52 protein-coding genes, 2 tRNA genes and 3 pseudogenes (2 of these 57 running past the window's edge) are annotated in these 57,214 nt (G+C 58.1%); 37 read left to right on the forward strand and 20 right to left on the reverse strand.

Annotated elements, in window-relative coordinates:
* On the reverse strand, positions 1–414 hold the 5' portion of the coding sequence (locus EN807_RS26715; RefSeq protein ID WP_135937338.1) for a cytochrome P450. Its footprint begins 843 nt before the window's first position; the window shows 414 of its 1,257 coding nt (coding positions 1–414); the start codon lies at positions 412–414; its stop codon lies off the left edge, out of view.
* Between the two features lie 255 nt (positions 415–669).
* Between EN807_RS26715 and EN807_RS26720 the strand changes: the two genes are divergently transcribed.
* A complete protein-coding gene (locus tag EN807_RS26720) occupies positions 670–1,773 on the forward strand; it encodes an FAD-dependent oxidoreductase (protein ID WP_135937395.1) in 1,104 nt (367 codons plus the stop codon).
* 1 nt (position 1,774) lies between these two features.
* On the opposite strand, the gene EN807_RS26725 is transcribed toward EN807_RS26720, so the two are convergent.
* A complete protein-coding gene (locus tag EN807_RS26725; protein WP_135937339.1) occupies positions 1,775–2,365 on the reverse strand; it encodes a hypothetical protein in 591 nt (196 codons plus the stop codon).
* 333 nt (positions 2,366–2,698) lie between these two features.
* On the opposite strand from EN807_RS26725, the gene clpP reads away from it, so the two are divergent.
* The 4 genes from clpP to EN807_RS26745 all read left to right on the forward strand — a co-directional run bounded on the left by clpP (position 2,699) and on the right by EN807_RS26745 (position 8,059).
* Positions 2,699–3,328, forward strand: coding sequence for an ATP-dependent Clp endopeptidase proteolytic subunit ClpP (clpP, locus tag EN807_RS26730; protein ID WP_127318183.1), 630 nt, complete (start codon positions 2,699–2,701; stop codon positions 3,326–3,328).
* Positions 3,329–3,622: 294 nt separating this feature from the next.
* Positions 3,623–4,897 (forward strand): ATP-dependent Clp protease ATP-binding subunit ClpX, encoded by a 1,275-nt coding sequence (gene clpX / locus EN807_RS26735; protein ID WP_097575354.1) that lies wholly within the window; start codon positions 3,623–3,625, stop codon positions 4,895–4,897.
* 283 nt (positions 4,898–5,180) lie between these two features.
* Positions 5,181–7,592 carry an endopeptidase La gene (gene lon, locus EN807_RS26740; RefSeq protein ID WP_128204332.1) on the forward strand — a complete coding sequence of 804 codons (2,412 nt, stop codon included), beginning with the start codon at positions 5,181–5,183 and terminating at the stop codon, positions 7,590–7,592.
* 194 nt (positions 7,593–7,786) lie between these two features.
* Positions 7,787–8,059 (forward strand): HU family DNA-binding protein, encoded by a 273-nt coding sequence (locus EN807_RS26745; RefSeq protein WP_023798342.1) that lies wholly within the window; start codon positions 7,787–7,789, stop codon positions 8,057–8,059.
* Positions 8,060–8,140: 81 nt separating this feature from the next.
* Here EN807_RS26745 and EN807_RS26750 read toward each other — a convergent pair whose 3' ends face one another.
* Complete coding sequence (locus EN807_RS26750; RefSeq protein ID WP_135937340.1) at positions 8,141–9,163, reverse strand: aldo/keto reductase; 1,023 nt, start codon at positions 9,161–9,163, stop codon at positions 8,141–8,143.
* A gap of 133 nt (positions 9,164–9,296) precedes the next feature.
* Between EN807_RS26750 and EN807_RS35745 the strand changes: the two genes are divergently transcribed.
* Together EN807_RS35745 and EN807_RS26755 are read left to right on the forward strand one after the other, a co-directional pair.
* Positions 9,297–9,437: a hypothetical protein gene (locus tag EN807_RS35745; RefSeq protein ID WP_189522583.1), complete on the forward strand. Its 141-nt coding sequence runs from the start codon at positions 9,297–9,299 to the stop codon at positions 9,435–9,437.
* Between the two features lie 5 nt (positions 9,438–9,442).
* Complete coding sequence (locus EN807_RS26755; RefSeq protein WP_135937341.1) at positions 9,443–10,186, forward strand: creatininase family protein; 744 nt, start codon at positions 9,443–9,445, stop codon at positions 10,184–10,186.
* 46 nt (positions 10,187–10,232) lie between these two features.
* Here the strand turns inward: EN807_RS26755 and EN807_RS26760 are convergent, their stop codons facing one another.
* From EN807_RS26760 to EN807_RS26770, 3 genes are all read right to left on the reverse strand, one after another.
* Positions 10,233–11,150: a carbohydrate ABC transporter permease gene (locus EN807_RS26760; RefSeq protein ID WP_135937342.1), complete on the reverse strand. Its 918-nt coding sequence runs from the start codon at positions 11,148–11,150 to the stop codon at positions 10,233–10,235.
* Positions 11,151–11,163: 13 nt separating this feature from the next.
* Positions 11,164–12,285, reverse strand: a complete 1,122-nt coding sequence (locus EN807_RS26765) for a sugar ABC transporter permease (RefSeq protein ID WP_127316289.1) — start codon at positions 12,283–12,285, stop codon at positions 11,164–11,166.
* Positions 12,286–12,385: 100 nt separating this feature from the next.
* Positions 12,386–14,047, reverse strand: a complete 1,662-nt coding sequence (locus EN807_RS26770) for a sugar ABC transporter substrate-binding protein (RefSeq protein WP_135937343.1) — start codon at positions 14,045–14,047, stop codon at positions 12,386–12,388.
* Positions 14,048–14,341: 294 nt separating this feature from the next.
* Here EN807_RS26770 and ugpC point away from each other — a divergent pair, with 294 nt between their 5' ends.
* From ugpC to rbsK, 3 genes are all read left to right on the forward strand, one after another.
* Complete coding sequence (gene ugpC / locus EN807_RS26775; RefSeq protein ID WP_135937344.1) at positions 14,342–15,400, forward strand: sn-glycerol-3-phosphate ABC transporter ATP-binding protein UgpC; 1,059 nt, start codon at positions 14,342–14,344, stop codon at positions 15,398–15,400.
* Between the two features lie 97 nt (positions 15,401–15,497).
* Complete coding sequence (locus tag EN807_RS26780) at positions 15,498–15,950, forward strand: RbsD/FucU family protein (RefSeq protein WP_135937345.1); 453 nt, start codon at positions 15,498–15,500, stop codon at positions 15,948–15,950.
* Positions 15,951–15,954: 4 nt separating this feature from the next.
* Positions 15,955–16,881, forward strand: a complete 927-nt coding sequence (rbsK, locus tag EN807_RS26785; protein ID WP_135937346.1) for a ribokinase — start codon at positions 15,955–15,957, stop codon at positions 16,879–16,881.
* 334 nt (positions 16,882–17,215) lie between these two features.
* On the opposite strand, the gene EN807_RS26790 is transcribed toward rbsK, so the two are convergent.
* The 3 genes from EN807_RS26790 to EN807_RS35750 form a co-directional block, all read right to left on the reverse strand.
* A complete protein-coding gene (locus EN807_RS26790) occupies positions 17,216–18,001 on the reverse strand; it encodes an ion transporter (RefSeq protein ID WP_135937347.1) in 786 nt (261 codons plus the stop codon).
* A gap of 261 nt (positions 18,002–18,262) precedes the next feature.
* Positions 18,263–18,550, reverse strand: coding sequence for a GIY-YIG nuclease family protein (locus EN807_RS26795; protein WP_128242753.1), 288 nt, complete (start codon positions 18,548–18,550; stop codon positions 18,263–18,265).
* 590 nt (positions 18,551–19,140) lie between these two features.
* Entirely contained in the window at positions 19,141–19,746 is a 606-nt protein-coding gene (locus tag EN807_RS35750; protein ID WP_189522587.1) for a hypothetical protein, read from the reverse strand.
* Positions 19,747–19,797: 51 nt separating this feature from the next.
* Here EN807_RS35750 and EN807_RS26805 point away from each other — a divergent pair, with 51 nt between their 5' ends.
* Positions 19,798–20,187 (forward strand): DUF1003 domain-containing protein, encoded by a 390-nt coding sequence (locus tag EN807_RS26805; RefSeq protein ID WP_246684376.1) that lies wholly within the window; start codon positions 19,798–19,800, stop codon positions 20,185–20,187.
* A 92-nt stretch (positions 20,188–20,279) separates the two neighbouring features.
* Here EN807_RS26805 and EN807_RS26810 read toward each other — a convergent pair.
* A tRNA-Asp gene (locus EN807_RS26810) sits at positions 20,280–20,356 on the reverse strand.
* Between the two features lie 215 nt (positions 20,357–20,571).
* On the opposite strand from EN807_RS26810, the gene EN807_RS26815 reads away from it, so the two are divergent.
* The 4 genes from EN807_RS26815 (at position 20,572) to EN807_RS26835 (ending at position 24,931) form a co-directional block, all read left to right on the forward strand.
* Positions 20,572–20,647 (forward strand) — tRNA-Val (locus EN807_RS26815).
* 304 nt (positions 20,648–20,951) lie between these two features.
* Positions 20,952–21,359 carry a hypothetical protein gene (locus tag EN807_RS26820; RefSeq protein WP_135937350.1) on the forward strand — a complete coding sequence of 136 codons (408 nt, stop codon included), beginning with the start codon at positions 20,952–20,954 and terminating at the stop codon, positions 21,357–21,359.
* A gap of 79 nt (positions 21,360–21,438) precedes the next feature.
* The gene (locus EN807_RS26825; protein ID WP_135937351.1) at positions 21,439–21,891 is read left to right on the forward strand and encodes a hypothetical protein; all 453 of its coding nucleotides are present in this window, start codon (positions 21,439–21,441) and stop codon (positions 21,889–21,891) included.
* A gap of 286 nt (positions 21,892–22,177) precedes the next feature.
* The gene (locus tag EN807_RS26835; RefSeq protein ID WP_135937353.1) at positions 22,178–24,931 is read left to right on the forward strand and encodes a hypothetical protein; all 2,754 of its coding nucleotides are present in this window, start codon (positions 22,178–22,180) and stop codon (positions 24,929–24,931) included.
* A gap of 1,116 nt (positions 24,932–26,047) precedes the next feature.
* On the opposite strand, the gene EN807_RS26840 is transcribed toward EN807_RS26835, so the two are convergent.
* Positions 26,048–26,257 carry a helix-turn-helix transcriptional regulator gene (locus EN807_RS26840; RefSeq protein WP_135937354.1) on the reverse strand — a complete coding sequence of 70 codons (210 nt, stop codon included), beginning with the start codon at positions 26,255–26,257 and terminating at the stop codon, positions 26,048–26,050.
* An 84-nt stretch (positions 26,258–26,341) separates the two neighbouring features.
* On the opposite strand from EN807_RS26840, the gene EN807_RS26845 reads away from it, so the two are divergent.
* Together EN807_RS26845 and EN807_RS26850 are read left to right on the forward strand one after the other, a co-directional pair.
* Positions 26,342–26,887, forward strand: a complete 546-nt coding sequence (locus EN807_RS26845) for a hypothetical protein (RefSeq protein ID WP_135937355.1) — start codon at positions 26,342–26,344, stop codon at positions 26,885–26,887.
* A 292-nt stretch (positions 26,888–27,179) separates the two neighbouring features.
* Positions 27,180–27,572: a hypothetical protein gene (locus EN807_RS26850; protein ID WP_135937356.1), complete on the forward strand. Its 393-nt coding sequence runs from the start codon at positions 27,180–27,182 to the stop codon at positions 27,570–27,572.
* A 4-nt stretch (positions 27,573–27,576) separates the two neighbouring features.
* Here the strand turns inward: EN807_RS26850 and EN807_RS26855 are convergent, their stop codons facing one another.
* Positions 27,577–28,155: a recombinase family protein gene (locus tag EN807_RS26855; protein WP_135937357.1), complete on the reverse strand. Its 579-nt coding sequence runs from the start codon at positions 28,153–28,155 to the stop codon at positions 27,577–27,579.
* Positions 28,156–28,985: 830 nt separating this feature from the next.
* Between EN807_RS26855 and EN807_RS26860 the strand changes: the two genes are divergently transcribed.
* The 14 genes and pseudogenes from EN807_RS26860 (at position 28,986) to EN807_RS26925 (ending at position 44,664) form a co-directional block, all read left to right on the forward strand.
* Positions 28,986–29,741, forward strand: a complete 756-nt coding sequence (locus tag EN807_RS26860; protein WP_135937358.1) for a hypothetical protein — start codon at positions 28,986–28,988, stop codon at positions 29,739–29,741.
* Positions 29,742–29,750: 9 nt separating this feature from the next.
* Positions 29,751–30,275, forward strand: a complete 525-nt coding sequence (locus EN807_RS26865) for a hypothetical protein (protein WP_135937359.1) — start codon at positions 29,751–29,753, stop codon at positions 30,273–30,275.
* Between the two features lie 127 nt (positions 30,276–30,402).
* Positions 30,403–30,505, forward strand: a pseudogene (locus tag EN807_RS26870) (transposase); the annotation flags it as partial.
* Positions 30,506–30,565: 60 nt separating this feature from the next.
* Positions 30,566–33,364: a hypothetical protein gene (locus EN807_RS26875; protein ID WP_135937360.1), complete on the forward strand. Its 2,799-nt coding sequence runs from the start codon at positions 30,566–30,568 to the stop codon at positions 33,362–33,364.
* An 11-nt stretch (positions 33,365–33,375) separates the two neighbouring features.
* Positions 33,376–34,386 carry a hypothetical protein gene (locus tag EN807_RS37490; RefSeq protein WP_135937361.1) on the forward strand — a complete coding sequence of 337 codons (1,011 nt, stop codon included), beginning with the start codon at positions 33,376–33,378 and terminating at the stop codon, positions 34,384–34,386.
* Between the two features lie 488 nt (positions 34,387–34,874).
* On the forward strand, positions 34,875–35,120 hold the full coding sequence (locus EN807_RS26885) for a hypothetical protein (protein ID WP_135937362.1): 246 nt from the start codon (positions 34,875–34,877) through the stop codon (positions 35,118–35,120).
* A 698-nt stretch (positions 35,121–35,818) separates the two neighbouring features.
* Positions 35,819–36,922 carry a helix-turn-helix transcriptional regulator gene (locus tag EN807_RS26890; RefSeq protein WP_135937363.1) on the forward strand — a complete coding sequence of 368 codons (1,104 nt, stop codon included), beginning with the start codon at positions 35,819–35,821 and terminating at the stop codon, positions 36,920–36,922.
* Positions 36,923–37,068: 146 nt separating this feature from the next.
* A complete protein-coding gene (locus EN807_RS26895) occupies positions 37,069–37,374 on the forward strand; it encodes a hypothetical protein (protein ID WP_135937364.1) in 306 nt (101 codons plus the stop codon).
* Between the two features lie 36 nt (positions 37,375–37,410).
* Positions 37,411–38,712: a hypothetical protein gene (locus tag EN807_RS26900; RefSeq protein ID WP_135937365.1), complete on the forward strand. Its 1,302-nt coding sequence runs from the start codon at positions 37,411–37,413 to the stop codon at positions 38,710–38,712.
* Between the two features lie 460 nt (positions 38,713–39,172).
* Positions 39,173–39,799: pseudogene (locus EN807_RS26905) on the forward strand (transposase); the annotation flags it as partial.
* A 421-nt stretch (positions 39,800–40,220) separates the two neighbouring features.
* Positions 40,221–42,878, forward strand: coding sequence for an SMEK domain-containing protein (locus EN807_RS26910; RefSeq protein ID WP_145972454.1), 2,658 nt, complete (start codon positions 40,221–40,223; stop codon positions 42,876–42,878).
* Complete coding sequence (locus EN807_RS26915; RefSeq protein ID WP_135937367.1) at positions 42,875–43,240, forward strand: hypothetical protein; 366 nt, start codon at positions 42,875–42,877, stop codon at positions 43,238–43,240. The genes EN807_RS26910 and EN807_RS26915 overlap by 4 nt, the downstream gene beginning before the upstream one ends.
* Positions 43,230–43,625 carry a hypothetical protein gene (locus tag EN807_RS26920; protein WP_135937368.1) on the forward strand — a complete coding sequence of 132 codons (396 nt, stop codon included), beginning with the start codon at positions 43,230–43,232 and terminating at the stop codon, positions 43,623–43,625. The genes EN807_RS26915 and EN807_RS26920 overlap by 11 nt, the downstream gene beginning before the upstream one ends.
* A gap of 4 nt (positions 43,626–43,629) precedes the next feature.
* Entirely contained in the window at positions 43,630–44,664 is a 1,035-nt protein-coding gene (locus EN807_RS26925) for a radical SAM protein (protein ID WP_135937369.1), read from the forward strand.
* Positions 44,665–45,052: 388 nt separating this feature from the next.
* On the opposite strand, the gene ligD is transcribed toward EN807_RS26925, so the two are convergent.
* From ligD to EN807_RS26940, 3 genes are all read right to left on the reverse strand, one after another.
* Positions 45,053–46,210, reverse strand: a complete 1,158-nt coding sequence (gene ligD / locus EN807_RS26930) for a non-homologous end-joining DNA ligase (RefSeq protein ID WP_348640266.1) — start codon at positions 46,208–46,210, stop codon at positions 45,053–45,055.
* Positions 46,211–46,216: 6 nt separating this feature from the next.
* Positions 46,217–46,537, reverse strand: a complete 321-nt coding sequence (locus tag EN807_RS26935) for a hypothetical protein (protein ID WP_135937370.1) — start codon at positions 46,535–46,537, stop codon at positions 46,217–46,219.
* A 149-nt stretch (positions 46,538–46,686) separates the two neighbouring features.
* Positions 46,687–46,893, reverse strand: coding sequence for a hypothetical protein (locus EN807_RS26940; RefSeq protein ID WP_135937371.1), 207 nt, complete (start codon positions 46,891–46,893; stop codon positions 46,687–46,689).
* Between the two features lie 47 nt (positions 46,894–46,940).
* Between EN807_RS26940 and EN807_RS26945 the strand changes: the two genes are divergently transcribed.
* On the forward strand, positions 46,941–47,594 hold the full coding sequence (locus EN807_RS26945; RefSeq protein WP_135937372.1) for an AbiV family abortive infection protein: 654 nt from the start codon (positions 46,941–46,943) through the stop codon (positions 47,592–47,594).
* 13 nt (positions 47,595–47,607) lie between these two features.
* Here EN807_RS26945 and EN807_RS26950 read toward each other — a convergent pair whose 3' ends face one another.
* Both EN807_RS26950 and EN807_RS26955 read right to left on the reverse strand, forming a co-directional pair.
* A complete protein-coding gene (locus tag EN807_RS26950) occupies positions 47,608–48,108 on the reverse strand; it encodes a hypothetical protein (RefSeq protein WP_135937373.1) in 501 nt (166 codons plus the stop codon).
* A gap of 294 nt (positions 48,109–48,402) precedes the next feature.
* Positions 48,403–49,299, reverse strand: a complete 897-nt coding sequence (locus tag EN807_RS26955) for a LysR family transcriptional regulator (protein ID WP_135937374.1) — start codon at positions 49,297–49,299, stop codon at positions 48,403–48,405.
* 138 nt (positions 49,300–49,437) lie between these two features.
* On the opposite strand from EN807_RS26955, the gene EN807_RS26960 reads away from it, so the two are divergent.
* Together EN807_RS26960 and EN807_RS26965 are read left to right on the forward strand one after the other, a co-directional pair.
* Positions 49,438–49,767: a nuclear transport factor 2 family protein gene (locus EN807_RS26960; protein WP_135937375.1), complete on the forward strand. Its 330-nt coding sequence runs from the start codon at positions 49,438–49,440 to the stop codon at positions 49,765–49,767.
* Positions 49,764–50,543: an SDR family oxidoreductase gene (locus EN807_RS26965; protein ID WP_135937376.1), complete on the forward strand. Its 780-nt coding sequence runs from the start codon at positions 49,764–49,766 to the stop codon at positions 50,541–50,543. The genes EN807_RS26960 and EN807_RS26965 overlap by 4 nt, the downstream gene beginning before the upstream one ends.
* Positions 50,544–50,666: 123 nt before the next feature.
* On the opposite strand, the gene EN807_RS26970 is transcribed toward EN807_RS26965, so the two are convergent.
* Complete coding sequence (locus tag EN807_RS26970) at positions 50,667–51,137, reverse strand: MarR family transcriptional regulator (protein ID WP_135937377.1); 471 nt, start codon at positions 51,135–51,137, stop codon at positions 50,667–50,669.
* 139 nt (positions 51,138–51,276) lie between these two features.
* On the opposite strand from EN807_RS26970, the gene EN807_RS26975 reads away from it, so the two are divergent.
* Positions 51,277–52,062, forward strand: coding sequence for an alpha/beta hydrolase (locus EN807_RS26975; protein ID WP_135937378.1), 786 nt, complete (start codon positions 51,277–51,279; stop codon positions 52,060–52,062).
* A 543-nt stretch (positions 52,063–52,605) separates the two neighbouring features.
* Here EN807_RS26975 and EN807_RS26980 read toward each other — a convergent pair.
* A complete protein-coding gene (locus tag EN807_RS26980; protein ID WP_135937379.1) occupies positions 52,606–52,887 on the reverse strand; it encodes a hypothetical protein in 282 nt (93 codons plus the stop codon).
* A gap of 585 nt (positions 52,888–53,472) precedes the next feature.
* On the opposite strand from EN807_RS26980, the gene EN807_RS26990 reads away from it, so the two are divergent.
* Complete coding sequence (locus tag EN807_RS26990; RefSeq protein ID WP_135937381.1) at positions 53,473–54,009, forward strand: hypothetical protein; 537 nt, start codon at positions 53,473–53,475, stop codon at positions 54,007–54,009.
* 304 nt (positions 54,010–54,313) lie between these two features.
* On the opposite strand, the pseudogene EN807_RS26995 reads toward EN807_RS26990, so the two are convergent.
* Positions 54,314–54,502 (reverse strand): annotated as a pseudogene (locus EN807_RS26995) (helix-turn-helix domain-containing protein); the annotation flags it as partial.
* A 1,415-nt stretch (positions 54,503–55,917) separates the two neighbouring features.
* Here EN807_RS26995 and EN807_RS27000 point away from each other — a divergent pair.
* Positions 55,918–57,214, forward strand: partial view of a hypothetical protein gene (locus tag EN807_RS27000; protein WP_135937382.1) — the start only. 1,346 nt of this gene lie beyond the right edge of the window; the window shows 1,297 of its 2,643 coding nt (coding positions 1–1,297); it begins with the start codon at positions 55,918–55,920; its stop codon lies off the right edge, out of view.

Consider the following 57,214-nt stretch of genomic DNA (forward strand, 5'->3'; position numbering starts at 1 on the left):
GGCCAGCGCCTCGACGCGTGGCCGCAGCCGCTCGACCTGACGCGAGACGAAGGCGCGGTTGACCAGCGTTCTGAGCCTGGTGTGCACGGGTGGTTCCAGCTCCAACATCGAATTGGCCTCGATGCCGTCGAAGGCGCTGAGATGCGTGCGGTCCTGGCCGATGCCGCGGCTGTCGGGGATGCCGGCCGGGTTCTGGCGGCCGAAGCGACGATCGCGCAGCAGCCGGTTGACGTCGACGAAGCCGCCAAAGCACCAGAAGCCGAACTCTTCCCAGAAGAAGACATTCGATCGGCCGTGCATAAAGGCATAGGCCTCATAGGGATTCTGGAAGAAAGCCGGCTCGTGCGGATCGAGCCGCACATGGCGGGTGGTTGGATCGAAGGCCAGGTAAGTTGGTGATACCAAATCGGTCATTCTGGATCATTAGCGCATGACCCCGAAAACCGGAATCGGTTTTCGGAAAGGATCATGCGCAGATTCAAAGTGTTGGAGCGTCCTTTGCGCGTCCATCGACGCGCGGCGCTCCAAGGCTTGCCAGCTTGGCGCCAGACCGTATGTTGGCGCACGACAATCCGTGCATGTCGCCCAAAAGTGCGAAGCGGTTTCGGGACAATGACATGCACAAAAGCGCGTTGAGCCAGCCGAAACGGCTGCGGAAAGACTGACTTGATGAATGTGATCGTGGTTGGCGCAGGCATTGCAGGGCTGTCGACGGCGTGGTCGCTGGCCAAGGCTGGGCACCGGGTCTCGATCGTCGAGCAGGGACCGATTCCCAATCCGCTTGCCGCGTCGGGCGATCATCATCGCATCATCCGCCGCGCCTATGGCGCAGCGGCGGGCTATGGCAGGCTGATCACCGAAGCCTATGAAGCCTGGGACGACATGTGGACCGATCTCGGCGAAAACCATCTCGATCCGCGCGGCTTCATCTGCATTTCGCGGGAGCCGGGAGACGAAGCCGAGGAATACCGCGAAGGCATGGAAGCCGGGAACTACCCGTTCGAACTGTTCGAGCCGGACGCCGCGGCTAAACGATGGCGGTTCCTGGAGCCCGGCTCGTTCCGTTACGCGTATTTTTCACCGGATGGCGGTGCGCTGCATTGTCGCAGGATCGCCGCCGGTCTCGCCAAATGGCTGCGGACGAACGGCGCCAATGTCTACGAAAACAGCAAGGTGACGGAGGTCGACGCCGAGGCCGGCCGCATCGTGCTTGAAAGCGGCGCGACGATGCAGGCCGACCGCATCGTCGTCGCCGCCGGCGCCTGGGTGCTGAAACTGTTTCCTGAACTGGACGGCGAACTGAAGACCTGGCGCACCGCGCTTGCCTATGTCGAACCACCGGCGGATTTGAAAGCGGCATGGCAGACAGCCCCGGTCATCCTCGCCGTCGGCGGTGGTGTCGACGGTTACGTGATCCCGCCCTCCGGCGGCGCCGGCATGAAATTCGGCTCGGGCCTGCACAGGGTGCCGACCAGCGACGCCGACTGGAACCGCCAGCCGGTGGCGGGCGAGGGCGAGGCGATCCGCAACCTGTTTTCGCCGCCGATCGCTCGTGTCGAAGAATACAAGATCACCGAGGTCGTCACCTGCGCCTATACCTTCACCGCCGACGAAAAGTTCCTGGCGCATGAGAAAGGCAAATGCCTTGTTGTCTCGGCCTGCTCCGGCCACGGCTACAAGTTCGGCGCGGCGGTCGGCAGGCGCGTCGCGGCGACCGTCGGCAATGGCGACGTCGCCGGCTTGAAGGTGTGGCTGCGGGCCGAGGCGGTCTGATCTAATACCGACAGTGCCTCGGAATATGCAGACGCCGCCAGCCGGACGAGCCTTGACTGACCACCACCCGGCGCGCCACTGTCTGGTAGGAGGCGGGAACGATGACGATCCGCCGCTGCTCCGGCTGCACCAAAACCTCTTCGGCCACGCGTTCATACTCGGCGGGACTGACGACGCGCCGTTGGCGCTCCGGCTGCACCACCACGGTCTCGGCCACGCGTTCATAGCGCGCCTTGTGCCTGACCTTGCACAGCACCTTGCGGCCCCGGATGACGCGCCATTCCCAGGAGTAGCCGCCGTCATCGACCTTCACCGTGCGGTAGATGGTGTGGGTGACGGCAGGTACGATCTCATAGCTGACACGCTGGGGCGCGATCTGAACCACCCGCTCGCGGGTCCCGTAGATCGCCGGAACATACTCCACCTGCTGGCCAGCTGGGCTGACGAGCACGTTTTCGTAGACTGTTTCGTAGACGGACGGCCTGTTGACCTGCTCGTAGCATTCGACGGCGCGTTCGCCGGCAGCCGTTTCGGACACCAGGCCGAGAACGGCGAGGCTGGCGATGGCCGAGGAAGCAGTTTTCCTGATCATGGCACTCCCCCTGTTTGAACCGTCAGCGCAAGCTCAACGTTGAATTGTAGGGGAAGCCGCATCGCGGGAAAGCAGTTTCGAGATATTTCGTTAAGCGACGCGGTTAAGAAAGTGCTACTCGGCAGTGCAGCCACACCGCTTCAAGAGCGCCGACGCAGCCTCGGGCGAATCCTGTGCAGAAACCTTGATTCGACTTAACCGGATGGCTAGGAGGGGCGGCCTTGCGCTAGGGTGAGCCGACATCCTATTTACAGGACAACGATCCAGAACCGATTCTGCCCGATTTGCTAATCTCCCGGCGCCGGAATCCCATCTTTCAATAAGGGATAATCCATGAAGAACCCCGTCGAAACCTACATGAACCTCGTTCCGATGGTGGTCGAGCAGACCAATCGCGGCGAGCGGGCCTACGACATTTTCTCGCGACTCCTGAAAGAGCGCATCATTTTCATCACCGGTCCGGTCGAGGACGGCATGGCGACGCTGGTTTGCGCGCAGCTTCTGTTCCTCGAAGCGGAGAATCCGAAGAAGGAAATCAACCTCTACATCAATTCGCCCGGCGGCGTCGTCACCTCGGGCATGGCGATCTACGACACCATGCAGTTCATCAAGCCGGCGGTGGCGACGCTGTGCATCGGCCAGGCCGCCTCGATGGGCTCGCTGCTTCTCACCGCAGGCGAGAAGGGCATGCGCTTCGCCACGCCGAACGCCCGCATCATGGTCCACCAGCCTTCCGGTGGCTTCCAGGGGCAGGCTTCCGACATCGAGCGCCACGCCCAGGACATCATCAAGCTGAAGCGTCGTCTCAACGAGGTCTATGTCAAGCACACCGGCAAGAGCTACGACGAGATTGAAAGGACGCTCGACCGTGACCACTTCATGACCGCCGACGAGGCGAGGGATTTCGGCCTCATCGACAAGGTCATTTCGTCGCGTGAGCCGCTCGAAGGTATCGCCACATAAGCCCGGCGGCAGTTGGACAGTGGGAAAACACGCTTTTGATGGCGCTCGCGGCATTTCGGCCACAATTGGCTGTTCCCTCGACGGGAGCAATTGCCTACGTTAAGCCTATATTGATTTTCGACGGCTTAGCTTTGTGCGGGGTTGGTGCGAATCATTGCGACGTTTTCTGATATGTGTTTCGTACGGAATGCGTTGCGGGAGCCGGAATACTGGCGGCGGCGATTTCCCGCGATAGATTGAGATATGCGCCCTTTCAACCAGACCATCGGCGGGCGGCTATGAAAGGACATGAGAATGAGCAAGGTCGGCAACAACAGCGGTGATTCCAAGAACACGCTTTATTGCTCGTTTTGCGGCAAAAGCCAGCACGAAGTGCGCAAGCTGATCGCCGGCCCGACGGTGTTCATCTGCGACGAATGCGTCGAGCTCTGCATGGACATCATCCGCGAGGAAAACAAGACCTCGATGGTGAAGTCACGCGAGGGCGTGCCGACCCCGCAGGAGATCCTCAAGGTTCTCGACGACTACGTCATCGGCCAGCCCTACGCCAAGCGCGTGCTGTCGGTCGCCGTCCACAACCACTACAAGCGCCTCGCTCATGCCGGCAAGAACAATGACGTCGAGCTGGCGAAGTCCAACATTTTGCTGATCGGCCCGACCGGTTGCGGCAAGACGCTGCTTGCGCAGACGCTGGCCCGCATCATCGACGTGCCGTTCACGATGGCCGATGCGACGACGCTGACCGAGGCAGGCTATGTCGGCGAGGATGTCGAGAACATCATCCTGAAGCTCTTGCAGTCGGCCGACTACAACGTCGAGCGCGCCCAGCGCGGCATCGTCTACATCGATGAAATCGACAAGATCTCGCGCAAGTCGGACAATCCTTCGATCACCCGCGACGTGTCGGGCGAAGGCGTGCAGCAGGCGCTGTTGAAGATCATGGAAGGCACGGTGGCCTCCGTGCCGCCGCAGGGCGGCAGGAAACATCCGCAGCAGGAATTTCTGCAGGTCGATACCGCCAACATCCTGTTCATCTGCGGCGGCGCCTTCGCCGGGCTGGACAAGATAATCTCGGACCGCGGCCGCAAGACCTCGATCGGCTTCGGCGCCACCGTCGCTTCGCCTGAGGACCGCCGCACTGGCGATGTTTTCCGCCTGGTCGAGCCCGAGGATCTGTTGAAGTTCGGCCTCATTCCCGAGTTCGTTGGCCGTCTGCCGGTCCTGGCGACGCTGGAGGACCTCGACGAGCCGGCGCTGATCCAGATCCTGACCGAGCCGAAGAACGCGCTGGTCAAGCAGTATCAGCGGCTGTTCGAGATGGAGAATGTCGACCTGACCTTCCATGAAAATGCGCTGTCGGCGATCGCCAAGCGCGCCATCGAGCGCAAGACCGGTGCGCGCGGCCTGCGCTCGATCATGGAAGCGATCCTGCTCGACACGATGTTCGAGCTGCCGGCGCTGGAAGGCGTGCGCGAAGTGGTTATTTCGGAAGAGGTGGTGTCCGGTAACGCCAGGCCGCTCTACATCTATTCCGAGCAGAAGGAAAAAAAGGGCAACGTCAGCGCCTGACGTGAGCCCTTCAGTGGAATTCTTCAAACGGCGCCGTGAGGCGCCGTTTTGTTTTGCGGACGGGCCGACTTATGATGAACGGATTGTGACAGATGGGATGAACGGTTTCGTGTTGACCCTTGATCTTTGCCCCCCGTGCCTCCAACTAACTGGGGAAGGCCGGGGTGGCGAATTCTGTGCTGTAAAACTCCCGTTACAAACGGTGGTAGGCGGAACGATCCTCGGTCGTTAATATGAGATTCGCGGTTGGCCGATTGGCGGTCGCGACATGAAAGGTTCGACAATGGCCAAAATATCCAGGGCTCCCAGCGACGGCGTCTTCGCAGTCCTCCCACTGCGCGACATCGTGGTGTTCCCGCACATGATCGTTCCGCTCTTCGTCGGGCGTGAAAAGTCGATCAAGGCGCTGGAGGAGGTGATGGGTCAGGAAAAGCAGATCCTGCTTGCGACCCAGATGAATGCCGCCGATGACGATCCCGAGGCCGATGCCATCTTCGACATCGGCACGCTCGCCAATGTGCTGCAATTGCTGAAGCTGCCGGACGGCACCGTGAAGGTGCTGGTCGAAGGCGCTTCGCGCGCGAAAATCGTTTCGTTCACCGACCGTCCCGACTTCCACGAGGCCCGCGCCACGGCGCTGGTCGAACCGGATGAGGAAGAGGTCGAGGTCGAGGCGCTCGCCCGTTCCGTCGTCACCGACTTCGAGAACTACGTCAAGCTGAACAAGAAGATCTCGCCCGAAGTGGTGGGTGCCGCCAGCCAGATCGACGACTATTCCAAGCTCGCCGATACGGTTGCCTCGCATCTTGCCATCAAGATCCCCGAGAAGCAGGAGATGCTGGCCACGCTTTCGGTCAAGGAGCGGCTGGAAAAGGCGATGGGCTTCATGGAAGCCGAAATCTCCGTCCTGCAGGTGGAGAAGCGCATCCGTTCGCGCGTCAAGCGCCAGATGGAGAAGACCCAGCGCGAATACTACCTCAACGAGCAGATGAAGGCGATCCAGAAGGAGCTCGGCGAGGGCGAGGACGGCCGCGACGAGGCCGCCGAGATCGAGGCGCGCATCAAGAAGACCAAGCTCTCCAAGGAGGCCCGCGAAAAAGCGGAAGCCGAACTGAAGAAGTTGCGGACGATGTCGCCGATGTCGGCTGAATCGACTGTCGTGCGCAATTATCTCGACTGGATCCTGTCGATACCGTGGGGCAAGAACTCCAAGGTCAAGCAGGATCTGGCCTTCGCGCAGAACGTGCTCGACACCGACCATTTCGGCCTCGACAAGGTCAAAGACCGTATCGTCGAATATCTCGCCGTGCAGAGCCGCCAGAAGAAGCTGAAGGGGCCGATCCTGTGCCTCGTCGGACCTCCCGGCGTCGGCAAGACCTCGCTCGGCAAGTCGATCGCCAAGGCGACCGGCCGCGAGTTTATCCGTATGGCGCTGGGCGGCGTTCGCGACGAGGCCGAGATCCGTGGTCACCGGCGCACCTATATCGGCTCGATGCCCGGCAAGGTCATCCAGTCGATGAAGAAGGCGAAGAAGTCCAACCCGCTCTTCCTTCTCGACGAGATCGACAAGATGGGCCAGGATTTCCGCGGCGACCCGTCGTCGGCCTTGCTTGAGGTGCTCGATCCCGAGCAGAACTCGACGTTCATGGACCACTACCTCGAGGTCGAATACGACCTGTCGAGTGTGATGTTCGTGACGACGGCGAACACGCTTAACATCCCTGCGCCCTTGATGGACCGCATGGAGATCATCCGTATCGCCGGCTACACCGAGGACGAGAAGATCGAGATCGCCAAGCGTCACCTGATGCCCAAGGTGATCCGCGATCACGCGCTGCAGCCGAAGGAGTTCTCCGTCGGCGAGGACGCGATCCGCGGCATCATCCAGACCTACACCCGTGAAGCGGGCGTCAGGAGCCTGGAGCGCGAGCTGATGAAGCTCGGCCGCAAGGCGGTGACAGAGATCCTGAAGACCAAGAAGAAGACGGTCGACATCACGGCGGGCAATCTCGCCGATTACCTCGGTGTTCCGCGCTTCCGCTTCGGTCAGGTCGAGGCCGACGATCAGGTCGGCGTCGTCACTGGGCTTGCCTGGACGGAAGTCGGCGGCGAATTGCTGACGATCGAAGGCGTCATGATGCCTGGTAAAGGCCGCATGACGGTGACCGGCAATCTGCGCGACGTGATGAAGGAATCGATCTCGGCGGCGGCCTCCTACGTCCGCTCGCGGGCTATCGATTTCGGCGTCGAGCCGCCGCTGTTCGACAAGCGCGACATCCACGTCCACGTGCCCGAGGGCGCAACGCCCAAGGACGGACCGTCGGCGGGTGTGGCGATGGCGACGGCGATCGTCTCGGTGCTGACCGGCATCCCGGTCAGGGCCGATGTGGCAATGACCGGCGAGATCACGCTGCGCGGCAGGGTGCTGCCGATCGGCGGGCTCAAGGAGAAGCTGCTTGCAGCGCTGCGCGGCGGCATCAAGAAGGTGCTGATCCCGGAAGACAACGCCAAGGATCTGGCGGAGATTCCGGACAACGTAAAGAACGGTATGGAGATCGTTCCGGTCGCGCGGGTTGGTGAAGTCTTGCGCCATGCGCTGGTGCGTATGCCGGAGCCGATCGACTGGGTCGAACCGGCCAATGCGCCGGCTGCGGTGGATGGCGGGGACGACGCCGGCAAGTCACTTGCCCATTAGCCCCGGCTAAAGTTGCAATGCACAAGAGAGAGCCGGGCCTAGAGCCCGGCTTTTTCATGTGAAAAACCCCGGAATTCCGGGGTTTTTTCGACTCTTTTGACGCTTTTCGACTTGGTTGCGGAAGCGCTTCTTTCTAAAGTCCGTTTCCTGCCGGATGAGTCGTACGTTCCGGTTTCTCATGGAAGGGAATTTTTATGAACAAGAACGAACTGGTGTCCGCTGTCGCCGATGCCGCGAGTATTTCGAAGGGTGACGCGCAGTCGGCGGTTGATGCGGTGTTCTCCGTCATCACCGGCGAACTGAAGAAGGGCGGCGATGTCCGGCTTGTCGGCTTCGGAAATTTCACAGTGTCAAAACGCGCCGCCTCGACCGGCCGCAATCCGCAGACCGGCGCGGAAGTGCAGATTCCGGCGCGCACCGTGCCGAAGTTTTCGGCCGGCAAGGGCCTCAAGGACGCAGTCAACTAAGCGCCTTCTTACCCTTTTCAGAGACCAGAAAAGCCGGGCATTCCCCGGCTTTTCCTTTGCACCCGCTTTGGCTGGACGGCTCTATGCCGTCGGCGCATCCGCGCGCATCAGCCCTTCCTTTTTGAGATCGGCCCAGAGTGCTGGTGGCAGTTTCGCGTCGAGCAGCGACCGGTTGCTTTCGACCTCGCTCGGCCGCTGGCCGCCGGGGATCACCGACACGACCGAAGGGTGCAGCAGCGGAAATTGCAATGCCGCCTCGATCAGGCGCACGTCGTGGCGTTTGCAAATGGCCTCGATGCGCGCGACGCGGTCTAGGATGTCCTGCGGCGCCTCGGAATAATTGTAATAGGCGCCGGGCTTCGGTCCGGTTGCCAGGATGCCGGAATTATACGGCCCGCCGAGAACGATGCCGATGCCGCGCTTCTGGCATAGCGGCAGGAAGGATTGCAGCGCCTCCTGCTCCAGCAGCGTATAGCGCCCGGCAAGCAGGAAAAGGTCGAAGTCGCCACGCTCGGCAAGTGTCTGGGCAACCTGCCATTCGTTGATGCCGCCGCCGAATGCCTTGATGACGCCCTGGTCACGCAAGGCCAGCAGCCCGTAATAGCCCGAGCGCATGAACTCCTCGATGCGTTGGTCCGAGGCCTCCTTGCTGCCATGGGTGAAGATGTCGAGATCATGCACGAAAAGGATGTCGATGCGGTCGACGCCGAGGCGCTCGAGCGAGGCTTCGAAGGAGCGCATGACGCCGTCATAGCTGTAGTCGTAGACCTCTCGGCGCGACGGCGTGTCGAAGAACTTGCCGATGCCGGTGCGTTGGTCCGGCGGGCAGGCGCGCATGATGCGGCCAACTTTGCTCGACAGCACACAGTCGTCACGCCTTTTCGAACGCAGGAACGGATTGAGCCGCGTTTCCGACAGGCCAAGCCCGTAGAGTGGCGCGGTGTCGTAGTAACGGCAGCCGACTCGCCAGGCGGTCTCCAAGGTGGCGTTGGCATCCTCGTCTGAGACAGCGCGATAGAGGTTTCCCAGCGGCGCCGTGCCGAAGCCGAGTTCCGTGAACGCGATGCCGCCATTGCCGATGCGGTCGAAATGCCGTGTCTTCATGTCCTGCCGTTTCCTCACTTCCGCAACTGCCATGACACTATCACGCCTGGGGCACCGCAAAAGCACTCCGAGCCATTGGACACGAATTTTCACGGTGATAGCATGAGCAAAAACAACCAGTTCGGGGAAAAACGTGGCCCAAACATTCAGGCAGGTCTCCGGTTCCAATGCTGGCAAAAACCTGTTCGGGGTTGCGCTCGACGAGCTTGGCACTGTGGTGGTTCGGATCGGCGAGAGCCGCATCGACGCCGCCGGCCAGACCAACATGGAGTAGGCGTCATGCGCTACGAGCTGATGCTGCCGCACCAGATCCGCAAGGCGATCGCCGAAAACTGGCCGGTCGTGCTCCCGCTCGGCGTGCTCGAATATCACGGTGAGCACATGGCCGTCGGCATGGATACGCTGGCAGTCGTCAAGATGCTGGAGCTGTTCGAAAAAGAAGCCGACATCGTCATCCTGCCGCCGTTCTACTATGGCGCGGCGAGCTACGCGGTGGCGCCGCCGGAGGGCAATGGCTCGGTTCAGGTCGGCGGCAATGCCTTGGCGCCGTTCGCGGATGAACTGTTCTACAGCCTGCTGCGCATCGGCTTTCGCAACATCCACGCCATCATCCATCACCAGACCGAGAATTTTGTTGCCGGCATGCCGACCGATCTCGCCTTCAAGACCGCCTGCCGCCAGGCGATCTTCCGTTTTCTGGAGAAGGAGCGCGGCGAGGGCTGGTGGGGCTCCGAGGCGATGGCAGGCTATTATGCCGAACATGCCGAAGGCGCCAATTTCTTCAACTGGATACAGGTGCATCCGCTGATGCCGGCAGCAATGAACGGCCAGTATCCGTTCGATCATGCCGGCATCGGCGAGACGTCGCTGATGCTGGCGCTATGCCCGGAAGCGGTGGACGCCGGCCGCTTCGCCGACAATACGGGATGGTACACGTCGACCGCCCCGGACGCCTCGGCGGAACTGGGGCAAAAGGGCGTCGCGATGATCCTCAAGCATTTGCGGGCGATATTGGCGGCCTAACGCGGCTCTGCCTTCTCCCACAAGGGGAGAAGGGAAGAAGGAGCCGCTACTTCACCGCGCCCGCGGTCATGCCCATGATCAGATAGCGCTCCAGCGCGATGCCGATGACGGCAAGCGGCGTGATTGCGGCGGTGGCCAGCGCCGCCATCGACCACCAGTTGATGCCTTGCGAACCGGTCTGGCTCGCCACCATCACGGGAATGGTCTTGGCGTCGGTCGAGGTCAGAAGTGCGGCGAAGAAATACTCGTTCCAGCACAGCACCATCGCCAGAATGAATGCGGCAACGATGCCCGGCAGCGCAATCGGCATGACAATGCGGAAGAAGGCGCCCCAGATCGACAGGCCGTCGACGAGGGCTGCTTCCTCCAGTTCGACCGGGATCGAATTGAACTGGTCGCGCATGATCCAGATGACGATCGGCAGCACCATCAGCGTGTAGAGCAGGATCAGCCCGATGCGGGTGTCGAGCATGCCGACTTCCCGGTACAGCACGAGAAAGGGCAGGGCGAGCACGACCGGCGGCAGGATCAACTGCGACAGGAAGAAGAAGGAGATGTCCTCGTTCTTGAACCAGGCGAAGTGATAGCGATAGCGGGTGAGGCCGTAGGCCGCGAGGCTGCCAATGGCAATGGCGAGGCTCGATGCGCCGACCGAGGTGATGACCGAGTTCATGAAGCGCTTGATGAACTCGTCGCGCACCGTCGAGGTTCGGAAGATCGAATCCGGCGACAGGCCGAGCGAGCGCCAGCCCTTCCAGTCCGGCCGGAAGTCGACGAAGGGGATGAGATGGCCCTGGGTGACATCGACCGCCGTCTTGAACGAGGTGGTTATCGTCCAGTAGATCGGGAACAGGCAGATGAAGGCCCAGAACACCAGCGCCCCATAGATGAAGACGCGGTTGGCGAAAAAGCTCGCCGGCGAGCGGATTTCGGAAGCGGCATAGTCGGTGGTCTGGACGCTCATGTCGCCGCCCCTATCAATTGACGTTGCGCACGAAGCGGTTGGCGAATTTCAACAGCCACGTCACGAACACGATGATGATGATGAGGTAGGCCATCGCCAGCATGGTGCCGTAGCCGACATTCGAGCGGTCGCGATACTCGCGATAGATGAAGCTCGACACGGAATCGGTCGCGCCGCCCGGGCCGCCCGAGGTGACGGTGATGATGATGTCGGCAAGCTTCAGTTTGAAGATGATGCGCAGGATGATCGCCGTCACCGATACCGGCAGCATCAGCGGGAACGTGACCTGCCAGAAGGTCTGCCAGGCATTGGCCCCGTCAACCCTGGCGGCCTCAAGAACCTCGCGCGACATCGCCTGAAGGCCGGCGAGCAGCATGATCATCATGAACGGGATGAAGGTCCAGGCATCCAGCACCATGATCGAGATGCGGGCGGTGATTGGGTTTGAAAAGAAGGCGGGGTTTTCCCAGCCGAGCTGGCGCGCCAGCGCCGCGGCTGGCCCGAACCGGTATTCCATCAGCGATTTGCCGATCATCCACGAGACGGCGACCGGCGACAGCATCAACGGCATGAGGAAGACGACACGGAAGAATTTGCGCGCCCTGATCTGTGCGTTGAGCAGCAGGGCAAGGCCGAAGGCGATGACATATTCGACCAGCACCGCAAGCACATAGAGCACCATGTTGAACAGCGCGTTGCGGTAGTAGGGATCGGCCAGCATCTGCCAGAAATTGTCGAGCCCATTGAACTTCCGGCCGGAGAAGGAACTGAGGTTCCAATCGGTCAGCGCGATGTAGAAGCCGAACAGCGTCGGGAAGATAACCATGACGATGGTGAACAGCAGCGCCGGCAACAGGAACAGCGCGCGCTGGCCGTCTTCGCCGCGCGTCAGCACCTGGCCGACGCCGAGTGCTATACCCCACAGCACATAGGCATAGACGACCGGCCGCCAGGTCTCGAATCCGATCGTGTCGACCTCTGTCTTGTAGAGGATCTGAACTGCGATCACTGCCAGTAGGCCGAGGGTCGCAGCAGCCATCAACGCCCGACCGAGCCGCTTGCGGCCCGGCGATATCAGATCGGATGGAGCGGCGTTTGCCGGCCACGCATTGGTGGACAAAGTCTGGTCAGCCACGCGTCTCGTCCGTTCACTGAAAGCTTTTATGACCGGCTGGCCGGTCAAGATGCAGTCCGGCGGCTTTGCGTCGCCGGACTGCGGTTCCTAGAATCTCAGCCTAGCCAAGCGAGGCCTTGTAGAGCTTGACCTGGTTTTCGCGGCCGATCTGGTCGGTCAGCTTCTCCCAGGCGGCTGCGATGGCGTCGGCGCCTTCCTGCGCCGTCATCTTGCCGGCGAATGTGTTGGCCAGAATGTCCTCGGCGGCGCTGTAATATTGGAAAATGCCGGGGATGCGTGGCTCGATCGCGGCGTTCGGATGGTTGTAACTGTCGGCCTCCGATTTCAGATACGAGGTGATGAAAGCCTCGTCGTAACCGGCCGCCACCCATTCCGGAATGTTGAAATGCGAGTTGCGGTAGGGTTGGAAGCCGGACGGATATGCCGCGCACCAGAGCGACAGGTCCTTGCCGCCGAGATGGGCAGCGGCAGACCACGCCGCCTTCTTCTTCTTTTCGTCGCTATCGACCCGTGCCATGACGTAGACGCCCCAGCCGAGATAGGCGCAGTTCGGCGCATAATTCGGGCCGCTTGCCAGCTTATCCCACTGGCCGGTCTTGGAATTGTAGACGTCGTCGGAGCCAGGCAGGATCGAGAAGCCGGTGACGTCGCCGACGACAGAACTGTCGTTGGTCTTGACGTTGGAGCCGACGTCGCCCCACCAGGTGACCATCGAACCGGTGCCGGCCAAGAACTGCTGGAAGGCGGTGGTGTTCGGGTCGGCGTTGATCTGATCGGCAGGCTCGGAAGGCAGCGCGTCGATAACGTCCTGGATCGCCCGCACCCAGGCTGGATTGTTGATGCGCGGCTTCATCGTGTCGGCGTCGAACAGCCAGGCCTTGTCGTCGGGATGCTTGGCATAGGCGCTGGCGCGGCTGCCGAGGAAGTAGAACCCGAAGCCGCCCCACGCCTTGGGCGCGTCGAGATAGCCGAAGACGTCCTGGCCCTGGAACTGCTTGCCCTTGAGGAACTTGGTCACGGCCTGCACCTGCTGCCAGGTCTTCGGCACGCCCCATTCACCGCCGCCGCCGCCGTCCTTCCACGCCTTGGCGAGGTCGGCATCGGCAAACACGTCGGTGCGGTAGTTGAAGTTGTGCGCATCGCCGTCGACGGTCACGCGGTACTGCTTGCCGTCCCAGGTGCCGACCGGTGGCTGCAGATAGGCCACGACGTCCTTCATGTCGATCTGGTCCTTGACCCAGTCCGGCATTTCGGAAGTGAGGCCCTTGCCGCAGACATCGCCTTCGAACGGCGCGCCCATCTCGATGATGTCGAAATCGACGGTGCCGGTGGCGATCGACTGCTGCAGGCGGGCGTTGTAGTCCGCCTGCGCCAGGTCGATCCAGTTGATCTTGGCGCCGGTGTAGGTCTCCCAAGGCTTCAGGAAGCCACGAAACAGCACATTGTGCAGGTTCTGGTTGTTGAGCCCCATGAAGGTGAGCTGGACGCCGGCGAATTCGCCTTCCTTGACGTTGGCTTTGGTCGCCTCCAGGCAAAGCTCGCCGACCTGCTGGAAGTCGGCATCGGTCGGCTGGCCCTTGCCGACACCGGGGATCTGCAGGATCTGCGCACGCAGCTCGCTTGCGGCGGAAGCCGGGCGCGTCAGCGCGCCCAGCCCGGCGCCGGAGGCCGCTGCGATCGCGGCCATGCTGGCCGCGCCTTTAAGGACATCGCGGCGAGTCGCTCCCGCGCGCATAAATTGGTTGTAAAGGCTGACTTTCATTTCGTTCCTCCCAGAATCTCAATGGTAATTGTTTCGGGTGTTTGGAGCGCTGGACGTGTTCCCCAACAACAGCGACTCGTGGAAATAGCGGCCCAAGTTTTCCTCCGCGACACTTTGATTTCCGTGGCCCGGACGAGCGTGCCGGCGCGCCCGGAACAGGGTCATAACCCGAGCCCTTTCACTATTCTCACAACCAAGTGCCGTGTCAACGAGAATGGGGTTTTTTATCTATAAAAGACTGACTTGCCCTAGCCGTTTGCGTTGTTTAGCTTCACCGCAACGAAAGGGGGGCCCATGGCTCAAGTCGCGATCAGCAATGTGGCCAAGGCGTTCGGAACCGTCAAGGTCCTGCACGATGTCAGCGTCGACATCGCCGACGGGCAGTTCGTGGTGCTGGTCGGTCCTTCGGGGTGCGGCAAGTCCACGCTGCTCAGGATGGTGGCGGGGCTGGAGACCGTTTCCGGCGGCACGATCGCGATCGGCGACCGTGTCGTCAATCATCTGCCGCCGGCCAAACGCGACATCGCCATGGTGTTCCAGAATTACGCACTCTATCCGCACAAGACGGTCGAGCAGAACATGGCCTTTGCGCTGAAGCTGCGGAAGACCGATCCGGCTGTGGTCGCCGAGCGGGTCAAGCGCGCCGCCGATATCCTCGACCTCAATCCCTATCTCAAGCGCTATCCGCGCCAGCTCTCGGGCGGGCAGCGCCAGCGCGTCGCCATGGGCCGCGCCATCGTGCGCAACCCGCAGGTGTTCCTGTTCGATGAGCCGCTCTCCAATCTCGACGCGAAGCTGCGTGTGCAGATGCGCACCGAGATCAAGGAACTGCACCAGCGGCTGAAGACCACCACCATCTATGTCACGCACGACCAGATCGAAGCCATGACCATGGCCGACAAGATCGTCGTGATGCGCGACGGCCGCATCGAGCAGGTCGGCGCGCCGCTGCAACTGTTCGACCGGCCGGCCAATCTGTTCGTCGCCGGCTTCATCGGCTCGCCCTCGATGAACTTGCTCAAGGGCGTGGTGCGCAAGGGCGACAAGCCTGTCGTCGAGATCGCCGGGACGCCGTTCCCTATCGCCGCGAACAGCGCCGTGGAGGATGGCCGCAAGGTAGTCTACGGCGTACGGCCCGAGCATCTCGAAATCCACCCCGACGGCGTGCTGGCGAAGATTTCCGTCGTCGAGCCGACCGGTTCCGAAACGCTGGTGTTTCTGCGTTTCGGCGAGGGCGAGATGGTGGCACTGTTCCGTGAGCGCCACGACTTCAAGCCGGGCGACACGCTTCACCTGAAACCACGGCTGGACCAGGTCCACCTCTTCGACGCAGAGACCGGCCGTCGTCTCTAACACTTTGAATTTGCGCATGATCTTATCCGAAACCGACATCACTTTTCGGGATCACGCGCCAGGCTTCGCATCAAAAAGACCGTTCGGGAGGAATGCCATGCTCAAAGGGATCAATCCGCTGCTCAATGCCGACGTGCTCCAGGCGCTGCGGGCGATGGGCCATGGGGACGATTTGATCATCGCCGACACCAATTTCCCCTCCGATTCGGTGGCGCGCCAGACCGTCCTCGGCCGACTGCTGCGCATCGATGCGCCGGCCGCGGACGTGGTCAAGGCGGTGCTGTCGCTCTATCCGCTAGACAATTTCGTCGACGATGCGGCCGCCCGCATGGAGATCGTCGGCAAGCCGGACGAGATTCCCGCAGTGCAGAGGCAAGTGCAAGACGAGATCGACGCGGCGGAGGGCAAGCCATGGCCGATGATTTCGGTCGAACGCTACGCCTTCTACGAACGTGCCAAAAAGGCCTATTGCGTCATCCAGACCGGCGAGCGCCGCTTCTATGGCTGTTTCGCCTTCCGCAAGGGCGTCGTTCCGCCGGATGCGGAGTAGGGAGATGCCAGGCAAGCCTGTCGTCATACTGGGCGTCTTTGTCGCCGATACCGCCTATCGCGCCGCCCGCCAGCCACGCATGGGCGAGACGCTCCTTGGAACATCCTTCACGCTTGGCCCCGGCGGCAAGGGCTCCAACCAGGCGGTTGCGGCCGGCCGTCTCGGTGCCGACATCACTTTCCTGACGCGCCTCGGCGTCGATCCCTTTGCCGATATGGCCAGGCAAACCTGGGCGCAAGCAGGCGTGAAGAGCGCCGTCATCGACACGCCGGAGAGTTACACGGGTGCGGCTTATATTTTCGTCGAGGAGACGACCGGCAACAACGCCATCATCGTCAGCCCCGGTGCGGCCATGCTGATTTCGCCCGACGACATCGAGGGCTACGCCGGCCTGATCGGCTCGGCCGGCGTCTTCGTCACCCAGCTCGAGCAGCCGATCGAGGCGGCGCTGCGGGCGCTGGAGATCGCGCGCAGGGCAGGCGTGACGACCATCCTCAATCCAGCGCCGGCGGCAAAGCTTGCTGACCGCATCTATACGCTTTGCGACTATGTCACGCCGAACGAGACCGAGGCCGAGGAACTGACCGGTATCAATGTGTCCTCCATCGACGACGCCCGCCGCGCCGCCGACAGTCTGCTCAGCAAGGGCGTCGGTTCGGCGATCATCACGCTCGGCGAAAAAGGCGCGCTGCTGCACACGGCCGATCGTTCCGACCATGTTCCCGTGGTCAATGCCGGCGCGGTGGTCGAGACCACAGGGGCGGGCGATGCCTTCAATGGCGGCCTGGCGGCAGCGCTCGCCAAAGGCATGGAGCCGCTGCAGGCGGTGCGCTTCGCCTGCGCCGTTGCCGGCATTTCGGTCACCCGGCCCGGCACGGCGCCGTCGATGCCGACACTGCAAGAGGTCGAGGCATTGCTCGCCAAGGGGTGAGGCCGCGCAGCCTGGCCGGCGCTCTCTACTTTAGTCCGTTCCGACCACGGTGACATATTAGCCACAGTTAATATGAATCGGCAAACCTATCTTGCGTCATTGGCATAGGTGTCCCGTAATGGATCACTGGGTCTGGCGCCGCAATTGCACGGTCAGCAATGCCGGGAGGCAACCTTGACTTGGCAATCGGGGGGTAACTGGGGGGCCCGCCGCTTCGCAAATGGAGCGGCGGACTTTTTCACGGCACCACACCATTAGAAGCTGCCTACGGATGGGAATGGCTGTGTTTTACAATGCTCGCGGGGAAGTACCTGTCGCGCCGAATGAGGCGGATCTAGCTGCGAACGCCGGACAATTGGCGGACCTCTGCCCGCAGCGCCTGTAACTCCGCGAGGATGATGGCCTGATCGCTGTGCAGCGTTGCCCTGTCGGCCGATTCTACGGCTTCATGCTCGGCCTCCATTGCCGAAACGATCACGCCGATGAACAGATTGAGCACGGTGAACGAGGTCGCGATGATGAAAGGGATGAAGAACAGCCAGGCGGTCGGATAGACTGCCATGACCGGGCGCACCACGCCGTCCGACCAGCCTTCGAGAGTCATGACCTGGAAAAGCGTGAAGAGCGATTCCGGTATACCGCCGAACAGTTCGGGAAAGGACGAGCCGTAGAGCTTCGTCGCCATCACCGCAAAGACGTAGAACACCAGCCCGAGCAACAGCATAATCGAGCCCATGCCGGGCAGGGCGGTGATGAAGCCGGCGACGACACGGCGCAGCGACGGAACGATGCTGATCAGGCGCAGGACCCGCAGGATGCGCAGCGCCCGCAGCACGGAGAGCGAACCGGTCGCGGGGATGAGCGCGAAACCGACGACGAAAAGGTCGAAGATGCGCCATGGATCGCGGAAGAAATTCGTCCTGTAGACGACCACCCGGATCGCGAGTTCGAGCACGAAGACGCCGAGGATCGCGCGGTCGATGGCTGTTAGAAGCGGGCCAAAAACAGCAATCGCATCGGGCGAGGTTTCGAGGCCGAGCGTGACGGCGTTGATCAGGATCAGGACCATGATCGTGAGGTCGAAATGGCGCGATTCGATGAGCGATTTCAGGGCGTCCAAGGCTTCTTCTCCGTTAGAGCATCGGACCCAAAGTGGGAACCGGGTTCGGGAAAATCCAATGCTCAAACGCATATGACAGGCTTGGAACGCAACAAATACAAAAAGTTGAAACTTTCAGGAAACTGAAAGTTTCGAGATTAGCCGAAGCACCCCTCCACTTCGTCATCCCAGGGCGGAGCAAGGAGCGAAGCGACGCGGCGCAGACCCCGGGGATCCATGCCGTTACCTCGCGGCAGTGCTCCTGCGGACCAGAACCGAACGCTACCACCCCGTTCCGCGAAAAAGCTCGAACCACTCCGGATTGGTCTTCTCGATCAGGTCGATCTTCCACTGGCGCGGCCAGCGCTTCAGCGACTTCTCGCGCTGGATGGCGTCACGAATGTCGAAATGTTCTTCGTACCAGACCAGACGCTGCACGCCGTAGCGGCTGGTGAAGCGCGAGCCTTGGCCGGATTTGTGCTCCGGCATGCGGCGGCCGAGATCGTTGGTGACACCGATGTAGATCGTGCCACGCTTCTGGCTCGCGGTCATGTAGGCATAGCCGGTCATGGTTGAAGGGTAGCTGGCGCAGTGGCGGATACAAGCGCCGTTCTGAGCCGCTGCATTCTTCGGCTGATGTCACGGCATGGATCCCAGGGTCTGCGCCGCGTCGCTTCGCTCCTTGCTCCGCCCTAGGATGACGAAGGCGCGGGGGCTTACGGCTAATCGCAGACGTTGGAGATTGGCAGCTGGAGGCCGGCCGACAGCGACCGTCGACAGGGCTCAGTCGAAGAACCAAATCCTCTGTGCGCATAAAAACTAGGCCGTCCGTGACCTCCAGCGTGACAGGTCGGAAATGGTCTTCTGGCCCGCTGCAAAGCGAATCACTGCTCTATGTCGCTGTAGGACCGCATTTTTCTACGGCAGCGCGAAGGATGAACCGGCACACAGCGATCATCTACCAACTCGCCAGGAACCATGCGGGGAGCAGCGGGTTTGGCTTGGATGCCGACACGTTCGGTCCACCATTCTCCAAGGAGAATACGATGACATTAGCAAGCAAGACCACAGCAGTTGCCGCGGCGTTGGCTATGCTGGCTTCCCCGGCAGTATCCCAGACGAGCTCACCTGCGCCCGCCGCACCTGCACAGGATCGTGGCTCAGAGCCAGCGCCAGGAGTGAGCGGGCCAACCGAAGACTCCATGCGCAATATGATGCGTCAGATGATGACCGAGATGCTGGAGGAGAGAATGCAAGAGCATCGCCGGCCCCGAGCAGAACGACGAGGTGGCGACCGTTGGCATCGCGATTTCCGCAGAGGTCCGCATGACGGGCGCCGAATGGGAGGCGGGATGATGCATGGCGCACGGATGCGAATGATGTTCGCCATAGTGGACGCCGACGGCGATGGTGCGCTTTCTCAAACCGAAGTTCAGGATTTCATCGGGCGGATATTCAACGCCGTCGACGAGAACGGCGATGACAGCGTCGACAGGGAGGAAATCCGATCCTTCTTCCACGGAGGTGCCGACGAAACGGGTGAATAAATCACTGCAAGTCTTGCGCGTTCCTGGACGAAAATTCGGGAAAGGAAATTCGGAAATGGCTGGTCTCGTTGGCAAGTTTGTCGAGAAAACCCCGGCGCCTCTAGCGCTTAAAGTCGGGCCTTGATGTCCATGGCCGCGCCACAATCCGCCGACATGCAGTCGGTTCTCCACAACAACATTCAAGCTCTGGTTGACCATCGACGAGAGCAGGAGCAGCATCGGGCGTTTCAAGATCGACTTGCCGGCGTCATTTCCCGTTTCGCGGGGAGCATGGCATTCGTGTACCTGCACCTTTCAATTCTGATCGTCTGGGTCGTGCTGAACCTTGGAGCGATCCCGGCTGTTCCACCCTGGGACCCAAGTTTTGTGATATTGGCAATGGTAGCTTCGGTTGAGGCGATCTTCCTGTCTACCTTTGTACTGATCAACCAGAACAGAATGGCTGAGCTCAGCGAGCGCCGCGCTGAGCTGGATCTGCAAATCAGCCTGCTCAACGAGCATGAAACCACGCGACTGATCGAAATGATGTCCGCCCTGACGGAGCGTTTGAAGGTACCGACGCCAGCAGATGACGAACTGCCCCAGCTAGCTCAGAACGTCGATCCTCAAGCGGTGATGAGCCAAATCGAACGGGTCTCTGAAAATCAGACCAAGCGCTAGGATTTATCGAGTGCCAGTCGACACCAGTATCCGAATTGCCGGTCCGGCATTCAGAGATCTTTTTCATTTCCAATCAGCTAAGTGATTGAAAATGGCGCGAGTGACGGGGCTCGAACCCGCGACCTCCGGCGTGACAGGCCGGCACTCTAACCAACTGAGCTACACCCGCGCAAGACGAGCACGGTCAGCCGTGTTCGTCGTTGGGGCGGTGGATAAGGCGTAAGCCACCGGGTGTCAAGCGGAGCGCGACAGCATAACAGCAAACAGGAGAAGGTTTTTTGACAAGCCGAATTTTGATGCCGAAAATGATCAGCGGCGAGGGCATTGCGCGTTCATTTGGCCTTGCGAAGCTTGCCCTAACTGCTTAAAGGTCCGGCCCGGAGCGGGCGATTAGCTCAGTTGGTAGAGCGCTTCGTTTACACCGAAGATGTCGGCGGTTCGAGCCCGTCATCGCCCACCATATAACTATCTGATATTGAATGCCCAATCCGGAAGGGCTAGCGCTAGTTTTCTGTTTGGTAGCGTCGTCAGTAGGCAAATAGTAGGCGCACTCTGCGTCGTGGTCTCCAATCTGGTGTCTCTTCTCGGCGTCATCTCAGCAAACCGAGAGTTCCAATAGTCGTTCGCAATCGCTGAGCCTACGCTATGCGCAATCCGTCTACCGCCACTGACTGGGACGAGGACATGCCACCAGAGAAACGCAACCAACATCCCAGAAGAGCCGGAAAGTGGCCCAGCGATGTGGCTGTGCTGATGGATGCTAGATGAAGAAGCAGGACGACGATGGCGGGCGGTTCCGGGCTTACTTAGCTGACAGGCAGGCAGACGCCTGGATGGAATTCCTCATGACCGGACGACCTACTGCTCTCGCTGAGTATCTGCATTATCACGGTCCCGTCGACACTGACGTTAGAGCAGCCCTCATTGCAACTCTTCGTGCGCCAGCTCTTGAAAATAAAGGCGGGCGAGATTCGTGGCGTGACTATCAAACGTTTGTCGCCATCAATGTGATCGTGACTTCCGCCGGCGTTAGCAAAACAGAGGCCTGTCGCCGACATGCCGCCGAGTTAAATCAGGAGCTTCGTAGGGTAGAGCTGCAGTATCAGAGAGGAGCCAAAATCTTCAGCGCTGAGTCCGACCTTTTTTCCGCGCCCGACCCTAACGAAAAATAGGCCCCAGTACTTCTTCGTGGAAAGCCAGAGCCGATCACGATTATTCAATAGCTCCACTTTTCCACCGTCGGAGCTCCAAATGCTTGATCTTCCTTCAGAAGGCGACCGTAACCCATCTCCAGCGACCTTTGGTAGATACATCCGCCGGTGGACGAGCGGACGTGACGTCATTTTTCACGGTACTTGCTACGCAACGCGCATTCTTACTGAAGGCCGGTTTAGGTTCTCAGGAGCCGGCGGTGAAGCCGTCTCCTTCACGCGCTCACCAGAGGTGGCTGCGTATTGGGCATTGCTTCGCAGACCAAGCGGCGAGACTCGGGGAGCCGTTCTGGTATTCGATCGCGTCGCGATGAAATCGCGTTTCAAACTTCAGCCCGTTCACCATCCGATTTTGAGTACGCATCCGTATCTGAGGGACGAGACGGAAGAGCGCGTCTGCCGCAGAGATACTGATCGTTTACCACTGCTCCTCTTCGCAGTGATCTGGGAAACAGGTGACGTAGCGCCTAACCTGCCAATGTGGGTGCTGTGATGAGCTCTTTATCCTCGCTACATTCAGACACCACACCGACTTTTCAGCAAGCTCCGAAATTTCTCCGCCGAGAAGAGGCAGCTGCCCACGTCCGCGAACGATGGGGCATCCCGTGCGCAGTCGCGTGGCTTGCGAAATTGGCAACGGTAGGCGGCGGCCCTTTGTTTCGAAAGGCTGGACGTTTTCCGATCTATGCGACCAGCGATCTCGATGACTGGGCGAAATCCAGAATTAGTGAGCCGGTTCGATCGACATCAGAACTCGACGCTCTGCGGTCATTGAAGCCATGAATATCCAGCGTTCGATGGATGCGCCGGCCGAACTGGTGGACAGCTCAAAAATATCGTTCAGTGTCGTTCGATCGAGCAGGCCCAAAACCCTCACTAAGGAGTTTTGGCTTGAAGAAGGCGTGCTTCAAAAATGTGGGGGAGGTGTCCTTATCGAGGGCAGAGTTGGGATTCTCAAGGTTGACGACCTTCAGGATTTCGGCGAGGCTTTGCAACTCCTCGGACCGAATTGCGCGCTTATTTACGGGCTTCCGAAAAAAGCTCCGGCGATGCTGACTACCCGTGACGCCTGGTTTAGGTCGCCGGATTCAGAAAACCTTCTAACTCGTACGTCAGACATGTTCTCGTGGAAGGAGGGGCCGGGGATCTTGATGTTGGACTACGATCCTGAGCCCGGCGAAGTGCTGGATTGCGAACAACTCGTTTCAGCTATTCGTGGCGCTGTTCCCGGACTAACGGATGCCACTATGCTCTGGTATCCCTCGGCTTCATCACACATCGTTAACGCCGACACCGGCGAGGATCTGACAGGGTTGCGAGGGCAACGACTGTACCTAGCGGTCAGCGACGCTCGCGACATTCCGCGCGCAGGCAAAGCGATTGTAGATGCGCTTTGGCTCGCCGGGTTCGGTTACGTGAACATAAGTAAATCTGGCCAACTCTTGCTGCGAACAATTGTCGATGGGACAGTCTGGCAAACAAATCGGCTCGACTTCGCCGCTGGGGCGTCTTGCAGGCGGCCGCTTGAGCAACGCCGCGGAAAACCCGTTATTATCCCAGGCGAAAACCGCATCATCGATACAAGGCTCGCCATCCCAGACCTAGAACGCAATCAACAAGAAGAGCTGAAGGCAATTCTCGCAAGGGCACGTGCCGAAAAGGTGCCAGAGGCTTCGGACATCCAGAAAGCATGGGTCGAGGCCAAAGCTATTGAGATCGCAGGATCCGAGGCAGACGACGCGTCACTTTCTATCGCCAAGGATGTCGCTAAGCGTGCGGTTCAACACGGCACGCTGTCCGCCAATTTTCAGATTGTGGTTGTGGAAGATAGCGTGGAGAAGCCGATTACCGTTGGCGAGGTGCTGGCTCACCCAACCCAATTTGACGGCGTGCTAACTTTGGACCCGATTGAGCCTGGATATGACGGCGGCCGGCTAGTTGGAAAGCTCTTCCTGCAGGGCAGTCGACCCATGCTATTCAGCTTCGCTCATGGTGGGCAATCATATCGGCTTCTTCGACAGCTGCATGAAATCGAAGTCATCAAAGGCAAAGCTCGGGACACGGTCGACGCAACTCTGGCGGTTCTGCGTCATCTACCTGAAGTATTCGATCTAGGTGGCGCACTTGTAGTCATCGAGGGCGGGCATATTTTCCCGCTCGACCAGGCTGGAGTAGCACATTTGCTAGGTGGCGCTATCCAGTATTATCGGTTGGCGGCCTTGAATGACGGCACTTTTAAGAGGGTACTGGTTGATCCACCGGACCCTGTAATCAAACAATTGCTCTCAATTGGCGAACGACGCCATGTCAAACCTCTCAACGCGGTCATAACGGCTCCAACGCTCAGGCTTGACGGAACAATTCTGGCGAGCCCCGGTTACGATGTCGAAACACGTTTGTTTCTTGACATACCCGGCGTGCGAACTGACGACATCGCCGAAGTCCCGACCCGCAATCAGGTGAAACTGGCGCTCGCTCAGTTGTTGAAGCCGTTCCGAGACTTCCCATTCGTCACCGCTGACGATCGAGGCGTGTTTCTCGCTGCCCTTCTGACGGCGATTCTGCGCCCATCGTTGCCAACTGCGCCTGCCTTTGGATTTGATGCACCTGTCCAGGGCAGCGGCAAAACGCTTCTTGCCAGCTGCATAGGAGTATTGGCCACCGGCGAACCACCCGCTGTCTATGCGCATGCGGGAGGCAAGGACGACGAAGAGGTCCGTAAACGAATTTTCGCGGCGCTCTTATATGGCCGTCGGGTCATCGTGTGGGACAACCTGGTTGGCACGTTCGATTCTGCCGCAATGGCTGCGGCGCTGACAAGCAGCAGCTACACGGACAGGGTCCTAGGCCGGTCGGAAACGATCGCGGTTCCAAACAGGCTGTTGCTTCTGATGACCGGGAACAATTTGACTTTGACGGGTGATATGGCTCGACGAGTTCTGACTTGCCGCATCGACCCCAAAACCGATCGGCCATTTGCTCGGGAGTTTGACCTCGACCCGCTCGAATATGTCCTGGGCCACCGCCAAGAAATGGCGGCCGCAGGGCTCACCCTTGTGCGGGGATGGCTTACCAGTGGCATGGGCCGAGCACCCGGTCGGATGGCTTCCTTCGAGAACTGGGACGATCTGGTGCGTCAAACTGTGGTTTGGCTGGGCAGGTCTAGTCGAGATGGAGAATTCGGCGACCCTATGAACGTAGTGATCGCCGCCCAGAGCGCCGATCCCGACTACGAAACGCTGACGGAGATGCTCACGGCGTTGTCGGAAATTTTTGGGAGTTTCCCCTTTACTGCGGGGAAGGTATTAGAGGCGGTACTTCCCTATCGAGACGCCCCAGGCGGCAGTTCAATCGCTGGAGCCAGGCTGGCTGAAACCCTACGGGAGTTCAGCGAGAATGCCACTCGGTCAGCAAGGAGCCTTGGGCGAGTACTTAGATATCGTGCGGGCCGCGTAGCAAGTGGCAGGCGGTTGGAAATGTCGACCGATCTCCACGCAAAGACGCGGCTTTGGCGAGTTGTCACAACCGAGTGAGCGAGAAAGCTTCATTCACGCGCCTGAGAAGTGCCCTGATAGTCTAGGTGGAATGCCGCTTCAAGTACGGCGGGGTTTGCGGGGTTTGCGGGGTTTGTTTTTGACCCAATCAAGGCGATGCCTTTTTCGTGACCCAGCAGATGTCGACCTAGATGACCTCCCGCCGAAAACGCCCGCAAACCCCGCAAACCCCGCCCTGCGACATTCGCCCGCGCAACCGCCGGCCTTTGGCTTTCCGCAGAAGTGTGGTACTATGTTACCACAGTTCAGCGGTTCGGCAGAGTACCTGTTAGGCACCATGCGACACGGCGCGAGGGGTGATGGTACCCGCTAGTGCACTGGCTGCGCCCAGTGCAGCTTACGTGGACGTGCCGAGGCGTAGAGATCGCAAAGTTTTGTCCCTTGCCCTTCAAGAGGGGTTGCAGCTGTCTTTTCGCGCTGAAACCAGCGGTGCAAGGGTCATCCATCAGGTCGTTCGGATTGAGCTTTGACTGATGGGCGGGAGAGGATCGGGACGGCCACCAGGCTTTGGTGCCGACACTGTCGAGGGGTATCCCTCGATCGATGTGAACTGGGTTCGTCGCGCTGGATGCTTGATCCCAGGGCGACATATTTTCGTCAATTGGCGAGGGTCCGGCGGGAGCACTTTCTGGCTCAGCATGCGAGCACTTCCTGGCCGACTAAGGCTCACGTACTGCTCCGGCCTGACTGACGTAGATTACTCCGTCGGGTTGGAACATGTGCCCTGCCACTTTGGTGGCTCACGGCCGCTCTTCATCTGCACGGGTGTTGTCGATGGCCGACGATGCGGCCGCAGGGCTGCCAAGCTCTACAAGAAAGGGGCCTACTTTTTGTGCCGGCACTGCCACCGCCTGACATACAAGTGTCAGCAGGAGCGCCCTTGGGATCGAGCGGCACGTAGGTCGGACAAAATCCGGAAAAGGTTGGGCGACGAAGGTGGCATGTACGAGACCTTTCCGGAGAAGCCGCCACGCATGTGGTGGCGAACTTACTTCCGGCTGTTTGACAGGGCGATGGACGCCGCAGCCGAGGCCGAGGCTGCGCTATTGGACCGATGAGGACATCGCCTGCATGCGCCGAGGCGACATCGGACGACTAGTCTTCCGTCAGCAGATCGACCGGTCTGACACCGATCGCCTCCGCGATCTGCCAAAGCGTAATCACGGTTGGGTTCCTCTTTCCCATTTCCAGCCCGCTAACATAGGCGCGGTCGACGCCCATCTTGACCGCTACCTCGTGCTGCGTGAGGCCGGCTGCGATGCGGCAGCGCTTCACGTTCTTTGCAACGAGTTGACGCATGTCCATCTGGCATGCGTGGCGAATTGTGAACTTTAGTGCGACGAACTATAGTGCACATCTTGTTCGAAGGTTGGGGCGGCAGAATAGGGAATGGCAAGGAGCAGCAGGGCAGCAAAGCGCATTACATCGCTGATAGTGCCAGTGTTAGTGTTGGTCGTGTATATCGCGACTTTAGGCGGCGGATCGGCGTTCACCACGCTGCTGACAGAAGGCAGAAGCGCGTGGTTTGGTCTTTCCGATCAGGATACGGTTCAGGCTTATCTGGACGCGGCTGTGGAGGATCGAGGCAGTTACGCGATGCATCTCTGCCACGATGGCGTCTGCATCACCCAGGCTGATTGGGCGTGCGGGTTTGTTACCGTATGGCTAGGTGGCGAGAGCGAGGAATATGATAGCTTCGATGACGCAATTGAGGATTGCTTTTCAAAATTGATCCGGGTGGTTCCGGTTGGCGTAAAGCTAATACAGTTGCAGCGCATTTGCGGTCAGCGATTCATGACCTTCAGGCCGAGGTTTGCAGGCAAGACGGCTGAAGATTGCGAGGCAGCGGGCGGCCAATGGGGAGTCAAAGTAGCGCCTCGGGCTGATGCGGCTCTTTATCTTGCTACGGCCGGTGTCCGCCAAGGCGTGGAATAGGATTTGAAAGCGCATGAGCTCTTTACCCCCATTCGAGGTCGCGACTTCGCCGGTACTATTGGCTCGAGACCGACACGCTTCACCGGCGGACGGCGTTTGTGCGATGGAACTTACCTCCTTGCTTGCCGGAGGGCGCTTCTCTGACCATCCAGCGAGCGTCTGCCCAGTCATATCTTCGTACGTACGTACGCTGAACGACAACATGCCTGACAGTGGCAGGTCGAGCTTTTTGCCCCTCCTGCCGCGTCTAATTGGAACAAGGGCCCAAGAACAGGAGCAAAGACGGGAAAGAATGCTTGCGGTGGCTGGTGCAAAGGTCTTTGCAGCTGATGCGCTGGATGCAACTGGGCGTCGCCACTACGCGGCATACCTTCGCAGGATCGAGGACGCTAACCCACCGCTCGAAGGCGTGTCGCGTATCTACCGCCACCTGCACAGCATGGAAGGTAGATCCGAGCCTCACAGCCCCGCTGGCCTGGCAATGGTGTCAACATACCAAGCATGGCGTGGATTGTTAGTTGCATTTCGCAAGCCCTCCACACGCCTGGACCTTGCACCCGATCAAGATTGTGGCATCTGGGCTGGCTTCGCCGCGACGAACGCCCATGCGGCCGGAGCGGTGGATATCTGGCCCAAGGCGCTGACACTCATCGAGCAGCTTATAGATATCCCGGCAGAAGCATGACTCGCTAAAGGGCGGCCGCCTGGCGCGATCGCGCAGCGGGGAAGTAAGCGTAGAAAGTCGTACGAGCGACGCCAAGCCTCTTTGCGATCTCTGCAACTGATATGGTTCCGGCCTTCAGCATGGCGGTGCCTGCCTCAATATCAGCGTCGCTGAGCTTTTTTCGGCGTCCGCCTTTTCTGCCGCGGGCGAGAGCAGCTTTGAGCCCTTCCATCGTTCGCTCGCGATTGAGATCGAGAAAATACTCCGCCATTGCCCCATGCATCTGCAGGGCAAATCGTCCATGTGCGGATTCGCTGTCAAACTGCTCGGTCAAGCTCTGAAACTTGATCCCTTGGCGCCGAATCGTGTCGATCGTTCGCATCATCTCCACGAGGGATCGGCCGAGGCGGTCGAGCTTCCAGACTACGAGAACATCGTCAGGCCTAAGGAAGGCGAGTGCGGCATCGAACTCTGGACGCTTCGTGCCAGCGCGGCCGGACTTCTTCTCTTCGAAGATCTTTGTGCAACCGGCCTTTGTCAGCGCATCGCGCTGCAAATCCAAATTCTGGTCGAGGGTCGAGACGCGCGCATATCCTATGAGCATGTACGGGATTCTAGGCCAACACCGTTATCCACACAATAGAAATCAGGACATATTTTCCGGACAAGCGAGTGCGAGAAAGTTGGTCGATCGAGCGTCGGCAGAAGCGTGTACGGAAAACGGTCGATTTGCAGACACAATGGCAGCTATGCGCCGCCAGAAGAGAACTCTGGCCGCCGCTATGTGACGAAGCTGCCTATAAGGAGACTCCGCCGGAACTCACGGTCGTGACCCCGAGCCGACCTTCGTGTCAGCACGGGTATGGCCGCTTCGCGCCTCACCTCGGCCGTTCAAAACGCCTTGGCTGCAGCCCAAAAGCTGACTTCAGAGACAGCAAGCTGTAGGGCGACGTTGCGCTAGGAGCCGATGTTCTGCGGCGCCTCGATGAACGTCTTGTTCGTGGCCGGCAGCGGACGGGCGGCTTTGCAGCGTCGGAACGATAGCGGACCTGCGGCCCGGATTTTGGAGGCAGACTACTCCCCGCAATGCCACGCCTTCCAACTGGTAGCCCAGACACCGGCCGACTTATATGTCTGCACAGGAGCGCGGTGAGGTCGCCACACAGAACGGAACCATCTTCCAGAACAGAAGAAGATTTCCGTCGTCCGGTACCGGACTGACCCCGAGACGTCCACGAAGCTTGCCAGATCAGGGGATGCTATCGAAAGAGGCGCAACCCTTCGGGCAGAATTCCCTAGAGGACGATGCGGGCAAATCACCCCGCAACGAAAGGCGCTCCCTTGCTCAATTGGCAGAAAAGATTCGCATTCTTCCCCAAGGGAATTTAGAATACCAAATCTAAAGATTGCCGCGCGAAAGTTGGAGGGGATTTCATGCGCGCATTTAATGTCTGCGCACCACGTGAAGTTTTCTGTTTTTTCGGCTCCGCCTTTCTTGCCGTTTGGATGACAGCATCTGCTCACGCAGATTTCTGGAAAGATGCGGTAAACGTTATTACCGATCCGCTTAAGTTGGATGCCGGCACTGAAAATCTGATCCATGCCGTGGAGCGCGCGGATCTGATGCTCAAAGATCTCAAGAAATCTTTGGATGAGTCCGGGAAAACGATCGACAAGAACATACGCGAATACCTTGTCGGCGTAGACTCGGTCATCCAAAAGACGTTTGTTCGCGGCGAACTAACAATATCGTCGGCCTTTAAACAGGTCTCTGATCTCGAGAAGAGGATAATGGCCGATGCAGGCAGATTTGTCCGATGCTCCGCGGCAACGGCCTTCGATCAAATGCAGGTCGCATTGGCGAAAGCACTGAACACGGTCGGCGAAACCCGTCCTCGGTTTGTACTACTTGGATATTTTGAACTCGGCGCGGTCGAGCTGACACCCCAAGACATCACGAACCCTATTGAATCGTATGATCGGCTGAAGACCGCGGCGTTTCTGCGCTTGAACGAACTGGAACCTTCCAGCGAGGCGAAATACGTAGAGTTCATATACGGTGACATGCAGAGAGTAGCAGAGTTGACCAAGTGTCACTATGAGGACGTGAACGATCTTAGCCTAAGATTACAGCGCGATATTTATGAGTACAGACGCCTTCACCAAGTGTGGGCCGGTTTAGTTCAATAGGAGAAAATCGTGCGATATCGAGCCATCATTATTATTGGCGGGGTCGCTGCGTTGGGTGGATATGGATTGGCGGTAGGTCAAGATCAGCCCACGTGCACTACAGTGATGGATTGCGCGCAGAAGGCAATGGAAGCCTCCTTTCAGGCGAAGATCGCAATTCGCATTGCCGTCCCAAAGGGCGCTGTAATGGCGTTTAACCTAGAAAGTTGTCCCGATGGTTGGCAATTGTTCCAGCCACTCGTTGGAAGGTTCGCTCTTGGTGCCGGGGCGGACGTTACCAAGCGGCTAACGGACCGCAACCTTGGGGACAGTGGAGGAGAAGAGCAGCATACGCTTACAGTTGCAGAGTCGCCACAGCAAGAAGTGGAAATTGCTGGAGTAGCCAATCAAAGCAGCGTAGATCGTTTTAACGCCGGTGGAAGAAATTATTGGGTGATAACAAGAGGCAGTGAGAAGTTTCGTACAAATGGCGGAGGCCAGCCGCATAATAACATGCCTCCTTTTCACGCATTAACATATTGTGAGCGAACCTAGCAGGATGTTGAAGAAGTCAGTCGGGCTGGCAAACTGACCTGCCACTGAGTTTTTCCTCCACTTGGAGTAGAGTCCGCTCTCGAATGAAGGACGGACGAATGAAGCGGATGCGGTCACGGAAGAACAGATCATCGCCGTGCTCCGGGAGCACGAGGGGGGGTGCGAAGACGGGCGATCTGGCGCGCAAGCACGGGGTCAGCGAGGCGACGCTCTATAACTGTAAGGCAAAGTAAGGCGGCATGGACGTGTCCGACGCCAAGCGCCTGAAGGCTCCTCGGGAGGGGACTCATGTGTCTTTGAGCTTCAAAGGACTGCTTTCTGCGGCGTCGGCTCTGGCGATCGGCCTTCACTCCGGAATTTCGGACGCAACAGCCGACAGCTTCGACTATGGCAACTGCTCACCTCCTTTGCGCTCCGAAGCGAACCAGTCGGATCCCGAAGCTGCCTGGAACGTAGATAGGAGGGTGTTCGTATCCGAGACAGTCCGGGCGGACGGGCGACGCTTCAAGATCGTCGGCGACATAGTGGAACTCTCCCCGGAGCTCTTCCCGTCCCTCTACCGGCAGGACGGCCAGTACCTTGAAGATGTCGCAGAGATCACGGTCGAGGCCCGCGAAATCATCGTTGGCATGCCCATACGGCTGACGTCCGGCGCGGTCAGCATGACCGCGGATCGCGTCACCTTCAAATTCGACGGGCTGGTTTCCTTTGTCAGGCCCCCGGCCACCGCCAACCAGTCACTGAAGATCCTGACCGGCATACTGGACCTGAGCTCAGCGAGGTCTAAACCGCTGCTGTTTGCCTCGACCGACTGGACACCACCCGCCGAAGGGCCGCGGTGGAACGCACCCGGCAAGACCAGCCGGAGCGTCGAGATAGCGGCGGGAAAGATTTTCCCCAGGATGGATGCTGTCACGGCTGTAGCGCCAGAGGCCGCCAAGACCTTCATCGTGAACCTCACGCTGGATGCTTCGAAGCCCGACGGCGACTGGTCGAACGCCTACACGGTGAGCGCGGGATCGGTTGCGGACCAGGCGTATGCACAAGCGTTGCGCACGAAGCTTGAATGGCCCGATGCCACGGCGATGAAGCTTCAGCGGATATTCTCGCTCGACCCCTACGGCACCGCGACCCGTGACTTCACTGCGAGAGCGGTGACGAACTTCAGGGAGGTGTTCGCAATCAGGGCGTCGAAAATGGCGGAAGCGGGCCTGCTGAGGCTGGAGCGAGCCAATATGACCGAGACCGACCTGTTCGGGCTGGCATCGACGTCCGTGCCGATGACCAGCGTGGCCGGCCGACTCGACCGTTTCAAAGCCATGCTGGCAACTCTCTACGGCACCGATGGCGACGGAGACTCCGGTCTCATGAAACTGTGGGACGAGCAGGCTGCCATGGCTGGCGTCGCCGCATCAGTGGACGCGGAGCGCGTCAAGGACATCCAGAAGGACATTAAACGGAAAACGGACGAATACGCCGTGCTCGCAGCTACCATGGAGCAGAGGGAAAATGCCTTGGCCAACGTGGAGGCACAAATCTCGGGCTTGGATGCCCAGATGCAGAACCGCGAGACCCACCTCAGGCAGATATTTGAGGCGGAACAGGAAGACCGCCGGGCCAAAGGGGAACAGCTCAAGGCGGTGCAGACGGCCGCGGCCGTCGGCAGCGTGATGTTTCCGGCCGCAGCGCCTGTCCTCGCCGGGGCGTCGGGGCTTTATGCTGCAAGCGTCGAGATCGGCGATACGGACGATATGCCGACCATGATCGCAACGGTCCAGGGCATTGCCGAAAGGCATGCGGCCATCGTCGACCTGTCTTCGAAGATCAGGAAAGACTGGACGACGGTCAGGGGGGATTTCGGTCAGGCGGTCGACTATGTCCGGAAACGCGGGAATATTGCTGGCGAGGACAGGAAGAAGTTCGAAGGCTGGAGGAAGGCCGTCGAATCCGTCCGCTCCAATTCCGAGAAGCTCTACAAGTCCCTTGAGCGTCCTGCATCCGGTGAGAAACTGCAGTTCGACCGGGAGGATGCGGCAAAGGACGCCGAGATGGTCAAGCTGCTCGGGCAGAGGAACGACGCGGTCAAGGTCCAGCAGTCACTGCAGAATGAACTGATCGCGTTGAGGAAAGATTTCGATTTCAGGGCGACCGAAATCCTTGAAGGCGAGGCAGTGATCGCCGAGCTGCTCACCCTGCAGCTTGCGAACGACGAAGCAAGGCTCAGGTACAGGCAGCTGTCGGACTGGGCGAGGAGGACCCTCATCCGCGATCTCGCGAGGGAAGCCTCCCTCCTGAGGCGGTCCTTGGCTTATGCCACAGGCAACCAGGTCGAGCTGCCACTCGACGCACTGCTATTTGCGGAAGGGGACCTGGTCGAGAGCTACGGCACCCCGGCTGAACCGGCCCAGCTCGAATCGGCGCTTGCCGATGCCCGCAAGAAGAGGGCGGCGATGTATGGCCTCCTGCTTTCACAGGCTCAAACCGCATACAATGACCTGAAGGACCAGAACCGCTGGAACGTGCCGACCCCGATCGTGTTCACGGCGGACTACAAGGCCACCGCGGGCGATTCCGGCCTGCTCGCGCGCCGGAAGAAATTCCTCGATGACCTGAACACTGAAATCGAAGGTGCCATTGCCGACGTCGACAGCCGGACCTCGATCAGGATTCCATTCGAACCCGACCTGATCGGCACGACCGAAGGCTCCGTGCTCCTGGGCATCAACATCGCCAAGGTGACATTCGCGGCCGAACCCGAAGCCAATCTGGTGCTGAAGGTCGACCATCCGCGGTTCGGCGCAATGAGACGGCCCAACGGCTGCGTGATCGTCGGCGACCTGGTGAATTCGGGACCTGAAGGCAGTGAACTTGGATCGGTATCATGGCCGACAACCGTTCCTTCGGGAGTGAACCCCGACTGGCAGGACACGATAGTGTTCGCAAACCAGCTGGCCCGGATTCAGGATGCGATGTTCCCCTTCTTCACCGGCTACCGGATGACAGTCGAAGTCCCGGAGCCGGATGAATGGTCGACACCCCCAAGGATCGAGGCGATCGAAGTCCAGTTCATTGTGGCGAAGCCAAATTAAGGAACGGAAAGATGGCGGCAGGGAGGTATTTGCTGAATGCGGGTTTGGCTTCGGTTCTGGCCTTTGCCGCCGGCAAGGCGCTGGCAGCGGAGATCAAGTTTTCTGACGTGGTGCAGAACATCGCCGACAACACTATCGTGATTGAGGTCGATGCGGACGATGTGCTGGTGTTCGACGGGGGAAATGTCGACCTTGGCGGAAAGAACCTGCTGATCAACGCTCCCAGGCTGAAGGCGATCGACATAACCGTGGTGAGGTCCTTCGACCCGGAAGTCCGGCCGCCTACCGTGGAAGGCGAAGCCGCCCAGGGCCAGGCCGGGGCCAATGGCGGAAGTTGGGGATGTACGACCCTCAAAATAGGTGGTTTGTTCGGCACAATCACCGTTTGCTCAAGAGACGGCCAAATTGGGCAGACTGGCAACACTGGTGAAGGCGGACGCCAAGGTGCCCCCTCCGGAAAGATCGTGATTACTGCAGCCGCTATTGAAGGAGACGGCAAACTTGTAGTCATCGGGAACGGCCAGTCAGGCGGAAAGGGGCAACAAGGCGGAAAAGGTGGCGACGGCGGTAGAGGTGCCAATGGCACGAACCGCGGTGGCGACGTATTTTGCAACGGCTCTCAGACTCCACTGAATGGCGGGGCTGGGGGACGCGGCGGACCCGGAGGCATAGGAGGAACCGGAGGCATCGGAGGTGCCGGCGCTGAGATTGTCCTGTCGTCTGCGCTGCAGGAAGCGACCCGGACGTATGACACGATCGATCTTGGATGGCTCAGTTCGATGGAAGCTGCCGAGGCGGAGAAGCTGGCTTCCGTGCGCCTGATGGTTGCCGCGCCCGGTGGACTGTTCGGTATCGGAGGGGAACCGGGGACACCCGGCGACGGCAAGGCCGGAGGAGACCCCGGGAAGGGCGGTCATTGCGGTGGCGGCTCGGATCCGGGAGCGCCGGGAAGGCCGGGGGACCCCGGTCAAAAAGGTTCCGACGGATCGTTGGGTCCGGCGGGATCGATCAGGTTCGAATAGGCCCTATCCTCGGCAGTCCAGGGCGGCTGCCATGGTATCGCAACGCCGAACGCGTTCAATCGCTCCCGACAAGCAATCCGCTTCGACGTTGCGGGCGACCACACTCGATCTGAGTTGCGCGTTCCAGCCAAGTTCCGAGGTTCAGCGAATCTTTTCGGCACACGTAAAGATCGAGCTTAGTTGTTCTGCCGAACCTTTTTAATGTACTCGATTGGATGGCTTCGTCGCGGGCAATGTTTGCTTACGGGAGATGACAAAGCTCGGTTCTACGACCGACATTGGAGCGCAAAGCCGCCCGGCCGGTTCAGGCCGCAAGCAGACTGGCAGCTTGGAAAGCTACAGTGCGGAAGGCTGTCGCTAGCACGCGGTGCGTAGCTGCACCACGTGCTCCACCCGAGATTGCAGTCCGTTTGATGCGAACCGCTCCACGTGAGCTGAAAGGAGAGCCGGCGGTATTTCCTGCAGTCTGGGGGCAGGAAAAGGAGTGCATGACAACTAAGGAAAGCGCCCAGCAGATAGTAAAACTTGCGAACGACCTGAAGAAAGAAAACAAGGATCTCGTTAAGCGGATCGAGGGCCTAGAAGAACGGATAGGAAAGATGCCGCAAAGCCTAGCAAATTCGATGGAATTCGTGCTCAGGGCGAGTAGCCTTGGGGAAAACCGTCATGAAGCCTATGCCGAGTGCGAAGAGCTTGGCACCTGGGATACAACGGGCACTCACAAGCGGCGGTAGGCCCGGTCTTTCTGGATCCCACACAGTCGGCCGAACCGGGTCCCACAACACGAATCCGGTGAGCGTCTTATACGAGCGACTACATGCAAGTCAGGGCATTCGCCATTTGCATGCTGCTCAAAAGGTAGAAAGCAGCCCGGAAACCGCACACACAATCAGGTTAATTTGAGTTCAGGAGGCCTTTGCAAGCCCATTGACGGAGCCTCGAGGACGGCTGCTTCCAGGATGTCCAGCGGCCGTCGAGAATCCTGATCTTCTCCGACTGAGCCGAGCCGACATGCTACCGCCTCAATAATGTCGATGTCTTCAAGACGGACCGTGCCTTCGGAAGGACCCTGACGCCGTCTTCCGAAGGTGACGAATAATCGCCGTCGTAGGTACAGCCCGGAAACCAGTTCTCGGAAACATTCCGCGACATCGACCAGTAGCGGCCGTAATGGACACCGTTCCGCCTGCGCTTTCGGCGTTGCAGTCGGCAGGGAGGACGACCAAACCTATGTAACGCAAGACCATGGCGGCGACGGCAATGGCTGTCGGTCACCATCGTTTCTACACACGACAATCGCTTTCGAGACCAGGTAAAGTTCATTCTCTTGGTGATTGTAGGCCCCGGCCCCTCCTATTGCATGAGTCGAAATCTGCGCTGAGTTGTGTTCTGATGCATCGATCCGTTGTCCGAGTCTGGGAAGGGTGGGGACATGGGCGCTGCGTTCGATTTGGACTCGATCAGTTCGGCGTTTGCCAAGGCTGCACTTGACCCGGGACTCTGGGGATCGGCAATGGAGGCCGTCTCGGAGGCTACTCGGAGCTACGGCGCGATCCTTTTTGACGCGAACAATCATTTGCCCGGCATCCCGCGCGGCCGCACGTTAGAACCCTCGTTTGATGAGTACGTGAGAGGCGGTTGGATCAACAGGGACATCCGCTACCGAATAGCTCCCGTCCTTCACCAACGAGGTGCCGGTGTCGATCTCGACATCGTCTCGGAAGCCGAAATGGCACGCCATCCATATTATCAGGAATTCCTTGCCCCCTTCGGGTTGCGTTGGTTTGCTGGGGTGAAGGTGGCTGCAGGAGATGACCTCTGGTGCCTCTCGATCCAGAGAACGATCAAGCAGGGTCCGTTCAATCGCCGGGAACTTATTGAACTGGCGGAGTTGTCGAAGCGGCTGGGAACCGCGGCCGCCTTTGCCAGTGCTATCGGCTACGGCCGGTTGGAGGCAGCATGCGACGCATTCACCGCGACTGGGACGCCTGCTGTGATGTTGGGGCGCGATGGTGCCGTTGTCGGGATCAACGGACCGGCCGAGGCCCTGCTGGACCAGGATCTCAGGATTGTATCCGGGCGGCTTGTTTCCGGGAGCAGGAATGCAACCGATGCCTTTGACAGGAGCCTGAACGAGTTGCTGCGGACCTGGGGCTTGGCCGCAATGATGCCGCCTGTCCAACTGCCGAGACCGCATTCCGGAGGGCGTCCGCTGCTGGCTTACCTACTGCGGCTGCCGAAGGTTACCCACAATTCCCTTTCTCCCTGCCAGGCCGCCGCGGTCTTCATCGACCCCGACATTCGGGCGAGGCCGACGGAGACGGTTTTGATGTCCTGTTTCGGGCTGACCCGGGCCGAAGCCAAGCTGGCTGGGATGCTGGCCGGGGGAGATTGCCTGCTCGCCGTAGCTGAGCACCTCTGCATCACTTATGAAACCGCCAGGAACCAGCTGAAGTCGGTCTTCGCGAAGACCGAGACCCATCGCCAGTCTGATCTGATGGCCCTGCTCTCGAGGCTTCAGGTGGGGGCGCATTAGCAGCTTCACCCAATTGGGTCATGCGAGCGAGGCCGATCCCGCTTATCGTGTCCTGATCTCGCGCTTCACCCTCGAGGGTGAAGCGCGAGATGGCTTGGGTCCTTTATAAAGGGCCAATCTTTCGCGGACCTTCAATGGAGGGTGGCATGAATATTCAAGTTCTAATGGCATCAGCTGTTCTTACCTTGTTTCCCATTTCGTTAATCGCCCAAGAGGCGGCTAGCGGTTCGATGGAGATTCCGACCTCATCCTCAACCTACGATGCCGGGTCGACCACTGTGGATTCGACATATGCGACCACACCTATCGGTGACGGAGTGTCCGTCGGGCTGGGGAGCTCAACGATCCTCAACCAGCCCGGCATAGGGGGAGACGGCCCGGTTCAGGGAACGAATAGCGGCAGCACCTCCGACACGTCGTATGGCGGAACGGTCATCATCGAGTTCGATTAACGGGGATCAACGCGCCATAGACGGGGGAATACAGGCATGCCGAGCATTACCAAATTCACTTCGGCCGCAGCGGTCATGGCGCTTATGATGGTCGGCACTCCGTCCCTAGCCAAGGCGGAGATAGTCGGCACCCTTACGATGGGAATTGTGGTCGACCAGATTTTCAGCCAGCTCAACGGTACGATCAACAAAGCCGTGGCCGAGGGCGACTATCTGCTTGCCCGCGCCTCAATGGAGGCAAAAGACGCCATCGAGGCCTGGCGGCTTGCAAACACGGATCTAATCAACAAGACCTTCAACGAGCTGAACGCCACACAGAGGGAAATCTTTGCGAAGGCAGACGCCTTGATGACCCAGGCGAATGACCATGCCGCCAACAGGCTCGAGACCATCCAGCAGATTGGCGAGAATGCAAACCAGATCATTGCGGACATCCCCATAATCGGCGGCAAGACGTACATAACCCGGTATGGGCCAAGAATTGTCGTCGGAGGGTCGGGTGAGACCATATTCACGGTCAAGGGGATCAGTTTGGGCGAGGCTGATCCGCAGCTTACGATCGGGACGACTTTGGTGCCGAGGATTTCCCTCACGCAGCAGGAAGCCCAGTTCGCCTTGTCAAATCTGTCTATCCCGGTCGAGGAGAGGACAATCAGCCGGCAGGCGCTCAAATTCAGTTACAAGGTCAAGTCCTCGAATGTCATCCGCTACCTGTTCGGGGCCAAGGAAGTCGTTGACCGGGATCTGGCGTTGATCGTGTTCCCCAAGGTTTTGGCAACGTATGACTATTCGACCGTCGTCAGGAACGACGTCAGGGTCGACGAACCTTATACCGCAGCACTCGGCCAGTTCAAAGCGCGCAACGACCGGGTCTACAAGGTGGCCAAGCCCAAAGAAGGTTGGAAATGGGATCTCGAGAAGCCCCTGAAAGTGTTGCAGGGGCACGGCGAGGCCGGGCGATGCGAAGGTACAGACATTAACAAGTCCAGCGAAAGTGGAATATCCGTCTTCGCCCGACTGGATGAGATCAGGGAGAGTAAGAACTTTTTTGGACTCGTCAAGAAAGATGGCTATGTCTCGTGCTCTCTCAGTGGGACCATCTACAAAATGGTCCCTACCGAAAATCCCGGGCCTGCTAAAAAGGGTGATATCGTCTGGCACAGTGACCTGCCGCTCGACCGCCCCGACAACACCGTCAGGATGACGATGTTCGTCAAAACGTTCGACAACAGGGATCTTACTGTGGACGGTGATCGTTCGGACAAACTGTTCAACGCGAAGGTCTCAGCGGGCCACTTGTTGGTGACGCCAAAAATCCCCGACGACATTGCTGAATGACCAGGTTCGCGGGGCAACCATGAAAGTGCGCAAACTGTGGTGTATCGCGGTGCTGGTGCCGTCTTTCCTGGCGAGCGAAGCCCGAGTGACTACTTGTTCCACGTGTCGTGTCAGAACGCCAACCTTGTGGTCGAATGGAAAACAGGTGACATCGACCCAGGACGCGAGTTCCTCAGGGTTTCAACCGGTACCAAATATCCCGACTGCATGGTTTCGGATTATGACCAGGCGAGTGACGGAAATCTGCCTCGTGAGAAGTACGAGCACGTTGCTGGCGTGATAGCCGGGATACCCCTGATCGGCTCCATCATTTGCTACTTTTTGGGGTGCAGTTAGGGGGTGGTGTGAGAAACGTCTTGCTTTCAGTTGTCGGTCTGGCGGTCGCCTCCACTGCCAATTTCCACGTCTGGGCAGGCGGAAACCGCGATCAATTGCTGTCGGAGGCCATACCTCGCGGGAGTCTGACAGGACCGAGGACCGCTTCGCCCTGAAGCCAGAGTACCTGGCCGCCGACAGCGCCTACGGATCGGCAGCGAACCTCGCCTGGTTGGTCAAGGAACGGGAGATCGCGCCGCATATCCCGGTGTTCGATAGGTCCAACCGGACGGATGGCACTTTCTCGCGCGCCGACTTCATGTTCGATCCGGACGCGAACGAATACACCTGCCCGGGTGGCAAACGGCTGGTGCAGTTCCGGCGCAGCTACAAGACGCCGCGCACAGGCATCACCAGTGCGGGCACGCGGCTTTACCGCGCCAGCCAGCACGACTGCAAAGTCTGCGAGTTGAAGTCGCAGTGCTGTCCGAATATGCCCTCTCGTAAGATCCCCCGAGATCTGAACGAGGATGCCCGCGATGTCGCCAGGGCAATTGCCGAGACGCCGGAGTATGAGCGGTCCCGTCATCGACGGAAGAGGGTCGAGATGCTGTTCGCGCATCTCAAACGCATTTTGCGGCTTGGGCGTCTGCGACTGCGCGGTCCCTCAGGCGCGCGCGATGAGTTCCTCCTCGCCGCTACCGCCCAGAATCTCAGAAGATTGGCAAAGCTCCGACCACCGGCCGGGCCGATGATCGCTGCCTTGGCGTAAAGGAGGGACAGCCGCCGCCAAACGAAACACTGCAGGTAGTGAGATCCGAAAACTGCGGCAAATCTGGCCGGATTGATCCGACCAAGAGCCATGCTGCCGTCCCGGCAACGACTAAATTGACAATATCCGCCCAATGTCGGACGTCGAGCAGGCCTTAGCCGTATTCGGAAAGGGGACATCCGATCGAACGGACTGCATGAGATGTTTGCGCCAGAAGCGGTCATAGTGAAATCTACGAATCGATATTTTTAGGGACGGCCACCCCCGGGTCGAGGCCGGACGGCCTGCAATCAGGAGCCGGCTTCGGTCATTGCACCTTCATCTCTTAACTGCATTTCTCACTCCAGCAGGTTTCTATCAGCACCGACTCCGACTAAGATTGCGCTCATCGAAAAAATTCGCGAAATGGTTGCTGCATCAGATGAACAGTCAGGAATACATCAACCAAATTAAACGCTATTTTGCGCATCTGATCGTCGAAATAAAATGCAACAACGCGTGCGACCATTTCGACATCAACAAAGTTGCTGAGAACTTTTTCATACCGATCCTCTCGATCGTGTATGATTGCCCCGATCTAAAGAACCAGAACGCAATAAAGGCGAATTTTCCTTCCGTCGATCTAGGATGCGAAACCACGGGAATTTCGTTCCAGGTAACCTCGGACGGAAGCAGTTCGAAAGTCATTTATACGCTTGAGAAATTCCGAGAGCATAAGCTTAATGCCGTCTACAACTCACTGTTCGTTTTAATTATCACCGAGAAGCAAAAATCCTATACATCAGAAGCGCTCAAGGCAGAAATTGCCCGGCAGACGATCACCTTTGCCACAGATGTCCACATCATCGACTATACCGATCTCTTGGCCAAGATGGCGACCGCGCCAATCTCAAAACTGAAGCAACTTTGCGAAGTCCTAGCCGTCGAATTCGACCGGTGGACGGACTACAGTCAGTTCCGATCAGACCTCGACGGATTTCTTGATTTCAGTAACTCCAAGATCGAGGTTGAAAAACGAACCAAAAAGTATATTCCATCTATTTTTGTCGAACCGACAAAGGCTAAAGAGATCACTCGGCTTTTTGGTCACCCGGTCTTCTTTTCACGGAAGATCGAGGACAAACTCCGGAAGGCCGATTACTCATCCATAAACCAGTACCTTCTAAAGGTGGGCATTGGCCCACTTCAGTCTGGTATTGTGCCTCTGAGCGATACCGATTTCCCACGTACTCTGGAGGAGTTATTCCGCCACCTGGCCGACAGGAGGAGGCTCATCCAAGAGGAGGTGAAGCGGGTTAATCCGCTCGGGTTCTCACCGAAGGCATTCTGCCCTGAATATGAGGTTGCCCCGGAAAAGGAAGCCATACGATCCCTGCTGAAGATGGCAATTGAGGGGGCAGCAAGCGGTGTCGAGGGCCTATATGCTGAAGCGCTCCGGCTCATAAATACTGCAGAATCCAAGATTCTGCTAATCACCAGTTCAGCTGGCCAAGGGAAGACAAATTTCATTTGCGACCTGATTGAAAACCAGTTTGGAAAATTTGAAATTCCCTCCGTATTCATTCCGGCGCGGGAGTTGAACAAGTATTCTCATCCGAATCGAATCGTCTCGTTTATATCTCAGAACCGGTATCTACCGAGGCGAGACAATATCCATGCCGTCCTCGACCTGTTCAATCAGCTTTCCAAAAGAATACAGAAACCCTTTGTTATCGCTATTGATGGCATCAATGAAGTGAAGGATTTAGAGAGCTTCTTGTCGGAATTCTCTGATTTCCTTAACACGGTCTACCAGTATGAGTTCGTCAAGGTCATAATCACATGCAGAACCGAGTTCTTCGATAGCAAATTCGCCTCGCTTCTCGACGAACCATTCGCCGACGCAATTCTGCGGATCAAGGACTTGAAAGCCGATATGTCGGACGAGAGCCTCGAACGGATGCTTTCGTCCTATCTGACCCATTTCAACATCACGGTGCGCCTTTCCGATCGTGCAGCCGACTTCCTCAAAAGCGATCTCCTGATGATGAGGATTTTTTGCGACCTTAATGAGGGGCAAGATAAGGGCATTCTGTCAGATATCTACAAAGTTAAGCTCTATGAAAGTTATCTATACCGCAAAGCTGACAGCCTACCGAAAGAATTGAAGCAGGAATTTCTGACCTGCCTCTACAACATCGTTGAGAATATGCTTTCTGAAGATCGATATCATAATATCAATGTCGGCGGCTATTCGCATCAACAACAGCAAATCATTGATCGTCTTGTGTCGGAAGACATCATCCTAAGGCGCGAGCCTGCGGAGAAAATGCTTCAGACGATGCTCGATGAGACGATTTCGTTCACTTATGATGAACTTCGAGATTTCGTCATCGGCCTTTATCTCGTGAAGCGCCTCGCGAAATCTGACTTCTCAAAATTCCTTGAAACTTTGGGGCGGCTTCGAACCCTTCCGATTTATGAGGGCGTGTTCAAATACGTCTACCTGTTGGCGCGTCAATCCAACGATCCAAGTATTCTCAAGAATTGCGAAGCCGCCGAAGATTTCGATGTTCACTATTCGATAGCGATCGCCACACTTCCTCATGAATACCAAAATGAGGAAGACCGCAAACGCGTGTTAGAATACCTCAACATCGAGAGGAAGAGCGAGGTAGTGCGACGGATCGGGGTTTTTCTCTTCGAGAGAGCAACCAATGAGCAGGTGCTCAACAGGCGGCTGCTAATTGAGCATATCAATTGCCTTGGCGACCCGGATGTATCGAAACTCTTTTTCATCCTTTTCCGTACCAGAGCCCACGTTCCCAGTTATGAAACAGACCCCATAAAGGAATTTCTGGCTGCATGGACCGACGCCGCGGCAACAAGGGAAGACTTTGACGACGACTCTCTAACGTTCGTCATCCAGCTTTCGTTTCTGGCTAACCCCGGCCAACAGTATGAACTTCGATCCACATTGGCTCAAATTAAGGGGCGCGGCAAAAAGTCGGCGTGTTTTTCGTTTGTCGAGAACGCACGCTCAGCCAGGATTGCAGGCTTTGCGCGATCAATTGACGCGTTCGTGGGAGCTTCGCGATGAAAGACGCAAAGCTCATCCTGCCCTTTCCTAAGCCGCCCACGCTTGCGGAATTTTTTGAGATGTTGTTCGTCAAGCCCCACGGTTTGGCCGCTCAAGTTACGGAACATGTTTATTATGATTTTTTCCTTGGTTCACTCGACCTCAAGGAGGAATATCGCCGCTATTATTGCGTCGAATACGCGAACCTTGGTGACTACATCGTAATGTGCCACGGTGAGTACCTTGAGGAGGCGGACTTAAATCAGGAACACATATTCCGAATTAAACATCTGTCGCAAATAGTGGACCCGTTGTACAGCGATAACTATCTGGAGTCAGTATTGGAAACTTTGAAGAAGTGGAAGTCGGACCGTGAAGATTAAAATGGATTTCGTGTCCAACAGCTCGTCGACGTCGTTCATTTATATCTCGGAGATGCAATTTACAAGGGAAAGCTTCTTCGAAGCGATTGGGGCTTCTGACCAGGGTCCATTGGGGAGTCTTTTTGTCTCCATGTATGAGGAGTTGAATAGCTCCATTGCGAACGGCGAGAGGATTGTGGGAATCGATCAAGTGGCCTCTGCTCGTGATTTCGACCTAACACCGGAGGTCTTTGAACGGGTTTCAGTCGCTCTCACGGAGGGTAAGCGCGTTGTTAGAGGCGTGCTGAGTAGCGACGGCGCGTTGGCTGAATCAATACTTTGCATGGAAATTTTCGAGATCGAGACCGACAAAATGTTTATCAACGCCTTCCCAAATTATTGGTGATCAGATGCTCAAGATGAACCGCTATAAGGACGAGGGTTATTCGACGTTCTTCAACGCGAAGACAGGGTTCTTCGCTCGCGTCGAAGACAAAGGTGTGCCGGAGCCCTTTTGGTCGCCACACGGCCCCGAACTCATGGACATCTCGATCACCAATTGGTGCGACAAGGGATGCGTGTTTTGTTATAAAAGTTCGACAAAATCTGGCCACCACATGAAGCTCGACGACTATAAGAGTATTATTGATTCGGCGGCTCGAATGGGGACCTTCCAGGTTGCACTGGGAGGCGGAAATCCAAACCAGCACCCGGATTTCATTGAAATCCTTAGGTATACTCACGAACATGACATTGTGCCCAATTACACGACCAATGGTCGTGGCCTGACCGTCGGAATATTGGAAGCGACCAAGGCATACTGCGGCGCAGTCGCGGTCTCGGCCTATCCTCCTTACGAGGAAACGGCAGCGACTATTCGGCTTTTGGCTGGTCATCAGATCAGAACAAACATCCATTTTATTCTCGATGCCGACAGTGTCACGACAGCCATTGATTGGATGACTGATCCTCCAGAATTCCTGCACGGCATCAACGCTCTCGTATTCCTAAATTACAAGCCATCAGGCCGAAAGGTCTTTGAGGCAAAGCTGCTCCGGCACAGCGCCAGGCTCGATGAAGTTTTCAAGCTGGCAACCTCAAAGGAATGCAAAATAAAGATCGGCTTCGACGCCTGTTGCGTGAGCGGTGTGTTCGGACGAACAACGACAAGCTCCACTGTCGTCGATGCGTGCGACGCGGGAAGATTTTCGCTTTATGTGTCCGAAGACATGCAGGTTCATCCCTGCTCTTTTCAGAGCGGACTCGTTGCAGGTGATAAATTGACGTCCGGAAATTCTCTAGAGGATATTTGGAAAAACTCGGCAAACATGAAGTCGTTCAGAGATTATTTCCGCTCCGACCGCTGTTCCGGCTGCCGGCATCAAAGCTCTTGTATGAACGGCTGTCCTATCTTTGAAGATTTGGTGGTTTGTGGAAATCGCTGATCGAATTTAGACGAGGAAACTTAATCGCGCGGGTCGTTCAGGCCAGGCCGGGGGTCCAGTGTTCCAACTTGTCCGCAAAGGGCCATTTAAGACGTCCGCCTCGCCGACCGGCGACAAGGCCGGCGACAAGGACGCTGATGGCTTCTGCTAGACTGATTTGTTTCGGATGCGCCGTTGTCACGGCAAGCCGTTTTGGATCGTCTCTGGCGCTTCCACTGATCCTCCTTGAGATACACATTGCAGAACCAAAGACCGTCGCACACCGCAGCGCCGGTTGCCCTCGTCTTCGAAGTCGGGACGCGAAGCCGACGTCCGGGCGCGCCAACAATGGGCTAAATCCCGGTATGCGGTGAGAGAAGCGGGTTAGTCACGATGCTTGCCGCCGGTTTCAGCAAAGCCAGCGGCCGCGCGAAAGGGGCCCAGCCTCGTAATGGTCGGCGAGCTGTCCCTTGGTGATGTTGGACTCCGGATAGATGACGCGGTCACGGTTACTTATCGCGATGGCGGTTGTCGCAGACGCGGCGAGATCGGCTGCATGACGTTCCGTTTCGAGGACGACCGCCTCCGGCTTCTTGTCTTCGCGGAGACCAAGATAGCTCGGATGTCGTAACGTCCCTTCATTTGTCATTTCGGTGAAGGCAATCTCAGCGACCAGTTTCGGACGGAGCCAGTGTGCGCCGCGCACTTCGGCGCGTGGTGCGTCGACGGTCGCGGCCTTCTGCTCAAGCGGCGCCATGATCTTCAAGAGACGAAGAAGTTCAGCGGTATCGAAGCCGGTGCCGACTTTCCCGGCGTAACGCAGCCTGCCGCCGTCATGAACGCCAAGGATCAAGGACCGAAACGCGCGGACCTTGTCGGACGGCGTCCAGCCGACAATCACAAATTCCTGCCGCCTGATGCATTTGATCTTCAGCCAGCTTGTGCCGCGGGCCGCCACATAACTCGAATCCGCGAGCTTTGAGATGACGCCCTCAAGGCCGGCTGCGCAGAAGCGATCGAGCAGCTCTTCTCCGCGGCCGAGGATATGGTCGGAGTAACGAAGGACCGGACTTTTCGCAGGCAAGATCGCCTCCAGCTTCGCCTTGCGCTCAAGAAGAGGAAGCCTTGTCAGATCTTCGCCGTCGAGCTGCAGCAGATCGAACGCATAAAAGTCGATAGTCGCCGGGGCACCCTTCAAAGCATTCTGAAGCGCCTGGAAGTTAGATCTCCCTTCCGCATCGACAACCACGGCCTCGCCGTCAATCAGGGCGGAGCGCACCTTGAGCTTGCGAGCCTCGGAGAGGATCGAGGGAAAACGGCTAGACCAGTCCAGACCAGATCGTGTGTAGGCTCGCGCCTCGCCACCGCCGACGGCAACGAGAAGACGATAGCCGTCGTATTTCATCTCATGGATCCAACGATCGCCGGCAGGGACCGTGTCCACGAGCGTTGCGAGCTGGACCGGCCGGAAAGCGGGCGGCGCTGAAGTGACCTCGTCACGAGCGGGCGACTTCACTTGACTGGCGCTCGACCCATTGATTGCCCTATGTGACGTTGGCTTGACCACTCTGACCTAAACCATACTCCAGAGACGAGATAGCGTGATCCGCGTCCAACGCGCGACTACTTCTTTAGTTTCGCTGCAGGCCGTATTGAGCTTTTCGCGATCATTGCCGACCCGCTTGATTAGCGCCTCGGCCTGAGGCCGTGCTCCTGCCTCCGGCCCTTCCATTTTCCCGATTTGCGCGCACAGCTCACTGGCAATAATCAAGAGCAGGAACGTGCCCTCAAATACCGCCACAGCGTATCCGCCTTCTGCCATCGGCTTTAGAAGCCCGCCATTCCGGTTCCGGTCCCTAAACGGCCTGTCAGCTTTGCGCCCGATGTCGGTCATTGCGGATTGTTATGCAGGTTCCTAAAAGCAGACGAGAATTCCTTCGAATTGTCCGAGAGTGTGAAATGGGACTTTCACACTCAGACCGGTCCCTGAAAAATCGACCCAATTCTCGTCGAGCGGATTTTCCTCAGCGACCTAGAGGAGTATCACATGTGGAATCCTTGTCGGATGTCGGCCGGTTCGTCTTTTGTCGCGCGATCGAGATAGAGTCCGCGCATGCCGTCGGGATTAACGGCGCCGAACAGCCGGTAGCGGGCGCGATTGGGAAACTCACAACGAAACTCCATCTCGTTGTAGGCAACGCCGGTGACAGGGTGCTGACTACCTTTGGGGGGTGTGTCATACTCCTCCATTGGTTGATGAAGGCGCCTTCGGGCGCCGTTTTTGTCTGTAGCACGCCATGAATGTTGACGATGATTTCGACCTTAGCCCATTGTCGGCACTTGTTCTCCAGAACGCCGAAAGAGTTTTGAGGGATGCCAAGATCTTATTCGACGTCGGCTCCTACGCTACAGCGGGCGCATTGGCATGCGTCTCTGTCGAGGAAGCTGGAAAGGCTTGTTTGATCCTTTGGAGGGATAAGGGTCTCATCGAGCGCGACATCTCAAAAGACATTACCAATCACGCTGCTAAGCATCGGGTTTTCGCCGGGCTCAAGGAGGCAAAATCATTCGTCCCCCTTCTTGGCCAAAAGCTAGAGCGGAAGGAGGTTGAGGAACGCATTTTTAGCCAGGTCCTAGAGCCAAATCGAGAAAGCAGCTTTCTCGCCAAACTCGGCGCATACGACGCTTTCAAGCAATACGGCTTTTATGTCGACATTGACGATCAGGCTCACTTTCAGCCCGAAACGCTCATCCATCGCGGCGATGTCGAATACCTTATTGCTGAGGCTACCCTTGCTGGTCAGTTGGTCAGGGAAATACCCTTTGTCCATCTAGTGGCATGCGGAATGTACTCTTCCGAGAAGGCGCCTGCGCGCAACCCCGCAATGATGCGGGAGATTCGCGAAATGCTAGCGTCGCGAGGGGCTCCGGTTAACCCAACTGAGACTTAGAAAACATCAGCCTTCACGCACCGATCTGCGCAGCCGCGTTATGCTCGATCATCGGCACGTTAGCCGGGAACAATGCGGGCTTCATCGCGCGGATTTCGTCAACGAACCCGTCGTCCAGCAGGTCGGAACGTATGAGTTCTCCGGCATAACGGACGAATGACATTAGTTTGGCGTCGCTCTCCTTGAATGCGCCTTTTACATTGCTGGACACAACAAGCGCGAACGGCCGTCCCAAATCCAAACTAAGAAGTACCGACGACCTGATCTGCTTGAGCTGTTCGTCCGTCGTGAACGAGTAGCTTGCCTTGCTGTCGTGGGTATCGCCGATCACGCGCGGCTGCGAGGTGGGGTTCGACAAGACCTTGGTCACCTCGTAGCCCTTCTCGAGATAGAATTTTGGGTTCTGTTCCCGAAGAGACATGCTACGCGCCACGGTATCATGGTTAGAGTCGAAGTAGCTGAACAGCAGTGGCTCTTTTGCATCGACGAAGACGCAAAGCTCTGTCCGTTGCAAGGCGGTGCAACCTGCCCATGGGAAGGAGTTCAGGTTTTACGAAGGTATCCTCGACCAGTTTCTTGAACAGGAATCCTATACCACCCAGCACTGTTGTGTTCATGAGGGCGGCTACAGTGCTACCTCCCGAAAAACCCTTGTCGATCATCGCCCAGATGAGAGACGCTTCGAGGGACATAAAGCCCACGGTCGCGAGGCCACTTACATGGCGAGCTAACAATCGCCGGTGATTTTGAGAACGCTAATTTTGCCCGGGGCTGCGATAGTGCCACAATTTTCCGAAAGCCTTGGCGATTATCCATTCGCATAATCGCGGGCAGCCTGAATAAACGCAGAAAAGGCCGCCGGCGGATTCTTCCTGCCAGGGTAATACAGTGCTAGTGGGGCCAGAGAGGGCGTCCAGTCCTCGAGAACTCGCACCAGTCGACCGGCCGCAATGTCATCGCGCACATCCGCCTCCATGACGTATCCGAGGCCAACTCCATTCCGCGCCGCTATCCTGACAAGGCTTGATTCATCGAGCGTGATTGAGCCTTGCACATCGATCTTGACGGTGTTCCCGTCCTTCTCAAATTTCCACCGAAACAAGGCGTTGTTGGGAAGACGCGCACGGATGCAGCGAAATCGGTACAGGTCGGCAGGTACGGTTGGCCTGCCATGAGTGCGCAGAAAGTCTGGTGATGCAACAACGGCATTACTGCGCTTGGTACCGAGTGGCACGGCGATCATGTCGGTCGGCACCAGGTCGGCCGGCCTCAGGCCCAAGTCGAAGCCCGCCGCAACGATGTCGACGATCCGTCCCTCCGTGACCAGATCGATATGCACCTGAGGACAGCGCCGCATGAACGACAAGATGAGAGGTTCGATTACCTCTCGGGCCGCTGTTGCAAAGGCATTGATGCGCAATGTGCCTGTCGGAGTTTCCTGAAGAGATTGGACCGTAAGCATTGCATCGTGGATGTCCGTCATCGCCGGCCCAACGCGCTCGACAAATGTCTTTCCCGCGTCGGTGAGCGAAACGCTTCGCGTTGTACGGTTGAACAGGCGAACGCCTAGGCGCTGCTCAAGCTTTGCAATGGCATTGCTTAGCGCTGTCGTGGACATGCCGAGCTCGAGCGCGGCAGCCCGAAACGAACCTAGGCGGCCGATGCTTAAAACGGCGTCCAGGTCGACAAGTACAGATCGCGTCATTATCCCTCTTTTCGTAATTCCTCATCCTTCTTTATCCTAGTTATCGTGTCAACCATCTTGTCTTAGATTGGCTTTGTCGACCTCCAAAGGGGGCGAGGCCCCCAGCCGGCAAGGCTGGAAATATGATGGAGGACCAAAATGACAATCAAACTACCCAAGAGCATCGAAGCCTATTTCGACGCCGACCGAGGCGGTAGTCCCGATGCTATCGCTGCCACGTTCACCGAAAACGGCATTGCGAAGGATAAGGGTAAGACCTACAGGGGCCGCGATGCCATTCGCTACTGGATGGCTGAGGCCTCCCAGGAATACAGCTACACGGTGAAACCCTTCCTCATCGCCACCGAAAACGGCAAAACCCAGGTGACGGCCCACGCCGTCGGCACCTTCCCTGGCAGTCCGATTGATCTGCGGTTTTTCTTCGTCCTCGCGGACGACAAGGTCGCCGAACTGGAGATCGCCGTATGACCCCGTTCCTCACATTGCAGGGGCGTCGGGCCCTGATCACCGGCGGTACTTCGGGGGCCGGCGCCGCAACCGTGGCGCTTTTCAAGGAACTTGGCGCCCGTGTGCTGACCACCGCTCGCACCAAGCCGGCCGATTTCGCCGGTGCGGCATTCGTTGAAGCCGACCTGACCACCACGGCGGGGGCTCAAACCGTCGTTGACGCCGTGCATCGGGAACTCGGCGGGCTCGATATCCTTGTGAACGTGCTGGGCGGCTCTTCGGCCCCTTCAGGCGGCTTTGCTGCGCTCACCGACGAAGAGTGGGACAAGGAGTTTAACCTCAACTTCTTCCCGGCGGTCCGGCTGGATCGTGCTCTGATCCCTGGCATGGTCGCTCAGGGAACTGGTGTCGTCATCCACGTCACCTCGATCCAGAGAAATCTTCCACTGCCGGAGGCGACCACCGGCTACGCTTCGGCCAAGGGAGCCCTCAACACCTACAGCAAAAGCATCTCCAAGGAGGTTTCTCCGAAGGGAGTACGCGTGGTGCGGGTTTCTCCCGGCTGGATCGCCGATCCGGGGTCCAACAGTCTAGCCCTGCGCATAGCGGAGGAAGCCGGCATTGAGTACGACGCGGCGGTACAGGTGATCATGAACTCGCTCGGCGGCATACCGCTGGGACGGCCGGCCAAACCGGAAGAGGTCGCTGACCTGATCGCGTTCCTTGCATCGGATCGGGCAACGTCCATCACCGGTACTGAGCATGTAATCGACGGTGGGACTGTTCCGACGACTTAAGCACCCAACCGGGGGCCGGCCCATTTCGACCTTTATCTGCTGAAGAGATTGAAAACGGACAAGCCCGTCAACTACTAGTGGCCGCTGCGGTTGAGCGAAAAAAGTGAAGGCGATTCCTGATATCTAGCCGGGGATCGCCCAGCCGCCGATCTCCTTGTAAATGGCGTCACGCAGCTGGCGGACCTTCTGATTCAGCTCACCGAGCTCACCCGAGCTATGTCCCGAACTTGCAAGCAGGGCGTCGCCGAGGCAGCCGGCGCGTGTGCGCAGATCGTGGCCTTGATCAGTCAATGCGATAACGACTTGACGTTCGTTTGCCGGATTCCGGGTCCGTCGCAGCAGACCAGCCGCCTCAAGCCGCTTGAGAAGGGGTGTCAGCGTGCTTGGCTCGAGTGCCAATTTCTCGCCGATACTGCCCACGGTTTGCTCGTCCTCGCGCCACAGGACATTGAGAACAAGGTACTGCGGATAGGTGAGGCCAAGTTGATCGAGCCAAGGCTTATAAAGGCGTTGGATCGCCATGCCGGCCGAATAGATCGAATAGCAGACCTGATCATCGAGTGGGACGGGATTATTCGCGGGCTTCTGAGTCATGTCATTCTCCTTCGTCGATCATCGTAGCACGTAATCGCGAAAATTAATATCGCGATAACAATTGTCGTTGACAGCCATCCGCTCGCGAGTTAAATAAGGTTTATCGCGATAATGTTTATCTATATAAAGGAGAAATCAGATGACTACAAAAGCCAAGTCCATCCTGGCCGCAACCACTGCCGCTGCCGTCATGGTCGTTGCCGGCACATCCGCCCAGTCTGCCGACCAGATCCCCCAGAACCAGAGCGTCCGGAATGTTGTGTTGGTGCATGGCGCCTTCGCCGATGGATCGGGTTGGCGCGGCGTCTACAACGAACTCACGCAGCGCGGCTACAAGGTGACCATCGTCCAGAACCCACTGACCTCGTTGGCTGATGACGTCGCCGCGACGAAGCGGGCCATCGACCGCCAGGACGGCCCGACCGTTCTTGTCGGTCACTCCTGGGGTGGCGTGGTCATCACCGAGGCGGGCATCGACCCCAAGGTGAAGGGCCTCGTCTATGTCTCGGCTCTCTCACCTGACGCGGGTGAAACGACTGCCCAGCAATATGAAGGCTTCACCACGCCTCCGGAATTCGTCCTGGAAACCGCTGCCGACGGTTTCGGCTTCATCAAGCCGGAGAATTTCAAGGCCGGGTTCGCAGCCGATACCACCAACGCCGACGCCGCTTTCATGAGAGACTCGCAGGTGCCGATTAACATGTCTGCTTTTGCCACCAAGCTCGAGAACGCCGCTTGGCGGACGAAACCGAGCTGGGCGGTCATTGCCAAGCAGGATAAGGCCTTTGACGCTGCGATGCTCCAGCACATGGCCAAGCGCATCAACGCGAGGACTACCGAAGTTGACGCGAGCCATGCCGTTTTCATGACCCAGCCCAAGGTGGTCGCTGACGTTATCGATCAGGCCGCCAAGGGCGCCAACTAATCCCTGCCTCGACGTGATGCACAACACAGTGAAAAGTGGGCGGCCCTCTATCGCCGCCCGCTTTCGACAAAACAAGTTGCAGGTTCCTGCCGCATCCTACGCCGCTCCACGATCATGGCGCGACGCAGTCGGACCGGCGGTGTGCTTCGCCGATGAGCTGGATTGCACGGTTCGCACTGTGTCGCGATGGCGCCTGAATTATGCGGAATTCCGGGAAGCCCTCGACCTTGGCCGCCACAAGAAAGCGATCGGACAGACCGACGCGCAGTTGGCTCGTGCTGCCACCGCGCAGCGAGAGCGCGACCGCCTTACCGCTGCCAAGGCAGCCGGCGAGGCAGCTGCCCGCGAGGCAGCCCCAGCGCTTATTCTGCTGGCATCAGCCGCAATCGTTGCATTGATACGCCCTTGGCGCTTTTCTTCATCGGTCGGCTTGGCTTGCAAACTGGCTTCAGGAGTTGGCATCATGGCTGTGGCAGTTGTGCTCGCACAGGGAGCATTTCTTCTCGGCTTTGGCACGCTGTTAGAGGATCCACGCTATCGTTCTCACTTCGTTTGTGAACCCACTGCTTCTGTGGCATCTAGCTCAGCCACCGCCTTGACTATCGCCGGAAACCGATCAGTCCAGTTGTGGAGGTTACGGGTGAGTACTTTGACCTTGCCCTTCTCGAGGTAGACACCGATCCGGTAGCCGTCCCATTTGATTTCGTGCAGCCAGTTATGGCCTTGCGGAACCCGATCAACTAAGGTCGGCAGCAGTGGCGGGATCACGCCTGCGGGAACGCTCGGCCGGTCACGGGCGCTTGTCGCTCTGCGGGCCCATTTCATGAAGCCTTCCGATCCCGTGATCTGATCGTCTTGGGCGGCGCCTTAGTCACGGGCACGGCCCGTCCTTCGGCTTCTCGAGAACCTCGTACGCCCACGAATGGTGTGAGTAGAGAAAGTCGCCCGAACCCTGGCGATCGGTAAGCTTTACCTTTACCCTGAAACGCGTCCCCACCGGAAAATTGCGGACCATCTCTTTTGGGCACTCGACACGCAGGTGAGTTGGGTACGGACCGCCATGGAGTGGCCGCACGTGCACCACACCGTGGAGGCCGCTCGTTTTGGCTGCCTCATAGCTTTCCACTTCGATGTGCCGATACGGTTCGTTGAGCTTTGCCACACCTGCCTCCGTTGGCCGAAATCCATTGGGCACCTACGTTATTCGGCGACAATTGGGCGCGCAATAACGAGAGGAATTCTGATGGCCATGGTGTCAAAATAGCGCGGTGAGGGATGCCATGTTCGACGCCTGCGCGGAAATCTTAATTGAGAGGAGTTAGCTGGTACAAATAAAAGTTAGCTACTAACTCTTGAAATAAGAATCTGGAAGTGGCATCTCCCTTGTTGTCGTAACCAGAGGGGATCGCCATGCCGACCGAAACATATGTCGAGTTTGCGGGTCTCACCGCCGAGGCTGTCGTGCTTATCGAGGGCCTGCGAAAGAGTCCGACTGATACCAAGTCCGAGATTCTAGTTCGGGCGCTCACGCCTCTTCAGAAGCCGATTGCGCCAAGCGGTGAACAGAAGCTCATCGACTACAAGGAGGGTATCCGCCTACCCGTTGGCGAGAAGCTGTACCTGTTCCTGTCCCGTCCCGCGAAGTACGCTGGCAAGCCAGACGCGGAAGCCGAGATACGGTCGGATGGCTTCTACATGGACGGGAGACGTGTCGAGCCTTCGCATGGTCGGCCGTTCCAGCCCGCCATGAAGATTGTTCAGAAGCGCAAGGGGCACCTCAGCCCAACCGATGGGGATACGGTTTCGCTGAGCGCCATCCGGAAGTGGTGCGTGTTGAGGGATGGCAAGTTCAAGTCGCTCGTGGAATTGAAAGACCCAGCGCTCGCCCGAACACGCGGAAAGAAGTTGGACCTGTCTGACCTCGACCTTTCCGATCTGGAGCTATGAGGCAGGATGGTTGGCATGACTACGAGGATAGTCCTGCACGGCCCTGCTTTCGATCCGGCTTCAGAAGATATCTGTCATCCAAGGAGTATTCTGCAATAAACCCGGATTTTAACCTGCGACTCGACATTCAGCCCCTCCCAACCCATTGCTTCCATACAGCTTCGGCGAGAAGGCGAAAAGGTAGATACGTTGGGTAGCGAAAGACATCCGAGGCTATGACACAGGTCCCGGAGATAAGATCAGCTGAACTTTGTCGTGGATGGTCCTGTGGAACAAGCGAAGTGTCCCGCGGGCCATACGCCGGTCATTTGGCCGATTCCTTTGCACGTGTCCGCGCCTGTGGGAAATACTGATAAAAGGTGACGCGACTTACCCCCAGCCGGCGGGCGATATCAGCTACCGAGATGTCTCCGGCCGCGAGCATGGCTTTTGCAACTCTCTTATCATCTTCAGTGAGCTTGGGTTTTCGTCCACCTTTGCGACCGCGGGCGAGATAGAGCGCGAGGGCGGCGCCAAAGCCGTTGAGCGGTCACACCGTTCACGATCCAAAGCTCTGCTTCTTCTGCGCCGCCAGAAGAGAACTCTGGCGGCCGCTCTGCAGCAGCCCATAAGAAGCCTCCGCCGGAACTCACGGTCGTGGCCCCGAGCCGACCTTCGTCTTCAGCGCGGGTATGGCGTTCAGAGTCATTCCTACTCATGCTTCCGGCTCCGCTTGCGTGACGCGACGCGCGCGACATCGGCTTCGCGTTGACCGTGTAGTCCCTGCCGTGCTCGCCGTTTCCGTCAGCTCCGGAAGCCAGGTTGAGCAACTCAAGTGTGCAATGGGTCGGCAGAGAAGGTCGGCTTTCAACGCATTCATTCTGAAAGAGGATCGCCGTTGCCGGCCCCGATATGCTCCCAGCCGACAATGCGCCTCAAACCCGAACCGTGCCTCCCATTTTCAGTTTGCAGAGACGATTTTCCCGTGAAATAGTTACACCGGGTTGGGGGACGGCTATGAGCTTTGCAAGCTTGAAGAGGGCAGGCGGTGCAATATTCCGACCGTGTGCCGCGGGGGTGTTTCTGCTTCTTGTCGGGCATCAAATTCGTGCCGATACGGTATCTTTCTACGATGTCGTCTGTGTAGAGGACTCGGACAAGCAATCCGAAATAACCCGATGCCGCAACACGCCGGCCGTAACCGGGTGGCACGCCGACTGTATTCGTGAGGTGCTGCAAGGCTGCCTGCGACGCCATGATGTAGTCACACCCGCAGAGATGAAATCCGAAGCAGAGAGGTTACAAGCCACCCAAACTGAGCAAATAGCTCGTTGGCTTCAGACGCTTGAAGACACTGGCGTTATGCTGGGTGCAGACAAATGACATCCAGAGGCAGTCTTCGCCGAACTGCAGCAACATTTGGCCCCGTCATTTCGCTTGTGATGACCATCCCAGCCACGGCTGCACCGATTTCCATTACGGACAGAGCATGCCTCAAGGCCGCGGTCGAAGCATGCACTTTGGAAGCATTAAGGGCAATCAGTTGAATCATTGTAACCCTGGATACAATGCGGCAACGACTTGCGAGCTGGCCGACGGATTAGCAACCCGTGTTCCGCTGAGTACCATCCAAGATCGATGCCGAAGTCTCCACACCGACCGATGCATCGTTACCGTCGATTTCCCAACAGCAGCGAGCTACGATCGCTTTTCGACAAGCTTAATGCAGATCAAAAGGTCGAATGGGATTGGCTTAAAACCCTCGAAGAATCCGGTTTGTTCAAACCTTAGGACGAGAGCATGGTACGGCACATCGGATTTCTCCTGGGGTTCTCAACGGCCTTGTGTTCTCCGACGATCGCTCAGGATGCGACGTCTTATAAATGCACAGTTTCGTGCTCGCGAGAGTTGGCCCGGGAGGCGCTCAGAGTGGAACCCGGAGCATACGACACAGCCCGGGCGGCACTTGCTAAGCCTGATCTCTCTTCAATCGTCGAAACAGCAGCCACAAAATTCCATAGCAAGACGCTTGAGCTATCAGCGCAAGTCGGCGCTTTGAAGAATGTGCAGCGAGGCTATGAGAAGAGTTTCGCCCTGATCAGTGACATTCCGATGGGAGATGAGCTGCCCCTAAGTTTTTTGTCTGCAAACATTTCTCATGGTCTGGACGATCAGATCGACCAGTTGGAGAGCCGCAGACACGAACTGGCGGGACAGATCCTGGGCCCGGCCCTGGCTGAAATCCGAAGCAAGCACGGCGCCACTCTTGATGATCTGCGAGGTGCGTCTCCGGCGGTAGTGCATGACACGCTTTTTGGCACGGATGGACTGGCCGGCCTTTTCAGTGAAACGGAAGCTGGGAAACTTCTAGGAGTGGAGGGCAGAGCCGACCTGGCAAACGTCAAGGCCGATCTCGTACACCATCAACTCGAGGCGGTCAGCTCTGGCCTCGTAACTACCAATGCAAAGGTTGATGCGCTGGTAGGCGACTATGTTGCGTTCAAGGGAAGAATGGAACAGTTCGCTGACAGCACAAAAAGCAAGATGAACAGCCTAGCCGATGGGCAGCGGCATCTGTTGCGCGTCTATGAAACGCTAGCTGTCGCCGTAGAAGATAACACTTTTAGGTTAGATGCGCTCGAAGGTGCGATGTGGGGCAAGCTCTCAGCCAAGGAGAGGATTGCAGCTTTGGAAGGAGGTGCCTTCGCATCCGTCATAAACCGCATGCCTGCGGATAAAAAGCAGGGGTTTAGGGACGATCTCGCGTTCGCTGCCAAGCTGGAAGACATCAACAATACCGCTGGTGTCATCGGACTAGTAGCGAATGACTTTCAGAAAATCGGCGCACTTGTCGGTGTCGACATATCCGAACCGATAAGTCACATCAACAAAGCAGTGGTTGCCGTCCAAAGCATCGTTAGCATAGCAAGCATGAACCCCATAGGCATCATATCAGGTCTTGGAGGTTTAGCTGGAGTCTTCGGTGGCAGCGGTAACAGTGACGGTGTCTCGGCCGCATTGGTGGAATTGCGTCGCGATATCCAGCAAATGCGAAAGGAAATGTATGAATATCATGTACGGGAGATGGAGGCCTTAGAACGGATATCAGACCAGATCGACAAGCGCTTTAGTCAACTGGCTGCACTACAGGGAAGCACGCTGGATCAGATTGGATTCAATACGAAGCAGCTAAACGAATCTCTTTTGTCAGGCTTGAACGCATGCC

Source organism: Mesorhizobium sp. M5C.F.Ca.ET.164.01.1.1 (assembly GCF_004792125.1).
Taxonomy (GTDB): domain Bacteria; phylum Pseudomonadota; class Alphaproteobacteria; order Rhizobiales; family Rhizobiaceae; genus Mesorhizobium; species Mesorhizobium wenxiniae.

Bases quoted from the DNA above. Each gene is read 5' to 3' on its own strand.
- EN807_RS26720 (WP_135937395.1), top strand. From the start codon at position 670: ATGAATGTGATCGTGGTTGGCGCAGGCATTGCAGGGCTGTCGACGGCG.
- EN807_RS26725 (WP_135937339.1), bottom strand. From the start codon at position 2,365: ATGATCAGGAAAACTGCTTCCTCGGCCATCGCCAGCCTCGCCGTTCTC.
- clpP (WP_127318183.1), top strand. From the start codon at position 2,699: ATGAAGAACCCCGTCGAAACCTACATGAACCTCGTTCCGATGGTGGTC.
- clpX (WP_097575354.1), top strand. From the start codon at position 3,623: ATGAGCAAGGTCGGCAACAACAGCGGTGATTCCAAGAACACGCTTTAT.
- lon (WP_128204332.1), top strand. From the start codon at position 5,181: ATGGCCAAAATATCCAGGGCTCCCAGCGACGGCGTCTTCGCAGTCCTC.
- EN807_RS26745 (WP_023798342.1), top strand. From the start codon at position 7,787: ATGAACAAGAACGAACTGGTGTCCGCTGTCGCCGATGCCGCGAGTATT.
- EN807_RS26750 (WP_135937340.1), bottom strand. From the start codon at position 9,163: ATGAAGACACGGCATTTCGACCGCATCGGCAATGGCGGCATCGCGTTC.
- EN807_RS26755 (WP_135937341.1), top strand. From the start codon at position 9,443: ATGCGCTACGAGCTGATGCTGCCGCACCAGATCCGCAAGGCGATCGCC.
- EN807_RS26760 (WP_135937342.1), bottom strand. From the start codon at position 11,150: ATGAGCGTCCAGACCACCGACTATGCCGCTTCCGAAATCCGCTCGCCG.
- EN807_RS26770 (WP_135937343.1), bottom strand. From the start codon at position 14,047: ATGAAAGTCAGCCTTTACAACCAATTTATGCGCGCGGGAGCGACTCGC.
- ugpC (WP_135937344.1), top strand. From the start codon at position 14,342: ATGGCTCAAGTCGCGATCAGCAATGTGGCCAAGGCGTTCGGAACCGTC.
- EN807_RS26780 (WP_135937345.1), top strand. From the start codon at position 15,498: ATGCTCAAAGGGATCAATCCGCTGCTCAATGCCGACGTGCTCCAGGCG.
- rbsK (WP_135937346.1), top strand. From the start codon at position 15,955: ATGCCAGGCAAGCCTGTCGTCATACTGGGCGTCTTTGTCGCCGATACC.
- EN807_RS26795 (WP_128242753.1), bottom strand. From the start codon at position 18,550: ATGACCGGCTATGCCTACATGACCGCGAGCCAGAAGCGTGGCACGATC.
- EN807_RS35750 (WP_189522587.1), bottom strand. From the start codon at position 19,746: ATGCTGCTCCTGCTCTCGTCGATGGTCAACCAGAGCTTGAATGTTGTT.
- EN807_RS26805 (WP_246684376.1), top strand. From the start codon at position 19,798: ATGGCATTCGTGTACCTGCACCTTTCAATTCTGATCGTCTGGGTCGTG.
- EN807_RS26820 (WP_135937350.1), top strand. From the start codon at position 20,952: ATGAAGAAGCAGGACGACGATGGCGGGCGGTTCCGGGCTTACTTAGCT.
- EN807_RS26825 (WP_135937351.1), top strand. From the start codon at position 21,439: ATGCTTGATCTTCCTTCAGAAGGCGACCGTAACCCATCTCCAGCGACC.
- EN807_RS26835 (WP_135937353.1), top strand. From the start codon at position 22,178: ATGAATATCCAGCGTTCGATGGATGCGCCGGCCGAACTGGTGGACAGC.
- EN807_RS26840 (WP_135937354.1), bottom strand. From the start codon at position 26,257: ATGGACATGCGTCAACTCGTTGCAAAGAACGTGAAGCGCTGCCGCATC.
- EN807_RS26845 (WP_135937355.1), top strand. From the start codon at position 26,342: ATGGCAAGGAGCAGCAGGGCAGCAAAGCGCATTACATCGCTGATAGTG.
- EN807_RS26850 (WP_135937356.1), top strand. From the start codon at position 27,180: ATGCTTGCGGTGGCTGGTGCAAAGGTCTTTGCAGCTGATGCGCTGGAT.
- EN807_RS26855 (WP_135937357.1), bottom strand. From the start codon at position 28,155: ATGCTCATAGGATATGCGCGCGTCTCGACCCTCGACCAGAATTTGGAT.
- EN807_RS26860 (WP_135937358.1), top strand. From the start codon at position 28,986: ATGCGCGCATTTAATGTCTGCGCACCACGTGAAGTTTTCTGTTTTTTC.
- EN807_RS37490 (WP_135937361.1), top strand. From the start codon at position 33,376: ATGGCGGCAGGGAGGTATTTGCTGAATGCGGGTTTGGCTTCGGTTCTG.
- EN807_RS26885 (WP_135937362.1), top strand. From the start codon at position 34,875: ATGACAACTAAGGAAAGCGCCCAGCAGATAGTAAAACTTGCGAACGAC.
- EN807_RS26890 (WP_135937363.1), top strand. From the start codon at position 35,819: ATGGGCGCTGCGTTCGATTTGGACTCGATCAGTTCGGCGTTTGCCAAG.
- EN807_RS26895 (WP_135937364.1), top strand. From the start codon at position 37,069: ATGAATATTCAAGTTCTAATGGCATCAGCTGTTCTTACCTTGTTTCCC.
- EN807_RS26900 (WP_135937365.1), top strand. From the start codon at position 37,411: ATGCCGAGCATTACCAAATTCACTTCGGCCGCAGCGGTCATGGCGCTT.
- EN807_RS26910 (WP_145972454.1), top strand. From the start codon at position 40,221: ATGAACAGTCAGGAATACATCAACCAAATTAAACGCTATTTTGCGCAT.
- EN807_RS26915 (WP_135937367.1), top strand. From the start codon at position 42,875: ATGAAAGACGCAAAGCTCATCCTGCCCTTTCCTAAGCCGCCCACGCTT.
- EN807_RS26925 (WP_135937369.1), top strand. From the start codon at position 43,630: ATGCTCAAGATGAACCGCTATAAGGACGAGGGTTATTCGACGTTCTTC.
- EN807_RS26935 (WP_135937370.1), bottom strand. From the start codon at position 46,537: ATGACCGACATCGGGCGCAAAGCTGACAGGCCGTTTAGGGACCGGAAC.
- EN807_RS26940 (WP_135937371.1), bottom strand. From the start codon at position 46,893: ATGGAGGAGTATGACACACCCCCCAAAGGTAGTCAGCACCCTGTCACC.
- EN807_RS26945 (WP_135937372.1), top strand. From the start codon at position 46,941: ATGAATGTTGACGATGATTTCGACCTTAGCCCATTGTCGGCACTTGTT.
- EN807_RS26955 (WP_135937374.1), bottom strand. From the start codon at position 49,299: ATGACGCGATCTGTACTTGTCGACCTGGACGCCGTTTTAAGCATCGGC.
- EN807_RS26960 (WP_135937375.1), top strand. From the start codon at position 49,438: ATGACAATCAAACTACCCAAGAGCATCGAAGCCTATTTCGACGCCGAC.
- EN807_RS26965 (WP_135937376.1), top strand. From the start codon at position 49,764: ATGACCCCGTTCCTCACATTGCAGGGGCGTCGGGCCCTGATCACCGGC.
- EN807_RS26970 (WP_135937377.1), bottom strand. From the start codon at position 51,137: ATGACTCAGAAGCCCGCGAATAATCCCGTCCCACTCGATGATCAGGTC.
- EN807_RS26975 (WP_135937378.1), top strand. From the start codon at position 51,277: ATGACTACAAAAGCCAAGTCCATCCTGGCCGCAACCACTGCCGCTGCC.
- EN807_RS26980 (WP_135937379.1), bottom strand. From the start codon at position 52,887: ATGAAATGGGCCCGCAGAGCGACAAGCGCCCGTGACCGGCCGAGCGTT.
- EN807_RS26990 (WP_135937381.1), top strand. From the start codon at position 53,473: ATGCCGACCGAAACATATGTCGAGTTTGCGGGTCTCACCGCCGAGGCT.